Origin of the sequence: Microbacterium sp. CFBP 8801 (assembly GCF_014839455.1) — a bacterium.
GTDB lineage: Bacteria > Actinomycetota > Actinomycetes > Actinomycetales > Microbacteriaceae > Microbacterium.
In genome coordinates, this window is sequence record NZ_JACYNU010000006.1 from 1 (window position 1) to 55159 (window position 55159).

Below are 55159 nucleotides of genomic sequence, written 5' to 3' on the forward strand. Positions count from 1 at the left end.
CCCCGATCCACACCCCCTCGACATCGCCCGCCCCGTCTCGGTATGCGCGCTCGTAGACTCGGATGCCATGCGAGCACTCACCGAGAACGAGCTCCGCGCCGCGTTCGTCAACGCCACGCCGGACGAGGTGCGCGTTCTGGCGCTTCCTCACGACTTCGTGCTGACCGACTGGGATCATCTCGACTTCCTCGCCTGGCGTGATCCGAGCACGCGGGGCCGCGGATACCTCGTGATCGAGCGCGACGCGGAGCCGATCGGAGTGCTGCTGCGCGCCGCCGACGGGCAGTCGCGCGCCCGGTCGTCGATGTGCAACCTCTGCCACACGATGCAGCCCGGAGATCAGGTGACGTTGTTCACCGCACGCAAGGCCGGCGCGGCCGGTGAGCACGGCGACACGGTGGGCACCTACATGTGCGCCGACTTGTCGTGCCACGAGACCGTGCGCCTGGCGGCTCCCCTCGCCCCGAGCGAGATCCGCGCGAGCGTCGACCGCAAGATCGACGGCACGCGGCGCCGCACCGAGGAGTTTGTCGCGCGCGTGCTCGAGACCGCCGAGGTGACGCGATGAGCGGGCGGGTCGTCGTCATCGGCGACGCCCTCATCGACGAGCTGCGCGACGAGACGGGGGTGCGCGAGTTCGTCGGCGGCGCGGGCCTCAACGTCGCGGTGGGGCTCTCGCGCCTGGGCGTTCCGGCATCGCTCATCGCGATGGTGGGCGACGATGCGGCGGGCGAGCAGATCCGCGACTTCCTCGCCGAGCACGGCGTCGAGCTGCTGGCGAGCCCGTCGGAGCACGGCTCGTCGCGCGCGGTGAGCACCCGCTCGCCGGGCGGAGAGCCCGAGTACGTCTTCAACGACGCGACCCAGAACCGGCGGGTGCGCTACGGCGACGCGGAGCGCGCGGCGATCGCCGACGCCCCCATGGTCGTGGTCAGCTGCTTCCCCTTCGACGACGCGGAGCAGACCCGCCTCCTGATGGATGCCACGGCCTCCCCGTCGACGCCCCTGGCCATCGACCCGAACCCGCGCAGCGGCATGCTGCACGACCGCGCCGCGTTCGTGCAGGGCTTCGAGCGGGCGGCATCCGGAGCCCTTCTGGTGAAGGTGGGCGACGACGACGCGCAGCTTCTCTACGGCGGCTCGCTCGATGACCTGCGCGTGCGGCTCGTCGGCCTCGGCGTGGGTGCCGTGCTGGCGACCTACGGCGCGGGCGGCGCCGCGATCGACGCCGCCGGAGCCTCGGTCGCGCGGGGGATCTCGGAGCTTCCCGGCCGCATCATCGACACGATGGGTGGTGGCGACGCTGTGCTGGCGACCACCGTCGCGCTCGTGCGCGACCGCCTTCCGGTCGACGCCGAGGAGTGGGATGCCGTGCTCACCCGCGCCATGGATGTCGCCGCCGCCACCTGCCGCCACGAGGGCGCCCTGCTGCGCACGCCGGAGTGACCCCACCGTGGTTGGAGGCACCCTCTGCGAGATAGTAGAGTGGTTTCTCGCGCCTCTGGTCGACTGAACAAGCCGGGCGGGCGCGCATGGCGAGTTACCCAAGCGGCCAAAGGGATCTGACTGTAAATCAGACTGCATTGCATTCGGGGGTTCGAATCCCTCACTCGCCACAAAACGTCCGTCTCTCGAGACGGACGTTTCCTGTTTCAGGAGAGTGCGTCCGGAGCGCCCCTCAGCTGTCTGCGCTCGCTCACGCAGCGCTCGGCCCCACTCCGGACGCTGAAACGGGTAGAGCGACAGTTGTCACACCGGCGCCCTCGGTGGGCGGTTGAGTGCCCCGCCCGTGAGCCGAATCGCGGTGACCGACGTGATGGCGCCCGCTGCCATGATCGCCGCGAGGACGACCAGCTGAAATCGTCCTGCCTCCGCGGGTGAGAGTCCGCCGAAGATCGCTCCCACGAACGCTCCGGGCAGAACGACCACGCCGGTCGTCTTGACCTGGTCGATCCCGGGGAGGAGGGCGTCGTGTACCGCGCGCCGCCCGAGGTCGCGGGTGGCGCGGCGAGGTGTCGCTCCCAGCGCCAACCAGGCCTCCACTTCGGGCCAGCGGTCAGCGCGCAGCTGCGCGAAGGTGCGACCGGTCACCGAGGCGACGGTCATGGCGTTGCCGATCACCATCGCCCCGACCGCGAGAACGAACCGAGGTGAGTATTCGACGGCGCCGGTGAGGAACACCACGCTTCCGGCCACACCCACCCCGGCGAAGAGGGCAAGCGCTGTCCTCCATGCCTGAGAGGGCGGATCTCCGATGCGACTCGTCGACACCGACACCGCCACCAGGAACATCACGACGAGCGCGACGCCCACCCAGACGGCATCCTGGATGACCCCCGTCAAGATGACGCTGAGAAGGGTGAGCTGCACGGTCGCCCGCACGAGAGCAAAGGCCGGACCGTGCCACCGCGGCACTCCCGAAGCGAGCAGGATGCTTACTGCGATGCCGGCGAGAACCACAATCGCCACCGCCGTGCGCACCAGCACATCGACTGTAGGCATGCCGAAAGAGTACTGGCGGTGCGGAACATCGTCGTCTGCCTGGCCTACGTGCACGGGCGCGACGGGTACCGCGAAGCGTTCGCCGATCTGCGGGCACAGTTCCCAGACTTGTGATGCCGGGAGCTCGGCTCGCGTCAGACCGAGGCGGCGAGCAGGGTCTTGGACTTGCCGTTCAAGAAGTTGACGAGCGCGCCGAGCACGTTCACCTCGTTGCCGAGGTTGACCAGCGCGACGGCGTCCAGCTCGATGGTGGCGTCTCGCGCTTCCATCATCGCCGTCCAGATCCCGTCACCGCCGGTCACGGGCTGCAGGTAGGTCACGGTCTTCGCCTCGCTGAGGTCGACGACGATCAGACCCGAGTCGGGATCGGTTTCGTCATCCTGCTCCAGGAGGCGGATGTCGCTTCCCGTCAGGTAGCCGAGGGCGCGGAATTCCGCGAGCCACTCCTCGAGCAGGTCCTTGTTCAGCAGGCGGCGTACCGGCACGGCTCTCTCCGATTTCTTCGCGCGAGATCGCGCGTCACCACATTATGTCGGGTGCGGAGAGGTTCGGCTTCGTGCGTTCAGGCGGCGCGCATCGATCGCACGGGCGTGCGGGCGGGGGTACGGGTCGCCTTCTCGGCGACCTCCCACTCGCGCACGTCGATGACGAGACCCGATGCGGCGTTGGACTGGTCGGCCAGCGTGCGCAGGTACTCGCCCACCAGCTGCTCGGGCTCGACGGATTCGAACACGAACCGCAGGGGGATCGAAGGCTGCAGCCAGATGGTGGAGCGTCCGGGATCCTGCTCCGTGCCGGTCCAGGTGAACGTGAACGACTCGCCGCGGCGCAGCTTCGTCGAGGCGATGACCTTGATGTAACCCATCAGGCGATCGGGAAGAAAAATGGGGGCGGTGTCGGAACCGTAGTAAAGAGTGGCCATTGCGATCTCCTAGAGTCGGGGTCGGCGGGCTAATCACTAAAGTAGCACGTATTTCACAAACTTAATTAATTAACTGAAATGTTCACGACCTTGAGTAAGGTGGGCCTTAGCAATCGGCCGGATTGCCCCAGGACTGAGGAGGTGCGGCGTTGACGAATCCCTCCGCGTTGACCGCAGCGCTCGATGACTACGTGTCCGCACGTGATGATGCCGTCGCGAAGGCGAGAACCGACCTGTCGGTCAGTGAACTCGAGGCGACGGCTCTGTGCTGCATCGCCGACGAGCCCGGCATCCGCCCCTCGATCCTGCGCTCCCATCTGGGTGTGACCGCAGCCGGCGTCACCACGATGGTCGATCGTCTGATCGGACGAGGCCTCGTGCGCCGCGAGCTCGATGCCGAAGACCGTCGGGTCAACCACATCCACCTGGAGATCGACATGGAGCAGGAGCCCTGGGCGGCGCTCCGGCGTTTCCCCGTCGAGGTGGACGCCGCCGTGCGCGCCGAGTCGCGCGATGTCGTCGAGGTGGCCGCCGAGCTGCTGCGTCGCATTACGGATCGCGTGCGCACCTTCAGCTGAGCGGGCGCCTCGGCGCCGTCATCGCGGACTCTGCGCCGTCGGGCCTCACGCGGCCTCCTTCGAGCCGGATGAGGTGATCGGCGTCGGCGATGAGCCGGTCGTCGTGGCTCACGCACACGACCGTCGCCCCACGGGCGACCTCGTGCGCGATGGCCGCACGGTTGAGTTGCGCGCTCGCCGCGTCGAGTCCGGTGGTCGGTTCGTCGAGCAGCAGGATGTCGGCTTCGCGGGCGAGGCCCTGGGCGAGCAGCGCTCGCTGTCGTTGTCCCCCCGAGAGTGACGAGAACGGATGCCGTGCCAGCGGCGCGATGTCGAGTCGCTGCATCGCGCCGTCGATGGCGGCCCGGTGCGCGGCGGTGAGTCGCCGGAGCGCCCCCGTGCGTCCCCATGCCCCGACCGACACGACGTCACGGACGGTGAGTGGGAGGTGGGGCGAGACGGCTGCGCGCTGGGGCACGAAGGCGCGTGTGCGCTGCGCGACCTCGATCGAGCCGGATGACGGCTGCTGCGAGCCGGCGAGCACCTCGAGCAGCGTCGACTTGCCCGCACCGTTCGGGCCCACGATGACGGTGAGCGCTCCGACGTGCAGGTCGACGTCGACGCCGTCGAGGGCGAGGGTGCCGGAGTAGTCCACGCGCAGGGCGCGTGCGATGACGGCGATGAGGGGCATGGCATCCATTGTAGGAGTTTGAGAATCGTTCTCATTCTCGATACGGTCGGGCATCGTGACCTGGCTCCTCGATCCCTTCTCTCTCGAATTCGTGCAGCGCGCGCTGCTCGGGGGAGTGCTCGTCGCCGTGCTGTGCGGCGTCGCCGGCACGTGGGTGATCGTGCGCGGCATGGCGTTCCTGGGCGAGGCGCTCGCCCACGGCATGCTCCCCGGTGTCGCTCTCGCCACCGTGCTCGGCCTTCCGGTCCTGCTGGGGGCGGCGGCCAGCGCCGTCGTGATGAGCCTCGGCATCGGCGTGCTGCAGCGGCGCGCCCGGCTCTCGTACGACACGAGCATCGGCCTGCTCTTCGTCGGCATGCTCGCCCTCGGCGTCATCGTCATCTCGCACGCCGGGAGCTTCGCCACCGATGCCACGGCGATCCTGTTCGGCGACATCCTCGCCATCGGGGCCGGTGATCTGGTCGTCCTCGCGGTGGCGGCAGGCCTGGGCATCGCGGCGGCCGCGGTCGCCCATCGTGGCCTCGTCGCCCTCGCCATCGACGAGCGGGTCGCCCAGGTGCTCGGCCTCGGCCCGCGCGTCGCGCAGACCGTTCTCGTCGGGCTCGTCACCCTCGCCGTCGTCGCGTCGTACCAGGCCGTCGGCTCGCTGCTGGTGGTGGGCCTGCTCATCGCACCCGCGGTCGCCGCGCGCCAGTGGACCCACCGCATCGCCACGACCATGGCGCTCGCCGCCGTGATCGGGGCGGTCGCCGTCGCCATCGGCCTTCTCATCTCGTGGCACGCCGCGACCGCCGCCGGCGCGACCATCGCCGCCACCGCCATCGCCGCGGCCTGCGTCTCGTGGGCCCTGCGCGCCTGCCGTGACGCCGCGCGCCGCCGCGTGGCATCCCCTGTTCTCGTTCCCGCCTGACCGGAAAGCCCCCATGCCCCACCCCGACTTCCCCCGTCGCCTCGCGCCCCTCAGCGTGGTGCTGCTCCTCTCGCTCGCCGGCTGCGCCGCGCCCGCCGCCGCCCCCGACACCGCACCCTCGACCGACACGCACGGCGAGATCGCGGGTGCCGCCGAACTCGCCGAACCCGCGGTGGGTCTCACCTCGATCGACGGCGACGGCCGCGTCTCGCACCTCGACCTGCTCGACGAGACCACGACCACGCTCGGCACCGTGCGCCCGCCCTCGGCGGTGCACTCGGACGGCCGGTACCTCTTCGCCGCCGACGACACGGGCGTCTCGATCGTCGACAGCGGCGTGTGGACCTGGGACCACGTCGATCACTTCCACTACTACCGCGCCGACGCCCGCCTGCTGGGCGACGTCGAGGGTGAGGGAACCGCTGTCGTGGCGACCTCGAACTCGTCGACCACGGGCGGGACGGGCCTGTTCTTCCCCGGATCGGGTGAGGCGGTGCTGCTCGACACCGAGGCGTTGTCGAGGGGCGAGGTCGTCGAGCGGTTCCGCCTGTCGACGTCTCCCGGTGCCGGCCTCGTCGTGCCCGCCGGATCGCTCGCCGCGGTGGCCGCGGACGACGAGGTGACCCTGCACGACGCCGACGGCGCCGAGGTCGGCGAACCGGCCGCGTGCATCCAACCCGCGGGAACGATCACCACCCGCGTCGGAGCGGTGATCGGATGCCAGGACGGCGCCCTCCTCATCAGCGTCGACGACGACGCACCCGTCGTCGAACGCATCGCCTACCCCGCGGGAACGACCGCGCCGCGGGCGACGGCCTTCGCCAACCGCGAGGGACGCCCGAAGGTCGCCGCGGTCGCCGGGGATGCCGGGGTGTGGATCCTCGACACCCGCGAGCGCACGTGGACGCTGCTGCCCACCCCCGAGCCGGTCGTGCAGGTCACGGCGGTCGACGACAAAGACGCGAACCTCCTCGCCCTCACCCCGGACGGGCGGGTGCTGGTGCTCGATGGCGAGACGGGCGCGCAGCGCGCGGCATCCCCCGCCCTGGTGGGAGCGAGCCTCGCCGCGGGGCAGACCGTCAGCCTGGTCGCCGACCAGCAGCGGGCGTATCTGAACGGCCCCACCGAGAGCCGCATGTGGGAGATCGACTTCGCCGACGCCGCCCGCGTCGCCCGGGAGTTCACGCCCGAGCGCGCGCCGCTGTTCTTCGCCGAGACGGGACGCTGACATGAAGAGAGCTCTGGCCGTCGCCCTGACCGCCGCCCTGCTCGCCCTCACCGGGTGCGCCGGGGGAGCGGCATCCGATCGCCCGCTCGTGGTCGTGACGACGAACATCCTCGGCGACGTCGTGTCGCAGCTGGTCGGCGATGACGTGGAGGTGCTCACCCTGATGCGCCCGGGCGCCGATCCGCACTCGTTCGAGATCTCGGCGGCGGAAGCCGCGCGTCTGCGCTCGGCCGACCTGCTGGTGGCCAACGGCATCGGCCTCGAAGAGGGGCTGCAGCAGCATCTCGACGCGGCCTCCGCCGACGGGGTGACCACTTTCGTCGCCGGCGACGCGGTCACCGTGCTGCCGTACACCTCGACCGATGCGGGTGGTGCCGACGATCCGCACTTCTGGACCGATCCCGCCCAGATGGCCGCGGTCGTCGACGCGCTGACCCCGGTGCTCTCGCGCATCGACGGGATCGACGCCGCCGCGGTCGCCGAGCGTTCGACGGCGTATCGCGCCGAGATCGAGGCCCTGGATGCCGAGATGACGGCCGCGTTCGCCGCGATCCCCGCCGAGCGTCGGGCGCTCGTGACCAACCACCACGTCTTCGGTTACCTCGCCGAGCGCTTCGGGTTCCGCCTGGTGGGGGCCGTGATCCCCGGCGGCACCACGCTGGCGGCGCCCAGCACGAGCGACCTCGCCGACCTGGTGTCGGCGATCGACGAGGCCGGGGTGCCCACGATCTTCGCCGAGTCGTCGTCGCCCGACCGCCTGGTGCGCGCGCTCGCCGACGAGGCCGACCGCCACGTCGAGGTGACCGAGCTGTTCACCGAATCGCTCACCGACGCCGACGGCGGCGCCCCCGACTACCTGACCATGATGCGCGTCAACACGGAGCGCATCGCCACCGGCCTGTCGCCGTGAGCGACCGGCCACCCACCCAGAAAGAGAATCACATGCGCACCTCTTCCCACCGCCGCGGGGACGCCCTCCGTCGTGCGGGCCTGCTCACGCTCGCGGTCGGCGCGACCGTCGCCCTGTCGGCGTGCGCCGGCGGCGCCGGCACCGGTTCGGCTGCCCCCGCCACTAGCTCGGCCCCGTCGTCGACGAGCGACACCGGCACCCGCGTCGCCCTGTCGTACCCCGGCGGCATCGTCGTGCTCGACGGCGAGAGCCTCGAGACGATCGGCGACTTCTCGTCCGAGGAGTTCACGCGGCTCAACTCCGCCGGTGACGGCCGTCACGTCATGGTGACCACGAGCGAGGGCTTCCAGGTGCTCGATGCCGGCACCGCGTCGGAGCAGCCCCGGCTCACCGACCTCGTGTTCCCGGCGTCCAAGCCCGGTCACGTCGTGACGCACGGCGGCAAGACCGTGCTCTACGCCGACGGCACGAGCGACTCGACGATCTTCGACACCGACGCCCTGCTGACCTCGACCGATGCGCTCCCCGCCGTCGAGACCATTCCGGGCGTCGAGGCGCACCACGGGGTGTCGATCATGCTCGAAGACGGGTCGTTCGTCACCACGGTCGGCAACGCGAACGGCCGCACGGGCATCGCCGTGACCGACGCATCGGGTGCGACGATCGCCCAGGATGCGACCTGCCCCGGCGTGCACGGCGAGGGCACCGTGAAAGACGAGGTCGTCGTCTTCGGCTGCGAGAACGGCGCCCTGATCTACGACGACGGCGAGATCACGAAGGTCGACGCCCCCGACCAGCCCTACGGTCGTACGGGCAACCTCTTCGTCAGCGAGACCAGCCCGCTGGTGCTCGGTGACTACAAGGACGACCGCGACGCCGAGGGCTACCTGCTGCAGCGCGTCTCGCTGATCGACACGGCCGCCAAGACGCAGAGCGTCGTCGACATGCCCGCCGGCGCCGAGTACACGTTCCGCGACCTGGCCCGCGGCCCCGAGGATCGGGGCTACATCCTGGCGTCGGACGGCGCGATCCACGTCCTCGACCTCGAGAAGGGGGCCTTCATCGAGGCCTTCCCCGTGATCGACGCGTGGGAGGGGCCGGTCGAGTGGCAGGACGCCCACCCCGCCATCAAGGTGTCGGGCGACATCGCCTACGTCACCGAGCCGGCGAAGAACGCCGTGCACGCGGTCGACCTGACCACCGGTGAGATCACCGCCACCGCGACCCTCGACGTCACGCCCAACGAGATGGCGCTCACGCGCTGAGGATCACCGACCGCCCCGGTCGTACGCCACCTGCAGTGCACCCCGCACCGCGCGTACGCCGGGGCGGTCGGCCGTTCCGCGGCGGACGGCCGTGAACACCTCGCGCCGGGGCTCGCCGGGCAGGCCGACCAGGCGCACGGGCGGATCCTCGCCGGCGAAGACGAGGTCGGGGATCATCCCCACCGCGTGACCGGATGCCACGAGCCGCGCGTGCGCGGTCAGATCGGCCATCTCGAAGCGCACGTCGGGCTCGAATCCCACCGCGCGACACTGCTGGGTCGCCCATTGACGTGCGGCCGTACCCTCGGGCTCCATCACCCAGGCGCGGTCGCGGAGGTCGTCGAGTCGCTCGGCGGGATCAGTGCGCGCCACCGCGAGGCGGATGGCATCCCGTCCCAGCAGGCTCCGCTCGATGCCGTCGCGGTGCTCGCGCGTGTGCCCCGGGTACTGCTCGGCGACGGCGAGGTCGAAGCCCCGGGCGGCCACCTCGAACAGGCCCTCTTCGGGGGCGAGTTCGGCGACCTCGACGCGCAGCTGCGGCTCGTCCTCGGCCAGGGCGTCAAGGGCGCGGGGGAGGAGGCCGTGGGCGGCGGACTGCATGACGGCCACGCGCACGGGCGCGAGCGAGGGGCGCAGGTGTTCGAGCTCGGCGCGGGCTGCTTCGTCGGCGGCGAGCATGCGGGCCGCGTGCGCGGCGAGGGCCGCACCCTGAGCGGTGAGGCGCAGGCGTCGACCGTCGGGTTCGAGCAGGGCGACGCCGGCCTCGCGTTCGAGCAGCGCGAGCTGCTGCGAGATCGTCGACGGACTGTACGACAGGGCCTCGGCGACGGCCGCGAGCGTGCCCCGCAGCGACAGCTCGTGCAGCAGGCGCAGACGGCGGAGATCGAACATGGCATCCCTTCGATGACATCGAACATAACCCATCGTTAATCATCGCTTTTCTCGAATGGACGCGGGTCCCATGCTGATCACATCCGAGGAAGGACCGCCATGTCGCTCACCGATGCCCCCCGCACCACGTCCGGCACCACGCCCCAGAGTCTCGTCTCACCCGCCGAGCTCGCCGACGACGCGATCGCCCTCGTGCGCCGCTGGCTCGCCGAGAGTCGCGACGAGCCCGTCGACGCCGCCGCCCAGCGCCTCGCCGGCGTGCTGCGCGATCCGCACGGGCTCGACTTCACGGTCGGCTTCGTCGACGGGGTCGTGCGCCCCGAAGACCTGAGCGTGGCGGCGCGAAACCTCGCCGCCCTGACCCCGCTGATCCCCGGGTTCCTCCCCCTGCACCTCAAGGCCGCGATCCGGCTCGGCGCGTTGACCGCGCCGATCCTTCCCCGCGTCGTCGTGCCGGCGGCGCGCACGGCGCTCCGCTCGATGGTGCGTCACCTCATCGTCGATGCCAGCGACCGCAAGCTCGGCGACGCCATCACGTCGATCCGCGGCCGGGGCGACGGCATCCGTCTCAACGTGAATCTGCTCGGCGAGGCCATCCTCGGCAAGAAAGAGGCCGCGCGCCGCCTGGCCGGCACGCGCAAGCTCCTCGCCCGCGACGACGTCGACTACGTCTCGATCAAGGTGTCGTCGACCGTCGCCCCGCACACGCCGTGGGCGTTCGACGCCGCCGTCGCCGACGCGGTGGCGGCGCTTCGCCCCCTCTACCGGGTCGCGAAAGAGACCGGCACATTCGTCAACCTCGACATGGAGGAGTTCAAAGACCTCGACCTCACCCTCGCGGTCTTCGAGACCCTGCTCGCCGAGCCCGAGTTCCACGACGTCGAGGCCGGCATCGTGCTGCAGGCGTACCTGCCCGATGCCCTCGCCGCGATGATCCGCCTGCAGGAATGGACCGCCCGGCGCGTGGCATCCGGGGGTGCGACGATCAAGGTGCGCGTCGTGAAGGGCGCGAACCTCCCCATGGAACGCGTCGACGCCGACGTGCACGACTGGCCGCTGGCCACCTGGCCGTCGAAGCAGGCGACGGATGCCTCGTACAAGGCGGTGCTCGACTACGCGCTGCGTCCCGAGCACGCGCAGCACGTGCGCATCGGCGTGGCCGGACACAACCTCTTCGACGTGGCCCTCGCCTGGCTCCTCGCGGAGCGGCGCGGGGTGACCGGTGGGATCGACGTCGAGATGTTGCTCGGCATGGCCACCGCGCAGCAGGCGGTCGTGCGTCGCACGGTCGGCTCGATCCTGCTGTACACGCCCGTCGTGCACCCGCAGGAGTTCGACGTCGCGATCGCCTACCTGATCCGCCGCCTCGAAGAGGGCGCGTCGAGCGAGAACTTCATGTCGGCCGTCTTCGACCTCGACACCCACGCGGCGCTGTTCGATCGCGAGCGCGACCGCTTCCTCGCCTCGCTCGCCGACATGCCCGAGGGCGTACCGGCGTCGAACCGCGTGCAGGACCGCACCGCTCCGGCGCCCGCGGCTCCCGCCACGGGCTTCCACAACACCCCCGACTCCGACCCCGCGATCGAGGCCAACCGCGGCTGGGGCGCCGGGATCATCGCGCGGATGCAGGACTCGACCCTGGGCAGCGACACGATCGCCGCGCAGACCGTCACCGACGCCGACGCCCTCGACGCCCTGATCCGCGAGGCCGCGGCCGCCGCCACCGCATGGCGCGAGCTCGGCGCGGGGGCGCGCGCCGCGATCCTGCACCGGGCGGGCGACGCGCTCGAGAAGCGTCGCGCCGACCTGCTCGAGGTCATGGGCGTCGAGTGCGGCAAGGTGTTGGAGCAGAGCGACCCCGAGGTGTCGGAGGCCATCGACTTCGCGCACTACTACGCCGAGCAGGCCCGCACCCTCGACGACGTCGACGGAGCCCGCTTCACGCCCGTGGGCGTCACCGTGGTCACCCCTCCGTGGAACTTCCCCGTCGCGATCCCCGCGGGATCGACCCTCGCCGCGCTCGCCGCAGGGTCCGCCGTGGTCATCAAACCCGCCGCCCTCGCCCAGCGCTCCGGCGCGGTGATGGTCGAGGCGCTGTGGGAGGCCGGCGTGCCCCGCGAGGTGCTGAAGCTCGTGCAGCTGTCGGAACGCGATCTCGGCACGCAGCTGCTCACGCACCCCGCCGTCGAGCGGGTGGTGCTGACCGGCGCGTACGAGACGGCCGAGCTGTTCCGCTCGTTCCGTCCCGACCTTGCGCTCCTCGCCGAGACGAGCGGCAAGAACGCCGTGATCGTGACGCCCAGCGCCGACCTCGACCTCGCCGCGAAAGACGTCGCGATGTCGGCCTTCGGCCACGCGGGGCAGAAGTGCTCGGCGGCCTCGCTCGTCGTGCTCGTCGGCTCGGTCGCGCGCTCGCGGCGCTTCCGCGACCAGCTCGTCGACGCGGTGACCTCGCTCGAGGTCGGGATGCCGTGGGATGAGGCCTCGCGCGTGGGACCGCTCATCGAGCCGGCCAACGGCAAGCTCCTGCGGGCGCTCACCACGCTCGAGCCCGGCCAGCGCTGGGTCGTCGAACCGCAGCGTCTCGACGACGAGGGGTCGCTGTGGCGCCCCGGCATTCGCGAGGGCGTGCAGGCGGGCAGCGAGTTCCACCGCACCGAGTACTTCGGACCGGTGCTGGGCATCATGACCGCCGAGACCCTCGACGAGGCCATCGAGATCGTCAACGCCATCGAGTACGGGCTCACCTCGGGCCTGCACGCGCTGGACGAGGCCGAGATCCAGCGGTGGCTCTCGCGCATCGAGGCCGGCAACGTCTACGTCAACCGCGGCACCACCGGCGCGATCGTGCAGCGCCAGCCGTTCGGCGGATGGAAGAAGTCGGCCGTCGGCGCGGGCACCAAGGCCGGTGGGCCGTCGTACCTGTTCGGATTCGGTTCGTGGGCGGATGCCGAGACCTCGGCGCCCCGCTCGGGCGATGCGCTGGCCGCCCCGGCGCTCGCGGCCGTCCCCTCGGTCGACCGCGACTGGCTGGCCTCCGCTCTCGCGAGCGACGCCGCCGCCTGGGCCGCGGAGTTCTCACTGGCCCGCGACGTGACCGGCCTGGAGTCGGAGCAGAACGTGCTGCGCTACGGCACGGTGCCGGTCACCGTGCGATTCGATGACGCGACCGAGACGGCGCTCGTCCGCGTCGTCGCCGCCGGTGTGCGCGCCGGCGCCCCGGTGACCGTGAGCACGGCCCGCGCGCTGTCGCCCGCCGTGCGCGCATGGCTCGAGGGCGTGGGAGTGCACGCGAGCGTCGAGGATCCCGCCGAGTGGCAGCGCCGCGCCGCGCGCCTGGCGCGCACCGGTGGGCGGGTGCGCCTGCTCGGCGGCTCGACCGTCGCGATTGCCGACGCCGTGGGCGGCTCGCCCTCGGTCGCGGTCTACGCGGGCGAGGTCACCCGCGCCGGGCGCGTCGAGCTGCTGCCGTTCCTGCGGGAGCAGGCCGTATCGATTACGGCGCACCGCTTCGGAACGCCGCGCCGGTACGTCGTGCCGCCGCTCGTCACGCGCTGAGCGCACGCGGGCCCCGCGGCTGTCGCGGGGCCCGCGTGGGTGCTCATCACGCGGTTCCGGTGGTGGCCACCCGCGCGGCGGCGCGGCGCACCGAGTCCGGAACGCGCGTTCCGGAGTGCGTCTGCGCAGACGTCCTCGGTTCGTCGGCGACCCAGCGCAGGGGGAGGGTGCCGGCCCAGACGGCGCGGTCCTCTCCGTCGTCGTCCTCCTCGACGAGCGAGCCCGCGTTGTCCTTGACACTGGCCTCGACGAGGGGGATGCGCAGCACCATGGTGGCGGCGAGCTCACGGGCCGTCATGGGGCGGACGTCTTCGCTGCGGCCGGGCATGAGGTGCTCCGACAGCACGAGCAGGGCCGCTTCTTTTTCTTCGGGCGGCACGACGGATGCGACCCCGTGCACGACCGCGCACCGGTACCGCATCGAGCTGTCGAAGAGCGACCGCGCGTACTTCAGGCCCATCAGGTGGGTCACGGTGATGCAGACGGGGGTACCGGCGGCGATGCGTCGGAAGAAGTCGCTGCCGGTGGATCCGTGCAGCAGGAGGTCGTCGCCGTCTCGGGCGATGCCGATCGGCAGCGCGACCGGGCGGTCGTCGCGCACGAGGGCGATGGTGGCGGCCAGGGCGCCGTCGATCACGTCGTAGAGCGCGGCGCGGTCGGTGACCTGGTGGTGCGGAAGGCGGCGCACCCGCGTGCGCGCGGTGAGGGGAAGATCGGTCATGGTCCGAGTACATTCGCTCGCGTGGTCCATCGCATAGTCCGCTTCTCGCGCTTTCGTCTGGACCAGTGACAGACTGTCGCCGTGATCTCCCTCGGCATCCTCGATCGATCCTCCGCCGTGCCCCTGCACGAGCAACTCGCGCACGGCCTGCGCGCGGCGGTGCTCGCGGGGCGCGTCGACGGGGGCGAGGCGGTCCCCTCGACGCGGGCGCTGTCGGCCGATCTGGGGGTCGCGCGGGGGACGGTGGTCGCGGCCTACGAGATCCTCGCCGGCGAGGGGTACCTGCTCACGCGGCCCGGGGGCGGAACGGTCGTCGCCGACATCGCCGTGCGCACGCCCGTCGCGGTCGCCGATGCGCCGGACCGCCCCGTCGTGGAGCCCGGGGTACTCGACCTGCGGCCCGGGCGCCCGGGCACGACCGGTCTCGCCGATGCCGCGTGGCGCTCCGCCTGGCGGCGGGCGAGCGCCACCGATCCCGACGCCGACGTCGCCGACCCCGCGGGCGCCATGGCGCTGCGGGCCGAGATCGCGCGGCACCTCGGGCGCACGCGCGGCGTCGACGTCTCGGCCGGCGACGTGCTGATCACGGCGGGCACCAGCGACGCGATGCTGCTGACGCTGCTCGCGCTCGCGCCGCGCGGTGACCGGCGGCGCCTGCGCGTCGGTATCGAAGACCCGGGGTACCCCCGCGTGCGCATGATCCTGCGCCGTCTGGGGATCGAGGCCGTCCCCGTGCCGGTCCGTCTCGGCTCGGGGCTCGACCTCGACGCGCTCGAGCGGCAGCGCGATCTCGACGCCGTCATCGTGACCCCGAACCATCACTACCCCCTCGGGAGTCGTCTGGATGCCGAGGACCGCGCCCGCCTGCTCGCCTGGGCCGCGCGGGACGACGTGGTCGTCGTCGAAGACGACTACGACAGCGAGTTCCCCCACGGGCGCGCACCGCTTCCGCCGCTGCACCTGCTCGATCCGGCGCGGGTCGTGCTGATCGGAAGCCTGTCGAAGGTGCTCACCCCGGCCGTGCGGTGCGGGTGGATCGTCGCGACCGGCGCGGTGGGGGAACGCATCCGCGCGGCGCGCGACGACCTCGACTCTCCCGTCTCGCTCGTGCAACAGCACGCGCTCGCGCTGTACCTGGCCGAAGGAGCCCTCGCCCGCCACACCGCGCGGCGGCGGCGCGAGTACCGCCATCGGCGCCGCCTGCTGCTCGAGGTCTTCGCGGGCGTGCCCGGCGTCGAGCTGGCCGCCACCGACGGCGGACTGCACGCCGTGGCGCTGCTGACGGGCGGCGGAGAAGGCGCCGAGAACGCCGTCGTCTCGGAGCTGCTCGCGCGCGGCATCCGCGTCGCGCCGCTCGCGGGCTACGCGGTGGGTGGTGACTCCGCTGGGTCCGCCGATTCAGCGGCGAGCGATCCCGGCATCGTCTCCGCGCGCTCCGAGGCCCCGGCGGGGATCGTCTTCGGATACGCCGAGCCCACGACGGTCGCGCTCGTCGAGGCGGTCGGCGTGATGCTCACCGTTCTGCGGACGCACGCGCGCCGGGGCCACGCGCCGACCCCGACGCCCGAACCCAGCCGAGCTGAGGGCTCCGCGCGTTAGGGCGCTCCCACGGCGCGTCGTCGACCGGAGGGGCAAGCCGTCGCCGACCGCCCCGCGTACCTCACCCCTCCAGGATCTCGAGCGCCGCCATCGCCGCGTTCTGCCCGCCGATCCCGCTGACGGCGCCGCCGCGCTGCGCACTCGAGCCGCAGAGCAGCACGCGCGAGTGCGGGGTCGACACGCCCCACCGCGCCGCCGGCGTCGTGGCCGGCGCCGCGAGCCAGGGCCACGACAGCCCGCCGTGGAAGATGTCGCCGCCCACCATGTTCAGCGACCGCTCGAGGTCGCTCGTGGTGCGCGCCTCGATGCAGAGCCGCCCGTCGGGCGCCCGAAAGATGCAGTCGCGCAGCGGTTCGGCCAGCACCGAGTCGAGCGACTGCTGCGCCGCGGCCAACAGGCGCGCTCCCGCGGCGACGGGATCGGTGTCGTCGATCAGGCGGTGGGGCACCTGCAGGCCGAACATCGTCAGGGTCTGTGCCCCGCTGGCCCGCAGGTCGTCGCCGAGGATCGACGGGTCGGTCAGCGAGTGGCAGTAGATCTCGACGGGAAGCGGCTCGGGGATGAGCCCCCCGGATGCCGCGACGTACGCGGCATCCAGCTGGGTCATCGTCTCGTTGACGTGGAAGGTGCCCGAGAACGCGGCCTCGGGGGTCACCGAGGAGTCGCGCAGCCGCGGCAGCCGCGACAGGAGCATGTTGACCTTGACCTGCGCGCCCTCGGGCGCCTCGGTTGCGCTGGCCGGGGATCCCCCCGCGGTGAGCAGGTCGTCGAGCACGGCGCGACCGACTCCGCTCAGCACGAGCGTGCCGTGGTACACCTCGGAGCGGTCGGTCATCGTGTGCACGTCGCCGTCGGGCGAGATCGAGATGACGTCGGTGCCCGTGACGATCTCGGCGCCGGCCTCGAGCGCCGCGCGTTCGAGCTCGGCGGCGACGGCGCCCATGCCGCCCACCGGCACGTCCCAGTGCCCGGTCTCGCCGCCGATGACGTGGTACAGGAAGCAGCGGTTCTGCGCCAGCGAGGGGTCGTCCGACGAGGCGAAGGTTCCGATGAGGCCGTCGGTGAGGGCGATGCCGCGGGCGAGATCGCTGTCGAGCGAACCGCGCAGCAGGTCGCCGAGCGGACGCTCGGTCAGCGCCGTCCACAGCTCATCGTCGCCCACGCTCTCGCGCACCTCGTCGGCCGTCGGCAGGGGACCGGTCATGGTGGGGAAGATCGCGCGACCCAGCGGGGCCAGGCGCTCGCCGAACGCGGCGAACCGCTCGGCCTCCCCGGTCTCGCCGAGGGTCCGCGCGAACGAGGCGGCGGTGGCCGCGGCATCCTGGGTGTCGACGAGGATGCCACGGGTCGGGTCGTGCGGGTCGGGCGTGTACGACGAGTAGCGACGCCGACGCAGGTCGATGCGCAGCCCCAGATCGTCGATGATCTTCTGCGGCAGCAGGCTCACGAGGTACGAGTAGCGCGAGAGGCGGGCATCGACCCCGGCCCACGGGCGCTCCGACACGGCGGCACCGCCCACGGCATGCGATCGCTCGATCACCACCACGCGGCGCCCGGCGCGGGCGAGATAGGCCGCGGCGACGAGGGCGTTGTGCCCTCCTCCCACGATGACGACGTCGTACCGGCGAGTATCCGAAGCGGTCATGCCTCCACGCTAACGACGGCGACGACTTCTGCGGAGGGGGTGGCGCAGTAGCGTGGATGCCATGACTCTCGCTGCGGAACTGCTCGACATCGCCACGCGGATCGTTCGGGAGGCGGGCGAACTCGCGCACCGTCGCCGCATCGAGGGGGTGACGGTGGCCGCCACCAAGTCGGCCGCCGCCGACATCGTCACCGCCGCCGATCGCGAGGTCGAAGCCTTCATCCGCGCGGAACTCGCGCGAGTGCGTCCCGACGACGGCTTCTTCGGCGAGGAGTCCGGCGCCGACGTGGGGACGAGCGGCATCACCTGGGTGGTCGATCCGATCGACGGCACCGTCAACTACGCCTACGGCATTCCCGCCTGGGCCGTGAGCATCGCCGCGGTCGAGGGCACCGCCGACACCGCGACGTGGACGGCGATCGCCGGCGTCGTCTTCAACCCCGTGACGGGTGAGCTTTTCCGCGCCTCGCGCGGCGGGGGAGCCTGGCTCGGCGATCAGCGCCTCTCGGTCTCGGCCCACGTGGGAGAGGCGGGCGGTCTGGTGGCGACCGGCTTCGGATACAACCCCGCGACGCACGGTCCGGCGCTGGCGCAGCTGTCGCGCGTCATGCCCATCGCGCGCGATGTGCGCCGTATCGGCGCGGCCTCGCTCGACCTGGCCTCGGTCGCCGCGGGCCGCATGGACGCCTACTACGAGCGCGGGACGCAGCCCTGGGATCACGCGGCGGGAGCCCTCCTCGTCGAGGAAGCAGGCGGGGTCGTGGGTGGCGCGCCGGGTGGTCGTCCGGGGAACGGAATGGTCATCGCCGCGGGCGCGGCGTTCTACGCGCGCCTCGAACCGCTGCTCGACATCGAGGGGTGAGGCCCCGGGGCGCTCATGGCTTTCCCAGACCGCCCGAGGTAGTGTGGTTACCTGTTCGTTACTTTCCGCGACCCGAACCCGCGGAAACGGCCAAGCCCCACAGCCCGAAGCCGTCGCGCTTGCGACACGACACGAGAGCCACCGCGCGTTGCCGTCAGAAGCCTTTTCGACTGAGCCTGCCCATACTCGGCGGTCTCGTCGCCCCCTCGCTGTTCCCGCCTCCGAAGCCGCTCCCCGGCTGACCCGCGCCGAGATGCGCCGCCTCACGGTGGGTGACACCGCGCAGAGCGACGACTCGCGCAGCGAGGTCGCCGCGACGGCGATCGACGACGCGGCCCCCACCGCACAGATGTCGTCGGAGCCCGCCCCGGTCGACGCCGCGGTCGCCGCGCAGTCCGAGATGCTCGAGACCGTCGCCGCCGCCGTCATCGAGACGGTCATCGCCGCGACGATCGAGCCCACGCTCCCCGAGGTGTCGGCGCCCGGTGCCGCTTCCGCTGCCGACGCCGACGCCCTCGAGGTCACCGTCGTCGACGAGCGCCGCACCGCCGACGCCGATGTCGCCGTCATCCTGCAGAGCGCCGACACCGACGTCGCCACCACCCCCGTGGCGCTGCCCACCTCTCCCATCACCCTGCCCGTGACGCGACGCGCGCGTCGTCGTCCGCAGGCCGCGGTCATCATCGACAGCACCCAGGCCGATGACGCATCGCCCGCCGTCGAGATGCCGGATGCCGCGTCGCCCGAGGGCCATGGCGTGCCCGCGACCCCGACGGCCACCGATGACGACTCCGCCGACGAGTTCGCCTCGGCCGCCCGTCTCTTCGCGTTCACCGGTGAGACCGCCGTGCAGCGGCCCGCGCCCGTCGCCACGGCATCCGAGCCCGTCGTCGACGGGCTGCCCGCCGCGGCCGCCGCTCCCCGCACGCGTCGGAACGTGCGCCGCATCGCGACCGCATCGTTCTCGGTGGGCGTCATGGGCGTCGTTGGCCTGCTGACCGTGGGCATGACCATGCCGGTCAGCGCGCTCGCCTCGGCGAACGGCACCGACAGTGTCACCGCCCCCGCGACCGCCACGACGCGCCTCGCGCTCGGTGGCGACGTGCAGGGCGGCGACGCCACGGACGCGATCCAGGCGTACGTCGCTCCCGCGCAGGCGCAGGCCGCCGTGGTCGACCGTGCCGATGGATACAGCGCGACGACGTACGCCAAGATGGCGGCCGACTCGGGCATCACGAACCCCTCGAACTTCTACGTCAACGACCCGACGGCGCCCATCCAGTGGCCCTTCGCCGTCGGTGTGCCGATCACGTACGGCTTCGGCATGCGCGACGGGACCATGCACGAGGGCGCCGACTTCGTTCCCGGTGAGGGCTCGCCCGTGCAGGCGATCGCCGACGGCACCGTGCGCATCGCGACCGAGCAGGGCGGCGCCTTCGGCGTCACCGTGCTCATCGATCACGAGATCGACGGACAACTGGTCTCGAGCCGCTACGGACACATGCAGTACGGCTCGCTCCAGGTCACGCAGGGTCAGCACGTGAAGGTCGGCCAGTTCCTCGGACGCACCGGCAACACGGGTCGGTCGTTCGGTGCGCACACCCACGTCGAGATCCTGCAGAACGGCACCACGCCGATCGACCCGATCGTCTGGCTGCGTCAGCACGCCGGAGGGTGATCAATCGATTCGTGTGAGAGTGTCGCGGTCTGATATTCTCTTCTAGTTGCCCGGAGTGATCCGGGTACGCCCCGATAGCTCAGTGGCAGAGCACTTCCATGGTAAGGAAGGGGTCGTCAGTTCAATCCTGACTCGGGGCTCAAGGCATTCTCATCGTCATCGGAATGCTGTGCGGCGGGGTAGCTCAGTTGGTGAGAGCGCACGACTCATAATCGTGAGGTCGCGGGTTCAAGCCCCGCTCCCGCTACGTCAGCCCCCGGAATCGTGCGATTCTCGGGGGCTTTGTCGTGTTCGCGGGTACGGTCAACCCCGCGCAGACCCCGCATACTCACAAACGCTCTTGACCTCCATGCCGACGCGGAGGTCATTCTCGGCGACGTTCTCGACCTTCACGCCGGCGCGAGGTGATTCTCGATGCCGGGGTCGAGGCGTTTCGGAGGATTATTCCCCGCCGCCAGTAAGGGGGCGGTTGTGTGCCTGACGGCGGGGACATTCCAGACGCTACACGTCTTTGTCCCCCAAATGGGGGACAAAGCTTTCTTTCTTGGGAGAACGCAGCGATGAGCCCGTGGCAGTAACCGCCGCGCGCGACAGCGCGAATCCCCCGTCTCGCGCGGTCGGTCGAGGTGCAGGGCGAGGAACGCGCGAGCGTCAGAACGTCTTCTCGTCGCCGTCCTGACGACCCCGTGCCTCCGGCGCCCGTACTTCGGGGGAGCCCCTGTCGATGAGAGACGGGCGGGCATCGTCCGTCACTCCACCCGGAGCACTGCGGCCCTCCGTTGCGTCCTCGATCACTCGTCGAGCGACATCCGACAGCTTCTGCTGAGTGCTTCGAGCGCGTTCACGCAGCTGGTGGAAGGCGGCATCCATATCGATGTGATGAACGTGCGACAGGATCCCCTTCGCTTGTTCGATGACGATCCGACTGTCCAGCGCACGTTGCAGCTGCCGACGCGCGAGGTCGGCTTCGCGAAACGCCCTCTCGTGCAGAATGCCGATGGTGGCGATGTCCGCCAGTCCGCGAGCCGCCAACGCGTCATCGGCGCTCAACGCTGCGGCTTGATCGCCGAAGAGGTTCAGGGAGCCGATGACCTCGTCACGGAGCCTCAACGGGATCGCGTGCATCCATCGATACCCGAGTTCGCCGGCTGCGCGAGCGAACCGCGGCCACCGCTCCTGGATGCCGGCGATGTCGACGACGGTGACCGGCTCTCCCGAGTGGTACGCGTCTACGCACGGCCCCTGGTCTTCACTCAACTGCAGAAGGCTGATGAGCTGACTTCGCTCGCTGGTCGACGCCACCACCTCGAGGTTTCCGTCGGCATCCGGGATCAGGATGCCGACTCCCGCCACGTTCAGGGTCTGGGCGCACCGGGTGACCAGTCGGTGCAGAAGGTCGACGACGTCGTAGCCGCTGACCATCGTGTCGGCGAGTTCGACGAACGTATCGACCTGTTCTCTCTCTCGCGTCGTCTTCGTCATACCGGAAATGTACTTTCCTTTGCTCCGCAGTCAGACCGAAAAATCGATGTCACGTCGGATGATGGCCTCCGCGACGTCGGGAATCGACGTGCCCGTGGAAAAAGCGTGGGCGCGTATCACGACAAGCGCATCGGTCGAGGGCACCCGCAACTGTGCCATCACCATCCCCGTCGCTTGATGAATGAATCGCCCTGGCAGACCCTGCGGGCTGGGAGGAAAATTCAGTTCGGTGAGAATCCGATCGACGACGCGAACGGCAGCGACACCCGCCATCGCCCAGGCATTCTCGACCTGCCGCGTATTCAAGGCGTGCGCGGTCGTCGCATAGAGATCGACAACCCCCACATCTATTGCTCCCACCGTCATCGGGAACGCGTACATGGCTCGAATCCGGTGAGCATGAGCCGCGGTCAGAAGAGCGGACCACGCAGCGGGGTGAGCGTGCTCCACGTCAGGGAGGAGCGTCGGAACTCGCGCCGTCTTCGCCTGCCAGCCGGGCCCGAATCCCAGATCGAGCTGTGTCTGCTCGAGTTCGGTGGCGACATCGTCGCTCGCGCAGACAATGCCCAACTCGAACGGATCGCTCAGCGTAGAGATGGCCACGTGCTGGACGGGAAGAGTCGACACGAACCACATGCACAGGGACGCAGACGAGGGTGCAGACGTCGACATGATGCTCCTGACCTGGGCAAACGGCAGGACCTAGGTCTCGGGAACGCCTCGATCTCACTGTACGGCCTCCCGCCCACTCCTTTGCGTCGACTTTCTGCGAGCGGTGAGACGCGGCCCTTGATCTTTCGGAGCCGGTCGCCGTATTGTGTGCGAAGTTGTCCCCAGTCCCCGGCCGACTTTCTTTTTCGCGCGGATCGGGGCACGTCGTGGGGCATTTGTTTTATGGTTCGGCTCGCGAGCCGATATTCCTCTCAGACCTTCCGCTTGCGTATCTGCAAGTCGTCGCGGTCGCGAAACTCCGTCGACGCGAGACATTTCTGGCCTCGTGGTGTCACCCCCGCGATACCGCGGGGGACCATTCCTCTCTCTGGTTTCACCCCTCGATACCGTTGATGTTCGTCATCGGCGCGGCGCGGGAGATCCGCCTCGATCCGGCGATACTGGACCGACTGATGGCGGACGCCGCCTCGCCGACCGGTCTCACCCTCGACCGCGTGAATCCGATCGCGACACCGACGGTCGCCCCGTTCGTCACGGCGTCATCGGGATCGCGTTGGGGTGCTCGATCAGCCGGCTGGGCGGTGCCGCCGTTGCGGGGTGGCGCGTCGAGGAGCCCGGCCATTACGTGCTCGTCATGGATGAGCGCGTTCTCGGACACGTCGTCGATACGCCCGATGGCGATTTCATCTCCTTCGACACGACGGCGACACCGATCGGACGACACCACACGCTCGCCGGCGCCCAGGCGCGCACGGTCGAGGCGAGCGGCGCACGTCGCAGCTCCCCGGCGACGTTCTCCCGCAATCTCTTCGCCGTCGGGGGTTCGTCTCTGCTGGTGCTTCTCGCCCTCACCGGCATGGTCTTCCTGCGATGACGTTCTGTGCTCAGTGAATCCGCCCGGAGGGCAGCGCGCTCGCGCGAGCCGCGCCGTTTCGCGATAGCGCAACCCCGGTCCCGAACACCGACGGCGGGCCTAGGTTTCGGGGTATGTCCCACACCATCGAACGGCTGCACATCAGCGTTGAGGGTGTCACGCACGCGCTTGCGCCCCTCGAGACGGTCGGCAACCTGAAACGGGATATCACCGAAGTCGTTCGAGCCGGGGGAGGGTTCGTCGACGTGTCCGTCGACGGAGGCCAGAGGCTCAGCATCTTCTTCACGTCGACGACCCCGGTGACGATCTCGGCGAAGACGGTGCAGGTGGATGCCGACATCATCGACGCGACCCGTCCGACTGCGCACGTGGGCGACATCGATCCGTACGCCAGCGGCTACGTGGACCTCATCTAACGCCGCAGGCCGACCCTGTCGACGCACTTCGACCCCGGCATCCGCCGACGGGAGACGTTCCGGCAAGACGGCGCGCCGCGTGCGGGCGGGGTCGGGATCCGCCCTGTGGTCCGTTTGCACCTCTCGCAACGTCATGTGATCTGCTCGAAGCATGTCCATCGCAGCTCACTCCGAGAGGTCCGCCATGCGCCCGTTCCCCGCCCCGCCCCGTGAGGTCCTGATCGGCGACGCCGCGGCGTTCGTCGGCATCACTCCCCGGGCGATCCGGCATTACCACCAGGTCGATCTGCTGCCGGAGCGTGAGCGGGGCGCCGACGGTCGCCGCCGCTACGGGTACGAAGACGTCATCCGTCTGCTCTGGATCCGGCGGATGACCGACGCCGGAATCGCCCTCGACGACATCCGCGAGGCCTTCGCCGACGCGGCGCCGGGCGGTGACGGCGGTGCCGAGGCGGTCGAGAGCGTCCTCGCGCGCCTGGACGATGCCATTGCCGCGCAAGAAGCCGAGTTGCGGCGCAAGCGCGCTGCGGTGCAGCGGATGCGCACGCACGGCAGCCGGCGTGGACTGCTCGACGACATCGTCTCGCGCCGCCTCGAGGTCGCTCCCGAGGGCTCGCTGCGCCAAGACGACCTCGACGCGCTGCTGGTCACCGAGCGGATCTTCGGTCCGCTCGGTGCCGCCGTCCAGGCGGGCCGCTTCGTCGCCCTGGCCTCGCACCCCGATCTGCGCGCCGAGTCCGACCGCGTCTCTGCCGCCGAGGAGGCGCTCGACGACCTGGTCGCCGTCGATGACCCCCGGGTGGCGCAGATCGCCGCCGAGCGGCACGCTTTCGAGACCGCGCTGATGCGCGTCGTCGAGGAGTCCGGCCAGCTCGAGGAAGACGACGCCATCTTCGATGCCTGGGACGAGTCGCACCCATCCGAGGGCGTCGACACGGTGCCCGGCCCTCACCCCGCGAGGCAGGCGCGCGCGCGGAACGCGGCCGACATCATCTGGGCGATGCCCTACGACTTCTCTCCGGCCCGCCTCCGCTGCATGGAACTGGCGGTGCGCCTCGGGTCGTCGGAGGCGACGGCCCCCTGAACGGGCGAACGCAACCGCCCCTCGCGCGTGCGTCCGGCGAGCGCGAGGCCGGCGCCCCGATAAAGTGAGCCGCGTGAGCGCGACGGGCGACGGCGAGGGTGCGACGGGCGAGTTCGTCCAATCGCTGGCCCGCGGCCTCGAGGTCATCCGCACCTTCGACGCCGAGCACCCGGCCCTGACCCTCAGCGAGGTGGCCCGTCGGGCGGAGCTCACCCGTGCGGCGGCCCGACGTTTCCTGCAGACGCTCGAGACCCTCGGGTACGTGCGCGCCGACGGTCGCGTCTTCTCGCTCACCCCGCGCGTGCTGGAGCTGGGTTTCAGCTACCTCTCGGCCCTGTCGCTGCCCGCTCTCGCCCAGCCCCACCTGGAACACCTGTCTCGCGAGGTCGGTGAGAGCGTCTCGGCGGCCGTGCTCGACGGCGCCGAGATCGTCTATGTCGCCCGCGTCCCCACCCGTCGGATCATGAGCGTCGGCATCACGATCGGCACGCGGTTCCCCGCGTACGCCACCAGCATGGGGCGCGTGCTGCTGGCGGCGATCCCTGCCGAGCGTGCGCGCGAGGTCGTCGCGGCGTCGCGTCCCGAGCGCCTCACCCCGCGCACCCGCACCGACGTCGACGCGATCGTCGCCGAACTCGACGCGGTGCGCACCCAGGGGTGGGCGCTCGTCGACGGCGAGCTCGAGGAGGGCTTGCGGTCGCTGGCCGCTCCGCTGCACGACCGCTCGGGAGCGGTGGTGGCGGCGGTGAACATCTCTGCGAGCGCCCGCGGCGACGCCGACGCGTGGCGCGACGCCTGCCTCCCAGCCTTGCGCGTCGCCGCCGCCGAGATCGACGCCGACATCCGGCTCGTCTGACCGGTACCCCGCTGTCCCGTGGCGGCGACGGATGCCGGATCGGGATGCCAGGGCCTCGTGCGAGGTGGTGCGCTCGATCGACCCTTGTCGCCCGCGCACGTCGGGAGTACAGTGTTCGCAAGACGTACGAGTGTGCGCCAGGCGAACAACCGGAAGGTTCTCCGCATGATCGACAAGACCGTTCCCGACCTCGCAACCGCCGTGGCCGGCATCTCCGACGGTGCGACCGTGATGATCGGCGGCTTCGGTCGCGCAGGTCAACCCGTCGAACTGATCGACGCGCTCATCGCGCACGGCGCGAGCGACCTCACCGTCGTCAACAACAACGCCGGCAACGGCGACACGGGCCTGGCCGCTCTGCTCGCCGCGGGGCAGGTGCGCAAGATGATCTGCTCGTTCCCCCGCCAGAGCGATTCGTGGGTGTTCGACCGGCTCTACCGGGAGGGCGAGGTCGAGCTGGAGCTCGTGCCGCAGGGCAACCTCGCCGAGCGCATCCGCGCCGCGGGCGCCGGCATCGGCGGGTTCTTCACCCCCACCGGCTTCGGCACGCAGCTGGCCGAGGGCAAAGAGACGCGGCGCATCGGCGACCGCGATTACGTGCTCGAGTACCCCATCCACGCGGATGCCGCGCTGATCAGCGCCCGCGCCGCAGACCGGTGGGGCAACCTCGTCTACCGCGAGACGGCGCGCAACTTCGGACCGATCATGGCGGCGGCCGCCGCGACGACCATCGTCCAGGTCGACGAGGTCGTCGAACTCGGCACCCTCGACCCCGAGACCGTCGTCACCCCGGGCCTCTACGTCGACCGCGTGGTCTCAGTGGGTGAGCGCCGGTGGCTCCGCGAGGGCGCCTTCGTCGGCGGCGTCGACATCGAGGGCCGGGCTCTGGCCGAAGAAGGGGCAGCACAGTGACCACCCGCATCTCCCGCACCGATCTCGCCGCGCGCGTGGCATCCGACATCCCCGAAGGCGCGGTGGTGAACCTCGGCATCGGGGCGCCCACCCTCGTGGCCGACTACCTGCCCGCTGGCCTCGAGATCGTGCTTCACACCGAGAACGGCATGCTCGGAATGGGCCCCGCGCCCGAGCGTGGACAGATCGATCCCGACCTCATCAACGCGGGCAAGCAGCCCGTGACCGCCCTCGCGGGGGCGGCGTACTTCCACCACGCCGACTCGTTCGCGATGATGCGCGGCGGCCACCTCGACGTCTGCGTGCTCGGTGCCTTCCAGGTGTCGGCGGGGGGAGACCTCGCCAACTGGTCGACGGGTGAGCCCGGGGCGATCCCCGCGGTCGGCGGTGCGATGGACCTCGCCATCGGCGCGAAGGACGTGTACGTCATGACCGACCTGCTCACGAAGGCCGGCGAGCCCAAGCTCGTCGCCGCGTGCACCTACCCGCTCACCGGCGTGGGCTGCGTCTCGCGCGTCTACACCGACCACGGCGTCTTCGACGTCACCGCCGAGGGCTTGCGCGTACGCGAGCTCTTCGGCGACAACACGCACGCCGAGATCGAGGCCCTGCTCGGTCTCACCCTCATCGAACAGGACGCCTGACATGCCCGCTTCGTTCGTCTACGACGCCGTCCGCACCCCCTTCGCGCGCCACGGTAAGGCCTTCGCCGACGTGCGCCCCGACGATCTCGCGGCGACCGTCATGGCATCCGTCGTCGAGCGCACGGGGATCGACCCGGCCCGCATCGAAGACATCGTCTTCGGCGGCGCGAATCAAGCGGGCGAAGACAACCGCAACGTGGCGCGCTTCGGCGCGCTGCTCGCGGGCTTCCCCTCGTCGGTGCCCGGCACGACCATCAACCGGCTGTGCGGTTCGTCTCTGGATGCCGTGATCCAGGGCTCACGAGCGATCGAGGCCGGTGATGCCGAGGTGATCCTCGCGGGCGGCGTCGAGTCGATGACCCGCGCGCCCTTCGTGGTCGAGAAGAGCCCGCGCCCCTTCCCCGCCGCGAATCAGACGATGTGGAACACCTCGATCGGCTGGCGCATGACCAACCCGCGCCTGCGTCAGGACTGGACGATCTCGAACGGCGAGAGCGCCGAGAAGCTCGCCGAGATCTACGACATCTCGCGCCAGCAGCAAGACGCCTTCGCCGCCCGCAGCCACCGCCTCGCGGCGGCAGCGTGGGCCGAGGGGCGCTTCGACGACGAGATCGTGCAGGTCGAGGGTCACGCGCTCGCCCGCGACGAGGGCATTCGCGACGACTCCACCGCCGACGTGCTCGCCGGGCTCCGTCCGGCGTTCCAGAAGGACGGCACGGTGACGGCGGGCAACTCCTCGCCCATCAACGACGGTGCCTCGGCCGTGCTGTTGGGCGCGGAAGGGGCACTGGATGCCGAGCCCCTGGCGCGCATCGCGGGCCGCGCCGCGTTCGGTAACGATCCCGACGTGTTCGGCATCGCGCCCGTCGAAGCGGCCAACCGCGCGCTCGCCCGCGCGGGCCGCACGTGGGCCGACGTGACCTTCGTCGAGTTGAACGAGGCGTTCGCTTCACAGTCGCTCGCGTGCGCCAAGCTCTGGACCGAGCTCGACCCGGAGCTGCTCAACGAGACCGGCGGCGCGATCGCCATCGGGCACCCGCTCGGCGCGTCGGGCGGACGCCTCATCGCCCGCGCCGCGCACGAGCTGAAGCGCCGCGGCGGCGGTGTCGCGGTGACGGCGATCTGCATCGGCGTGGGTCAGGGGCTCGCGGTGGTGCTGGAGCGGTAGGGCCCCGCGCCTCGCTCGGGGTTGAGGGCGCTGCAGCCCGTCAGGACTCGTCGGCCCAACGATCCCGCGGGCGATCGTCGTCGTCGCCGCGCGAAGAAGCGGGCTCGGACCACTCCAACTGAAAACCGCACTCCCGGCATTCGTCGGCCCCGCCGCCCTCTTCGAGCAGCGGATGCATCGTCACGCCGCACGAGGGGCAGATCGGCTGCGCGCCCTCGTCGTAGGGGTCTCTGTACGTCATGACCGTTCCGCTCGTCACCGTGGGTCGCGGGCATCGCCCGGCATCGAGGATCACAACCCCGTCGCCCTTCGGCTTGTTCCTTCGTCGATCGGGGTGTCGCTGGTCACCGCTACGGTCGTCTCATGGATGACCTCCCCGCCGCGCGACTCGGCCTCGGTCTCGCCGCCGTCGGCCGCCCGGCCTACATCACCACCGGGCGCGACGACGACCTGGGCGACCCGGCCGACCGCTCCGTCGAGGCCCTGCAGCAGCGCGCGCACGCGCTGCTCGACGAGGCGTGGTCCCTCGGCATCCGCGTCGTCGATGCGGCGCGGTCGTACGGCTACGCCGAGCGGTTCCTCGGCGCGTGGCTCGCGCGGCATCCCGAGCGGCGTGCCGAGCTCACCCTCGGATCGAAGTGGGGCTACGCCTACGTCGGCGGGTGGCGAATGGATGCCGCCGTGCACGAGCGCAAAGAGCACTCCGTCGCGATGTTCGACCGGCAATGGCCCGAGACCCTCGAGGCGCTGGGATCGGCGCCCGATCTGTACCTCGTCCACTCCGTGACGCCCGAGAGCCCGGCGTTGAGCGACGCCGTCCTGCTCGGCCGACTGCGCGGGCTGGCGGGCAGCGGCGTGCGCGTGGGGCTGTCGACGAGCGGTCCGCATCAGTCACGCGTCGTCGATGCGGCCAGGGATCTGCCCGATTCGCCGTTCTCGGCCGTGCAGGCCACGTGGAACCTGTTCGAGCCGTCGGCGGCTCCCGGCCTCGCGCGCGCCCACGATGCGGGATGGACCGTGGTGGTGAAGGAGGCCCTGGCCAACGGCGAGCTCGCGACGACTCCCGCCGACCCCGACCGCGTGGCGGCGGCATCCGGAGTCTCTCCCGATGCCTTCGCGCTCGGAGTCGCACGGGCTCAACCGTGGGCCGACATCGTGCTGAGCGGGGCGAGCACGCCGGAGCAGCTCCGCCGCGGCGTCGACGCGCGCCCGGTCGTGATCGACGAGGCCACGCGTCGACGATGGGCGGTCGAGCCCGACGAGTACTGGCGACGCCGATCGCAGCGCCCCTGGCGTTGATCACGGCGCGCCCCGGTCGCTCCCCGAGGCCTCGGGCGGCGGAGATGGCCACGGCGCGTGTCGTGGGTGGCGGAGGGCCGGGCTCAGTCGGCGTCGACGATCAGGTTGGTGATGCGGGCCGTGGCGACGAGCCGATCGTCGTCGTCGGTCACGCGGATGTCGTACGTCGCGACCCGACGACCCCGGTGCGCGGGCGTGGCGACCGCGTGGAGGGAACCGGACCGCACCCCGCGGTGATGCGTGATGTTCAGGTCGACGCCGACGCACACCTTGCCCAGGGTGCTCGCGTGGATCATCGCGGCCCACGAGCCGACGGCCTCGGCCAGGGCGGCGGTGGCGCCCCCGTGCAGGCGTCCGAGTGATTGGGTGTTGCCGTGGACGGGCATGTCGGCCGCCACCCGTTCCGCCGACTGCGCGGTGACCGTGATGCCGAGGCGCTCGTCGAGCGCGCCGGGGACGATGGTCCAGGGGGTCATCGTTGTCTCCTTCCGCGTCGCCCTTGCTCGGGTCGCGCACCTCTGACACTATTACTGAACGCTCGGTTGGTAATAGTGTCGATCGAGTCTTCCCGCCCCTGCCCCACAGAACGATGGAGTTCTCATGGCCTCGCAGACCGCCGCAACCGTCCCCGCCACCGGGTTGAAACGCGAGGAACGGCGCGTCCTCGCCGGCACCCTCGTGGGCACCTCGATCGAGTGGTACGACTTCTTCATCTACGCCCAGGCGGCGGGCCTCGTGCTCGCGCCCCTGTTCCTGGCGCCCCTCGCGCAGTCCGATCCCGGACTCGCGCAGGTGCTGTCGTGGGCGACGATCGGCATCTCGTTCCTCTTCCGCCCCCTCGGCGCCGTCGTCGCGGGCTACCTCGGCGACCGCCTGGGGCGCAAGAAGATGCTCGTGCTGACCCTCATCATGATGGGTGTGTCGACGGCCCTCATCGGCGTGCTGCCCACATATGCGGCCATCGGCATCGGCGCCCCCATCCTGCTCATCCTGCTGCGTGTGCTGCAGGGCTTCTCGGCCGGTGGCGAGTGGGGCGGTGCGGCTCTGCTCTCGGTCGAGCACGCGCCGGTGAACCGTCGCGGCTACTTCGGCGCCTATCCGCAGATCGGCGTCCCGATCGGCATGATCCTCGCCACGGCCACCCTGTGGATCCTCACCTCGTCGATGTCGGCCGAAGCCTTCCTCGCCTGGGGCTGGCGCGTGCCGTTCCTCTTCTCGATCGTGCTGATCGTCGTGGGCTACGTCATCCGCCGCTCGGTCGAAGAAAGCCCCGTCTTCGAAGACCTCGTGCGCCGCCGCAAGGAATCGTCGGCCCCGCTCGGCCAGCTGTTCCGCAAGAACTGGCGCGAGGTAGCCCTGACCGCTTTCGTCTTCATCGGCAACAACGCCGCCGGCTACCTGCTGATCGCCTTCTTCGCGACGTACGCGGTCACGGCGCTCGGACTCGAACGTCCCACCGTCCTGCTGGCGACGACCCTGGCATCCTTCGGCTGGCTCGTCTTCACCCTGTGGGGCGGTCGGCTGTCGGACCGACTCGGGCGCGTGCGCACCTTCCAGCTCGGCTACCTGATCCTGGCGGTCTGGGCCGTGCCGATGTGGTTCCTCATCGACACCGGGAACATCGTCTGGTACTTCGTCGCCCTGTTCGTCATGACGCTCGGCCTCGGCCTGTCGTACGGTCCCCAGGCGGCGCTGTACGCCGAGATGTTCCCCGCGAACGTGCGGTACTCGGGCGTCTCGATCGGGTACGCCCTGGGGGCGATCATGGGCGGTGCCTTCGCCCCGATGATCGCCGAGGCGCTGTTGCGCTCCACCGGAGCATCGTGGACCATCGGCCTCTACATCGCGGTGGCGGCCCTCGTCTCGCTCGCCGCGGTCTCGCTCATCAAAGAGACCAAGGGCGTCGACCTGCGGGCCTGACCCCGGATGCCGACAGAGGGGCCTCGCGCGCGGCGCGGGGCCCCTTCGGCGTGCGGGTTCAGTCCGTGCGCAGGCCGTCGAGCGCGATGCGCACGATGTCGGCGCCGAGACGGTCGCCGTCGACGCTCCCGCCGGGTCGGTACCACTCGACGACCGAGTTGATCATGCCGAACAGCAGTCGGGCGGCGACCGCGGCATCGACGTCGTCGCGCACCCCGCCTTCGGCTTGCGCGGCGGCGACGAGATCGGTGACGCGGTGGTCGAAGACGCGGCGGCGCTCGAGGGCGGCCCGCTCGACGTCGCCGTTGCCGCGCACCCGCAGCAGCAGGGTGACCGCGGGCAACTGCGCGACCAGCACGTCGGTGGCCCCCGTCAGAACGAAGCGCAGGCGATCGGATGCCGCGCCCTCGCGGGCGCCGGGCTGCTCGAGCACGGCCTCCAACGCACCGAGAGCGGCGTCGAGGGCGACCGCCAGAAGCTCCTGCTTCGACGAGAAGTGGTGGTACAGCGCCGATTTCGTCAGGCCGAGGCGGCGTGCGATGTCGGCGACGCTCGTGGCGTCGTACCCCTGCTCGTTGAACAGCTGCACGGCGACGGCGAGAAGACCCTCACGGTCGTAACCCGGGCGGCCGCGACGCGCGGGGGCGTCGGTGGACGCGGGGGTCGTCACGGGCTCGGCAGCGGTCACGGTTTCAGTGTGTCACTCCAGCAGGGCGGGGGAGTCCGCGTGCAGCAGGGCGCGAGCGGCGTTTCCGATCACGGCGCTGTAGGTGGGGTAGGCGAAACGCACGCCCGCGAGGGTGGCGACATCGATCCCCGCCGCCATCGCGGTCGTGACCGACTGGATGACCTCGACGGCGTTCTCGCCGACCGCGTGCGCCCCCAGGATCAGCTCGCGACGACGGTCGGCGATCAGCATGAGGAAGCCGCGCTCGCGGTCGTCGATCACCGCGCGGTCGAGGTCGGCGAAGTCCACGGTCGCCACGACGCACGAGGGGTCGCGGTCCCGCGCCTGCTCCTCGGTGAGACCGACGCCGGCGTAGTCGGGGTCGGTGAACCCGCCCGCGGGCAACAGGTGGTGGGGGGTGCGCCGGTTGGCGCCGAGCACGGCGTTCTCGGCCGCGGCCTCGCCCTCGAACTGCGCCGCCTGCACGAGCATGTCGCGGCCGTTGGCGTCGCCGACGGCGAGGATGTGCGGCACGATCGTGCGGAAGTACCGGTCCACCGGGATCGCCGAGCGCTCGATGTCGACGCCGGCGTTCTCGAGCCCGAGGTCTTCCACGTCGGCCGGCCAGCCGGTGGCCATGATGACGACGTCGACCTCCAGCGAGTGCGATCCGTCGGTTTCGCGCCAGGTGAGCGCGAGGGATCCCTCGTCGGTGCGGTCGATCCGCTCGACCGTGTCGATCCCCGTGCGCACGTCGACGCCGTGGTCGGTGAGAGAAGCGGCGATGGCCTCGGAGATGCGCGCATCCGAGGCGACCAGCACGCGCGGAGCGACGTCGAGCAGCGTGACGTCCGAGCCGAACGAACGGAACACCGTCACCAGCTGCGCCCCGGTGTTGCCGGCGCCGATGACGGCGACCCGACGGGGGAGCTCGGCGAGCGAGAGCACGTCCTCGGGCACCGTGGCCAGCTCCGCCCCGGGGATCGGCAGTCGACGGGAGTGCCCGCCGACGCACACGAGGATGTTCTCGGCGCGGATGCGGCGACCGCTGTCGAGCACGAGCGTGTGCTCGTCGGCGAAGCGCGCGCGCCCCTCGTGCACGAGGTCGACACCGGCGGCGGCGAAGCGTTCGGCCTCGCGTTTGATGGAGCGCACGGCATCCACCCGCTCGTGCACGCGCGCCACCACGGCGGGCCAATCCACGCGCGGCTCGTCGATGACGATGCCGTAGTCGTCGGCCGCGCGCGTCTCGCGCATGAGCCGCGCGGCCTTGGCGAGCACGCGGGTGGGGACGCACCCGGTGTTGACGCACGTGCCGCCCACGCGCCCGGCCTCGAGAACGACGACCGAGGCGCCCAGTTCGGCCGCACGCAGCGCCGCCGCGGTTCCCGCGGGGCCGGCGCCGATCACGGCGATGTCGTAAGAATCGGGCTCGTGGTCCACGGCATCCCCCGTCGGTGAGTGAGAGCACCAGTCAAGTGCGATCGACCCGGACGACGGTGGGGGTTGCGCGCAGGCTCAGAACCTTTCGTACAGATCGGTGGCGGTCAGACCCGTTCCGCCGATCGCGCGCACGCCCGGAGCCGGGTGCAGTTCGAACGTCTCACCGTCGTGCAGCAGGACCGCGGTGTAGTCGCCACGGGTGTCGAGCTTGACCTCGAAACGACCGGTGTCCATGAGCCGCAGGGTGACCACCGCGCCGCTCCGGGCGAGGAAGCTCACTTCTTTCTCGTGCGCCGTCGGAAGGGGGATGATCGGCTCGTCGGCGTCCATGGTGCGAGTCTGACACGCGCTCGCCGGGCGGGGGCCAGACTCGCGCACTCCCGCCCCGGCGTGCTCACGTGCGCGATGTCGGGCGGCGGCGTCCGGCCTCCGGTGCGCTGCGCCGCTGGCCGGAGATCGCCCGCGGCGCCCGCTCGAGGCGTGGCGCAGCGGGCGAACCGCCTCAGCGGTGGTCGCGCCAGGAGTGCTGCGGGTCGTACCCGAGCAGTCGGCGGGCCTTGTCGATCGACAGCAGCGTCGTGTTCTCGCCCAGGTCGCCGCGCGTCTCGACGCCGGGGAAGACCTCGCCGACGAGTTCGCCGTTGGGGCGGGTCATGACGGTGTCGGCCGCGGCGATGATGAACGTGTCGAAGCCGGCGGGCGCGTTCTCGAGCGCGCGCTGCACGGCCTGTGCGCCGTCGCGGGCGTCGATGTACCCCCACAGGTTCCACTTGCGGGTGCGGGCGTCGGCGTCGAAGGGGAACTCGGCGTAGTCGTCGGGGACCATGACGTTCGAGAACCGCAGCGCGGTGATCGAGAGCTCGGGGTGCCACCGCACGAGCTCGGTCGCCAGGTGCTCTTCGAGCGTCTTGACCAGCGAGTACACCGACTCGGGACGCGCCGGGTACTGCTCGTCGACGGGGATGTAGGGCGGCGGAACATCGAAGGGGAGTCCGAGCACGGTCTCGCTGGAGGCGTAGACGATCCTCTGGATGCCGAGCCGCACGGCCGCCCAGAACACGTTGAACGTGCTCGTCATGTTGTTGTGGAACGTCGCGATGTCGGAGCGGATGCCGGGGGCGGGGATCGCGCCGAGGTGCACGAGTGCATCGAAGCCGTCGTGCTGGTCGTTCACCCCCGCGAGGGCGTCGATGACCTGGCCGTAGTCGGTCAGCTCGACCTGCACGAAGCCGGGACCGCGCTCGCCGCGCACGTCGAGACCGATGACCTCGTGGCCGGCGGCACGCAGTTCACGGGCGACGACGGTACCGAGTTTTCCGGACGAACCGGTGAGGGCGATGCGCATGGGGATCCTTCGTATCGGGAGACGGTGTCGCCCAAGGTAACGGCATCCGCCGACATCGACACGGGGGTGGCCGAGACGCGCGACGATGCGTAGGGCCCGCGAGCGATGCGCTCGCGGGCCCGTGGTGGCGTCAGTTGACGCGCGCCTCTTCCTGCTCGTCCTCGTCGTCGCCGGGGATGAACACGTCGACGACGGTCACGTTGACCTCGACCGCCTTCATGCCGACGATCTCGGTGATGGCCTGCTGCACAGCAGAACGCACGTTCGCGGCCACGCGCTGGATGCGCTCGGGGTAGTCGACCTGGATGGAGATGTCGGCGGCGACCTCGGTCTCGCCCACCTCGACGCTCACGCCCTGCGCGTAGTCCTTCGCGCCGACGGCCTGGCGGATGTTGCCGATGACACGGGCAGCGCCACCGCCGAGGGCGTGGACGCCCGGAACCTGCGCCGCGGCGATGCCGGCGACCTTGGCGACGACGGGGTCGACGATGACGGTGGTACCGCCGTCGCGGCGGGCGTCGGTGCGGGTGGCGGGCGTGGGGGTGTCGGTGCTTGCCATGAGGAACATCCTTTCGTCAAGATCACGGACCGAATCGGGTCCGGGGTGTTTCGCTATGGGGACGCGCTCGGTTCGTGAAACGTCACGAACATGAGGCTGAAAGTCTGCTGACAGGAACCGCGATGCCCTCTTTGTCTTCCGCCTCCGACGCGTTCCTCGCGTCACGCGCGGCCGACGGCGACCAGCTCGCCTTCGGGGTTCTCGTGCGTCGCCATGCGCCCTTCCTCGTCGCGTTCGCGACGCGCCTGACGCGCTCCCGGGCCGACGCCGACGATTGCGTGCAGGAAGCACTGATCACCGCATGGCGGCGCCTGCCCGACCTCACCGAGCCCGAGAAGGTGCGCAGCTGGCTGACCACGATCGTGTCGCGCAAGGTGACCGACCGCATGCGTTCGCGCAAGATCTCGGAGCAGATCGACGAAGAGATGGTGTCGGCGGCAGACGACCCGGAGCGCGCAGTTGTGGCATCGTCGCAGATGGACGCGCTGAAGAAGGTGCTGGCGGATCTACCCGAAGAACTGCACGTCGTGTGGGTGCTGCGCGAGATCGGCGGCCACAGTTACGACGAGATCGCCATCGAGGTGGGGGAGCCCGCGGCAACCGTACGCGGCCGACTCGCCCGGGCGCGCAAGACCGTGTTGGACCGCATGCAGGAGTGGAGGTGACCGGATGAACGAGCACAGCGACGACATCGGGGGTTCGGGCTATTCGCTCGAGGACCTCTCCGCGTACCTGGATCGCGGCCGAGTGCCGCGGATCAACGCCATCGAACGGAACGCGGAGTGCCAGGCCATCCTGGCCTCCATGCAGCGCATGGGGCAGCTCTCGCGCGCGATCGTCGACGAGCAGGCCGCGGAACCGCTCGCGGAGTCCTGGTACGACGGCATCATGCGCGAGGTGATGCGGGAGTTCCGCGCCGGCCGCGACATCCCCCTGGCGCAGTCCGACGAGGGCGTCGAACTGGTCGTCACCGAGGGCGCGATCTACGAGCTCATCCGCTCGGTGGGCGACGGCATCGAGGGGCTTCTGGTGGGCCGCGTCCGTCTCGAGCACGTCGAGCCCGGGGCGCCTCTCGACGTCCGGGTCACCGTGAGCGTGCGGTTCGGACGCGCAATGACCGAGGCCGTGGACGAGATGCGCGACGGCATCCGCTCGGCCATCGAACGGCACGGCGACCTGCGGGTCGGTCGTGTGGACGTCACCGTCGGCGACGTGCACCTCGACGAGGGAGAAGACGAATGACCGGGATCTCCGCCGCGGAACTCGCGCCGCGCATCGACCTCGCCGTCACGGCCGTCGAGGGCGTGCGAGAGAGCTATTCCGCACGTCCCGTGGTGACGCGGGCCTATGAGCACGTCGCCGACGTCGAGGGGTCTCTCGCCGAGGTCGAACAGGCCGGTGGGGCCCGGGCCATCACCGTCTGCGTCGGCGTCTCCGCCGACGACGACGCCGGAGCCGTGGCATCCGCCGTCGCGATCGCGGCGCGGGGGGCCGCGCGCGACGAGGTGCCCTCGACCGTCCGCGTGCGCGTCGCGCGACTCGTGGCGCCCGCTTCGTAGGACGTTCGCGGCCGCGTGTCGGCGGAGCGGCCTACGCTGGGGGGACCGCTCACACCTCCCGGAGGCCGTATGTCCACGCCGCCCCTCATCGCCGTCACCGGATCCACCGGAGCCGTGGGAGGTCGCGTCGCCCGCGACCTCGCCGCCCGCGGCATCCCGCAACGTCTGCTGGTGCGCGACGCCTCTCGCGCCCCCGCCCTGGCGGGCGCCGAGGTGCACGTGGCCCGGTATTCCGATGCGGATGCCGCCCGCGCGGCGCTGCAGGGCGTCGACACGCTCTTCATGGTCTCGGCCTCCGAGACCGCCGACCGGGTCGATCACCACCGCACCTTCGTCGAGGCCGCCGCGGCCGCGGGGGTCGGCTCGATCGTCTACACCTCGTTCTTCGCCGCCGCTCCCGACGCCGTGTTCACCCTCGGGCGGGACCACGCGGCGACCGAGGACATCATCCGCGCCTCCGGCATGCGGTGGACGTTCCTGCGCGACAACTTCTACATGGACATGATGGAGCTCTTCGCCGGCGACGACGGGGTCATCCGGGGTCCCGCGGGCGAGGGGCGATGCTCGCTCGTCTCGCGCGCCGACGTCGCGGCCACCGCGGTGTCGGTGCTGCTCGATCCCGCCGCCCACGCCGATGTCTCGTACGACCTGACCGGCCCCGAGGCGCTGACGATGGCCGAGGTGGCCGAGAAGATCTCGGCGGTCCGCGGGCACCCGGTGCGCTTCGTCGACGAGACGATCGACGAGGCGTACGCCTCGCGAGCCGCGTTCGGTGCGCCCCGATGGCAGGTCGATGCCTGGGTGAGCACGTACACCTCGATCGCCGGCGGCGATCAGGCCGGGGTGTCCGGCGACGTCGAGCGGGTCACCGGCCGGCCGGCGCAGAGTTTCGAGGAGTTCCTCGGCGCCGTCTCCTGACGACGTGCGGGTCGGCTATGCTGGCCGCGTGCTGACCTGTCGCTGTTGTCGCTGAACGCCCTCGCGTTCTCTTTTCGACGACCCTGTCAGCCGCGCCCCCGGGCGCATCGACCCACCAGGACCCCACCGTGCGTTACGCCCAGAGCGTCGCCGACCTCGTCGGCAACACCCCCCTCGTCCGTCTGACCCGCGTCACCGACGGCATCGCCGCCACCGTGCTGGCGAAGATCGAGTACTTCAACCCCGGCGGTTCGGCGAAAGACCGCATCGCCGCGAACATCGTCGACGCCGCCGAGCGCGACGGCTCTCTCCGCCCGGGCGGGGTGATCGTCGAACCGACCAGCGGCAACACCGGCGTCGGCCTGGCACTGGTCGCCCAGCAGCGCGGGTATCGCTGCGTGTTCGTGGTTCCCGACAAGGTCGCCGAAGACAAGCGCGCCGTGCTGCGGGCGTACGGCGCCGAGGTCGTGGTCACTCCTACGAACGTCGAGCCGGAGGACCCCCGCTCCTACTACAGCGTCTCCGACCGTCTGGTCCGCGAGATCCCGGGCGCCTTCAAGCCCAACCAGTACGGCAACTCGAACGGCCCGCGCAGCCACTACGAGACCACCGGTCCCGAGATCTGGCGCGACACCGACGGGCAGCTGACCCACTTCGTCGCCGGAGTCGGCACCGGCGGCACGATCAGCGGGTCGGGTCGGTACCTGCGCGAGGTCGCCGGCGACGGCGTGCGGATCGTCGGGGTCGACCCGGTGGGCTCGATCTACTCGGGCGGCGACATCCACGGCTACGACGTCGAGGGGGTCGGCGAAGATTTCTGGCCGACGGCCTTCGACCCCACCGTGGTCGACGCGTACGAGCGCGTCTCCGACGCCGAGTCGTTCGCCATGACGCGGCGCCTCGCCCGAGAAGAAGGCCTCCTCGTGGGCGGCTCCAGCGGCATGGCCGTGGTCGGCGCCCTCCGCGTCGCGCGCGATCTCCCCGCCGATGCCGTTGTCGTCGTGATCCTCCCCGACCACGGACGCGGGTATCTCAGCAAGATCTTCGACGACGACTGGATGATCGAGCGCGGCTACGACGTTGCACCCGTGGCATCCCTTCTTCCGACCCCCACCGAGGAGCACTCCGCATGAGCACCCACGACGCCGCCCGCGGCTTCGACAGTCTCGCCGTCCACGCGGGCCAGGCGCCCGACGAGACCACCGGCGCGGTCATCCCGCCCCTCCACGTCTCGACCACTTTCGCCCAGGACGGCATCGGCGGACTCCGCGGCGGCTACGAATACGGCCGCAGCGGCAACCCCACGCGCACGGCGCTCGAGACGCAGATCGCGGCCCTCGAGGGCGCGACCCGCGCGCTGTCGTTCGCTTCGGGTCTCGCCGGCGAAGACGCCCTGCTGCGCGCGGCCCTCGTGCCCGGCGACGAGGTGCTGCTCGGCAACGACGTCTACGGCGGCACGTACCGGCTGCTCGCCCGCGTGCTCGGGCCGTGGGGCGTGAAGCTGCGCGTGGTCGACATGAGCGACCTGGATGCCGTGGCGGCGGCGATTGAGGGACGCGCGCCCCGCATGGTCTGGGTCGAGACCCCCAGCAACCCGATGCTGCGCATCACCGACATCGCGGGTCTGGCGAGCCTCGGCCACGCGGCCGGCGCGATCGTCGTCGTCGACAACACCTTCGCCTCTCCTGCGCTGCAGCGCCCGCTCTCGCTGGGCGCCGACGTCGTGGTGCACTCGGCGACCAAGTACCTTGGCGGGCACAGCGACGTCGTGGGTGGGGCCCTCGCCTTCGCCGATGCCGCCCTGGCCGAGAAGGTACAGTTCCTGCAGTTCGCCGCCGGCGCGGTCTCGGGCCCGTTCGACGCGTACCTGACCACCCGCGGCATCAAGACCCTCGCCGTGCGCATGCAGCGTCACAGCTCCAACGCGCAGGCGGTGGCCGAGCACCTCGCCGGCCACGACCGCGTCGCGAAGGTGTACTACCCCGGACTCCCGTCGCACCCCGGGCACGAGCTCGCGGCGCGGCAGATGAGCGGCTTCGGGGGCATCGTGTCACTGGCCCTGGCCGACGGTGCGGCTGCTCGCCGCTTCGCCGAGTCCACGCGTCTGTTCACGCTCGCGGAGTCGCTGGGCGGGGTCGAGTCGCTGGTGAACTACCCGGATGCCATGACCCACGCCTCGGTGCGCGGAACCGAACTCGCCGTGCCCGACACGATCGTGCGGTTGTCGGTCGGCATCGAGTCGGTCGAGGACCTCGTGGCCGACGTGGATCGGGCGCTCGCCGCGCTCTGACCCCCGTGCGGTGCGTGAGGTGCCCATGTGCATCGTCGAAGCGATGAACATGGGCACCTCACGCGCGTGGGTGGCGGGGTCAGCGCTCGGCGCGGGCGAGGTTCTGCGTCAGCTTCTCGGCGGTCTGGCGCACGACGTACGCCGGCTGGTCGCGCTCGACGCGCCAGCTCTCGCTGAGCGGTCCGACGTTGACGGTGTCGAAGCCGAACTCGTCGTAGATGCGGGTCACGAGCGCGACCGCCTCGTCGGAGTCACCTGAGGTGGCGAGGGCGCGGCGCCCCTCGGTGCCGGCGGGGGAGCCGTCGGTGAGAATGTCGGCCGCGGGGATGTGGTTGAACGCCTTCACGACGGTCGACTGGGGAAGGTGCTCCTGAAGCATCTGCGAGGTCGTCGTCTGCTTCTCGTCGAGAGCCGCGATGTGGCCGTCGCGCTCGAAGTAGTAGTTGTTGGTGTCGAGCACGGTCTTGCCGGCCAGGGGTGCGACGGGCACGTCGGTGTACGCCTTCAGCGGGACGGTCACCACGACGAAGTCGCCGGCTTCGGCCGCTTCCTGGGCGGTCGCGGCGCGCGCGGGGTCGCCGACGGCGGCGACGAGGTCGGTGAGGGTCTCGGGACCGCGTGAGTTGGCGATGACGACGTCGTAGCCGTTCTTCGCGAACCCCTTCGCGAGGGCCGAGCCGATGTGTCCTGCTCCGATGATTCCTACTGTTGTCATGCTGACCGGCAACTGCTCGAGCGCCGCACGCATTCCCGGGCGGGGGTCGCCTGACCATCAGCGGACTAAATAATTAGCAGCTCTAGATATCCGTGTCAACGGGTCCGCGTGCCGACATCAGGCCCAATAGCGTCCTTCTTGTCGCACCCTCGCGAATGAGGTCGCCGGCCGGTGTTCGGGTCACCGTCCTGCTGGACCTGCGAGGGCGACGGCCCCCGGTGGACGCGGCTTCGGACCACCGGGGGCCGCTTTCTTTCCCGGCGACGGTCGTCGGAGTCCTGACCACGAGGTGGAAGACTGGTGCGTCGGCGAGGGTCCCCTCCCTCCCGTCCCGTTCGAGGAGCCGCATCCGTGACCACCGCCACGCGCCCACCGCACACCGCCCGTTTCTTCGCCGTGTGCATCGGGGTCGGTCTTCTCGCGGGCCTCATGTCGGGCCTGTTCGGTGTCGGCGGCGGCACGGTCATCGTGCCCCTGCTCGTGCTGCTGCTCGGCTTCGACCAGCGCCTCGCCGCCGGCACTTCCCTCGCGGCCATCGTGCCGACCGCCTCGGTCGGCGTGATCACCTATGCGGTCGACGGGCACGTCGCGTGGCTGCCGGCGCTGATCCTCGCCGCGGTCGCCGTGGTCGGTGCGCAGATCGGCACATGGCTCCTGCCCAAGCTGTCGCAGACGGCTCTGCGATGGTCGTTCGTGGTGTTCCTCCTCGCCGTGATCGTCAGCCTGTACTTCGTCATCCCCTCGCGCGACGCCGAGCTGGTGCTCACCTGGGTCACCGGGCCCGGGCTCGTCGTCCTGGGTGTGGTCACCGGCATCCTGGCCGGACTGCTCGGGGTGGGCGGCGGCATCATCGTCGTCCCCGCGCTGCTGCTGCTGTTCGGCACGAGCGACCTGATCGCGAAGGGCACCTCGCTGCTCATGATGATCCCGACCGCGATCTCGGGCACCGTCGGCAACCTCCGCCGTCGCAACGTCGATCTCGTCGCCGCCGTGTGCGTCGGTGCCGCCGCGTGCGCGACGACCGCCGTGGGGGCGCAGATCGCGAAGGCCGTCGACCCCTTCGTCGCCAACGTGCTGTTCTCGATCTTCCTCGTCTTCATCGCCTCGCAGATCGCGGTCAAGGCCGTGCGCGGGCGTCACCAGCGCTGAGCTCGATCGACCGCTCCGAGCGGGACGTTCGCCGAGCGCGGCCGACGCCCCGCCGTAGACTTGCCCCGTGCCCGTGAACCCCGAACTCGTCGGTCGAGCCTTCGCGCCGACCGCTCCCTATCTGGTCGGCCGTGAGAAGGTGCGCGAGTTCGCGCGTGCCGTTTTCGCCGACGCCCCGCAGCATTCCGACCCCGACGCCGCGCGCGCGCTCGGCTACGCCGATGTGGTCGCGCCGCCGACGTTCGCGATGGTCGTGCAGGACCTCACTCTCCAGCAGCTGCTCGGCGACCCCGACTCCGGCATCGAGCTGTCGCGCCTCGTGCACGCGGAACAGCGATTCCGCTACACGCGCCCGATCGTCGCGGGCGACGAGCTCGTCGCGACGCTGTCGGTCACCGGCATCCGTTCGATGGGGGGCAACGCCATGATCACCAGCGAGGCCGAGATCGTGGATGCCGCGGGCGCTCACGTGGTGACCACGACCAGCATCCTTCTCGCCGGGGAGGCCGGAGCATGAGCGGCTTCACCGTCGGCGAGGTCGTCGCCGAGCGCTCGGTCCACCTCACGCGCGAGTCGCTCGTGCGCTACGCGGGGGCGTCGGGCGACTTCAACCCCATCCACTACCGCGACGACATCGCCACCGCCGTCGGGCTCCCGGGCGTGCTCGCGCACGGCATGCTCACGATGGGGATCGCCGTCGGCACGCTCGCCGAGGCTCTGGGCGACAGCGGACGCATCGCCGACTACGGCGTGCGCTTCACGCGTCCCGTCGTCGTCGACCCCGAGACCGGCGCCGACCTGCACATCAGCGCCAAGGTGGGCGCCGTCGACGACGAGATCGCCCGCATCGACCTCACCGTGACGTTCGCCGAGACCACCGTGCTCGGCAAGGCGCAGGTGCGGGTGTCCTGATGCCCGACGTCGTTCCGATCCCCCTGTCGCAGCTCACGACGCTGCGCACCGGCGGTGCCCCCGCCCGCATGATCGAGGCGACCACCGCAGACGAGCTTATCGCCAGCCTGCGTGCGGTGTGGGCCGACCGTGAGGCGTGGTTCGTGATCGGCGGCGGGTCGAACCTGTTCGTCGGTGACGACGCGTTCGAGGGCACCGTCATCCGCGTGCGCACCACCGGCGTCGAGGAACTCCCCGGTTCGGGTCCCGACACGGTGCGCGTGCGCGTGCAGGCGGGCCATGACTGGGACGCCCTCGTCGCCGAGACCGTACAGCGGGGTCTCGCGGGCATCGAGGCGATGTCGGGCATCCCCGGCACGGTCGGTGCCGCCCCCGTGCAGAACATCGGGGCCTACGGTCAGGAGATCGTGCAGACCCTCGTCGAGGTCGAGCTGATCGACGAGGCCACCGGTGAGGTGTCGGTCGTACCCGCGTCCGAGCTGGGGCTCGGATTTCGCACCTCGGTGCTGAAGCAGCACTACGGCTCGGTGCCGGATCGTTCCGCGGTGATCCTGTCGGTCACCCTCGAACTCGAGCGCGTCGGCGACGGCGAGCGACCGATCACCGGTGAGCAGCTGCGCAACGCCCTGGGGCTCGAGGAGCGCGACGCGGTGTCGTTGCGCTGGATCCGCGATCACGTGCTCGCGACCCGTGCCCGCAAGGGCATGGTGCTCGACGCCGAAGACCCCGACACCTGGAGCGCGGGCTCGTTCTTCCAGAACGCGATCGTGTCGCAGTCCTTCGCGCGGACCCTCCCCGCGGGGTGTCCCCGGTGGCCGATGACCCCGGTGCTCGACCCGGTGACCGTGATCCCGCTCGCCGCGTTCGACGGCATCCTGCCCCCGCCGCCCGTGGAGCGGCACGAGGTCAAGGTGAGCGCCGCGTGGCTGATCGAGAACGCAGGTCTCGGCCGCGGGTTCCGTTTCCCCCGCTCGCGGGCCGGCCTGTCGACCAAGCACACCCTGGCGCTCACGAACCGCGGCGAGGCGACGGCCGCCGAGATCGCGGAGCTCGCCCGTTTCGTGCAGGGCCGCGTGCAGTCCGAGTTCGGACTGCTGCTGCAGCCCGAGCCGGTGCTGGTCAACGTCGAGCTGTAGCCGGCTCGGCGGCGCGAGGTCGGTATCGGCCGGCCCCCGGGGCGCGTGACGGAGGGAGGAGCGGGGACAAGGGGAGGACGGATCGCGCGGTGCGATCCTCCGCCGGTCCCTGCTCCTCCGCTCGTCACGCCCGACGGCGCGCGGACGTCAGGAGAACAGGCGCTGGAGGCGCTGGACGCCCTCGAGAAGCTGCTCGTCGCCGAGCGCATACGACAGGCGCAGGTAGCCGCTGGGGCCGAAGGCCTCGCCGGGCACCACGGCCACCTCGGCCTGCTCGAGGATGAGGTCGGCCAGCTCGAGCGAGGTGGTCGGAGTGACCCCGCCCCACTCGCGGTTCAGCAGCCCCTGCACGTCGGGGTAGACGTAGAACGCGCCGAGCGGGTTGGGCACCTCGACGCCGTCGATTTTCGACAGCTCCGACACGATCAGCCGACGACGACGGTCGAACGCCTCGCGGAACTGCTCGACCTCGTCCTGCGGACCGTTCAGGGCCGCAGCGGCCGCGCGCTGGGCGACGTTGTTGACGTTGCTCGACAGGTGCGACTGCAGGTTGGCGGCGAGCTTGATGGCATCGGCCGGTCCGACCATCCAGCCCACGCGCCACCCGGTCATGGCGTAGGTCTTGGCGACGCCGTTGAGCAGGATCGTCTGCTCGGCGAGCTCGGGTACGGCCTCGACGATCGAGACGGCGCGGACGCCCTCGTACGTGAGGTTCTGGTAGATCTCGTCGGTGATCACCCAGATGCCGTGCTCGAGAGCCCAGCGGCCGATCTCGGCGGTCTCTTCGGGCGTGTAGACCGAACCGGTCGGGTTCGACGGCGACACGAACACGAGCACCGTGGTCTTGTCGGTGCGGGCGGCCTCGAGCTGGGCGACCGTGACCTTGTAGTCCTGGTCGGCGCCGGCGAAGACCTCGACGGGCGTGCCGTCGGCCAGCGCGATGGCCTCGGGATAGGTGGTCCAGTACGGCGCGGGCAGCAGCACCTCGTCGCCGGGGTTCACCACGGTCTGGAACGCCTGGTACACGGCCTGCTTGCCGCCGTTGGTCACGACGACCTGCGTGGGGGCGACCTGCAGCCCCGAGTCGCGCAGTGTCTTGGCGGCGATGGCCTCGCGCAGCACCGGGAGCCCGGCGGCGGGGGTGTAGCGGTAGTTCGCGGGGTTCTGCAGCGCCTCGGCCGCGGCATCGACGATGAACGAGGGGGTGGCGAAGTCGGGTTCGCCCGCGGCATACGAGATGACCGGTCGGCCGGCGGCCTGGAGGGCCTTGGCCTTCGCGTCGACCTTGAGGGTCGCGGACTCGGCGATGGCGGACAGCTTGCGGGAGAGCGGGGCGCGGGAAGTCACGGTCCGAGCCTACTGTTCGCGCCCGCGCCCGACGAGAGGTGTGACGGCCCGCGAAGGTCGCCTCCGCCGGGACCGGGGCCGCATCGCCGGAGTCCGGATGCCGAACCGCCGACGCCCGCGCACAGGCCGCCCCCGCGCGCGGTCCGGCGCGGCGCGCGCGTGGGCTAGCGTGGCGGACGTGACAGCAGAACCCCTGGCGCCCCCGCGTGTCCACCGTCGCGCGATCGGGGCCCTGCTGAAGCTGGGCCTGGCGAGCCTCATCGTCGGCGTCGCCACCGGTCTCGCCGTGCTCCTTCTGGTGTGGATCGTGCACACGATCGAGCACCTCGTCTGGGGCCACGAAGAGGGACCGTTCCTCGACGGTCTGGCGATGCCCGCCGTGTGGTGGCTGCCGATCGTCACGGTCGGCGGGGCCGGGGTCGTGGCCGCGCTCGGGTGGTATCTGCTCCGCCGCTTCGGACGCCGGCTCGCCACCGTCGAGCAGGGCGTCGACGGCGCGCATATGCCGTGGTGGGAGACACTCGCCGACACCGCCATCCAGGTGACCTCGGTGGCCCTGGGCGCCTCGATCGGCAAAGAGGTCGCCCCCCGCGAGCTCTCGGCGATGGCGGGCTCGAAGGTGGTCCGCTGGTTCGGTCTCGATGCCCGGTGGGCCCGTATCCTCATCGCCGCCGCCGCCGGTGCGGGCCTCGCCGCCGTCTACAACGTGCCGCTGGCGGGGGCGCTGTTCACGCTCGAGATCCTGCTCGCGCAGTTCAGCGTCGGGGCGGCGGTCGTCGCCCTCTCGGTCAGCGCGATCGCGACCTTCGTGGCTCGTCCGCTCGTGGGCGACGGGTCGCTGTACCACGTGGCATCCGTCGAAGTGAGCCCCTCGCTCGTGGTCGCGGCCCTGCTCATCGGCCCGCTGATGGGGTGGGGGGCGACGAGCTTCGCGACGGTCACGAAGAAGCTCGCGCGCTTCCGTCCCACCGGCTGGAAGCTGCTGGTCGTCCTGCCCCTGACCTTCGCCGCGGTCGGCGCGGTGGGGGCGTTCTTCCCGCTGATCCTCGGCAACGGTCGCGCGCTCGCCACGGCGGGGTTCGACCTGTCGCAGCCCGCGCTGATCCTGCTGCTGCTCGCCCTGCTCAAGTACGTCGCCACGACCGTGTCGCTCGGCTCGGGCGCGATCGGCGGCACCCTTCAGCCCTCCGTGGCGATCGGGGCGGCGCTGGGGGCCGCGGCCGCGGCCGGGTGGGCGTTCGTCTGGCCCGGAGCCGACGGCACGGCGCTGGCGATCGTCGCGGCGGCGGCGTTCCTGGCATCCAACATGCGCGCCCCCTTCACCGCGATCGCTCTGGTCATCGAGTTCACCGACACGGGTTTCACGCTGCTGCTGCCGATCTTCCTCGCGGTCGCGGGGTCGCTCGCCGCGTCGCGCCTGTCGTCGCGGGCGGGGCTGCGTCGCTTCGCGCCGATCGACCCGGCGCGTCCCTGAACCCGCGCGTCGCGCCACGCCCGTCTCCACCGGCGCACGGCGATGCGCCCCTCCCGCGTGGGCGGAAGGGTCGCATCGACCCGGGCGTCAGTCGAGGTACTTCGCGTACGCGGGCAGGGTGAGGAACGCCGGGAACTCCGCGCGCAGCGCCACCTCGCGGAACACCTCGGCGGCGTCGTCGAAGCGGTCGCCGTCGACGCGGTGCGCGTCGTCGAGCACCTCGGTCACCAACTGCTCGACGAACGACCGGGTGATCGCCGTGCCGTCGTCGGTCACGCGGTCCTGGTGGATCCACTGCCAGATCTGCGAGCGCGAGATCTCGGCGGTGGCGGCGTCTTCCATGAGGTCGTCGATCGCGACGGCCCCGAGGCCCCGCAGCCACGCCTCGATGTAGCGGATGGCCACCGAGACGTTGCCCCGCACCCCCGCCGTGGTGATGGGCAGGCCGATGCGCAGGTCGAGCAGGTCGGCGGGCTCGACCGCCACGTCCTCGCGCAGGCGGTGCAGCTGATTCGATCCGTCGCCGAACGCGGCGTCGAACTCGGCGCGTGCCACCGGGATGAGGTCGGGGTGCGCCACCCAGGTGCCGTCGAAGCCGTCTGCGGCTTCGCGACGCTTGTCGGCGGCGACCTTCTCGAACGCGGCCTCGGTCACCTCGGGGCGACGCCGGTTGGGGATGAACGCGCTCATGCCGCCGATCGCATACGCGCCTCGCTTGTGGCAGGTCTGCACGAGCAGCTCGGTGTAGGCGCGCATGAACGGCACCGTCATGGTCACGTCGCTCCGCCCCGGGAGCACGAAGCGCGCCCCGCGGCCGCGGTAGGTCTTGATGATCGAGAAGATGTAGTCCCATCGCCCGGCGTTCAGGCCCGCGCAGTGGTCGCGGAGCGCGAACAGGATCTCCTCCATCTCGAACGCCGCGGGCAGGGTCTCGATGAGCACCGTGGCGCGGATGGTGCCGTGCGCGAGGCCCAGTCGCTGCTCGGTGAACGTGAACACGTCGTCCCAGAGCCGGGCCTCCTCGGCCGACTCGATCTTCGGCAGGTAGAAATACGGTCCCCGGCCCGCGGCGATCAGCGCGTGGGCGTTGTGGAACACGTACAGGCCGTAGTCGACGAGAGAACCGGATGCCGGCAGCTCGCGGCCGGAGCGGTCGATGAACGTCACGTGCTTCTCGGGCAGGTGCCACCCGCGCGGGCGCATCACGATCGTCGGCGTGCGCGCGGCGGTGACCTCGTAGCGCTTGCCCTCGGCACTGGTGAACGACAGCTGTCCGCGGATCGCGTCGAACAGCGAGAGCTGCCCCCCGATGACGTTCCGCCAGGTGGGGCTGGTGGCGTCCTCCTGGTCGGCGAGCCAGACGCGGGCGCCGGAGTTCAGCGCGTTGATCGTCATCTTCGGGTCGGTGGGGCCGGTGATCTCGACGCGGCGGTCTTCGAGTCCCGGTCCCGCCCCGGCCACGCGCCACGACGGGTCGTCGCGGATGTGCGCGGTGTCGGCGCGGAAGTGGGGGTCGTCGCCCGTGCCGATCTCGAAGCGGCGACGCAGGCGCGCCGCGAGCCGGTCGTGACGACGGCGCGCGAAGCGGTCGTGCAGCTCGGTGAGGAAGGCGAGGGCGGCGGGGGTGAGGATCTCGCCGTCGCGTCCGTCGAGGGGCCGCTCGAGGCGCAGGTGCGGGGCGGATGCCGGAGGTGCCGGCATCCGGGATCCCTCGGTGTTCGTGGTCGGCGGGGGAGAGGTGAGGAGGGTCACGGTCCTGGCTTTCTGTGCGTTCCCCCGTCGTCCCTCTCCACCGTCCCTCTCGGGTCGGTGAAGCCGTTGAGTGTCCAGAACACGCCGCAAAGGACGCGGCCGTTACGGCGGGTCTTGGACACTCAACGGAGAGAGGGACGGGGGATGGGGACGGGAGACGAAGGGGTGGGGGTCAGTGGAACTGGGCGGTCTCGGTGGAGCCCGCGAGGGCGAGGGTGGCGCTGTCGGGGTTGAGCGCGGTGGAGACGACGTCGAAGTAGCCGGTCCCGGCCTCGCGCTGGTGGCGCGTGGCCGTGTACCCGTGGGCTTCGGCGGCGAACTCGGCCTCCTGCAGCTCGACGTACGCGCTCATGGCGCGTTCGGCGTAGCCGCGGGCGAGGTCGAACATCGAGTGGTTCACGGCGTGGAAGCCGGCCAGCGTGATGAACTGGAAGGCGTAGCCGAGAGCGGCCAGGTCGGCCTGGAACGTGGCGATCTGCTCGTCGTCGAGGTGGCGCTTCCAGTTGAAGCTCGGCGAGCAGTTGTAGGCGAGCTTCTTGCCCGGGTAGCGGGCGTGGATCGCCTCGGCGAAGCGACGCGCGAGCTCGATGTCGGGCTCGCCCGTTTCGACCCAGAGCAGGTCGGCGTAGGGCGCGAAGGCGAGGCCGCGCGCGATGACCGACTCGAGCCCCGGTCGCACCTGGTAGAAGCCCTCGCTCGTGCGCTCGCCGGTGAGGAACTCCGCGTCGCGCGGGTCGACGTCGCTGGTGAGCAGGTCGGCGGCCAGGGCGTCGGTGCGTGCGATGATCACGGTCGACACTCCGGCGACATCGGCGGCCAGGCGCGCGGCGTTCAGGGTGCGGATGTGCTGCTGGATCGGCACGAGCACCTTGCCGCCGAGGTGGCCGCACTTCTTCTCGCTCGCGAGCTGGTCCTCCCAGTGGATGCCGGCGGCCCCCGCCTGGATCAGCGACTGCGCCAGCTCGTAGGCGTTCAGCGGGCCGCCGAAGCCGGCCTCGGCGTCGGCGACGATCGGCGCGAGCCAGTCCCGGGTGATCTGCCCCTCGGCGCGCTCGATCTGGTCCTGTCGCAGCAGCGCGTTGTTGATGCGCCGCACGACCGCGGGCACGCTGTTGGCGGGGTAGAGGCTCTGGTCGGGGTAGGTCTGGCCCGCGAGGTTGCCATCGGCGGCGACCTGCCAGCCCGACAGGTAGATGGCCTTGAGGCCGGCGCGCACCTGCTGCACGGCCTGCCCGCCGGTGTAGGCGCCGAGGGCGCGGACGTACTCCTCGGTGTGGATGAGGTTCCAGAGGTTCTCGGCTCCGCGGCGGGCGAGGGTGGACTCCTCGCGGACGCTTCCGCGGAGGCGGACGACGTCGTCCGCCGAGAACGTGCGCTCGATGCCGTCCCAGCGGGGGTCGTTCTCCCACGCGGTGCGGATCTCGTCGGCGGTCTCGGTCTGGTCGCCGGGGCGCAGGGGCTGCGGGGCGGGGGTGGCCTGGATCGTCATGAGCGTTCTCCTTCGGATGCCGGGGCTGCGGTGCCCCGTGGAGACCACTGTCCGCGAAGAACGACCCCACAATCCGAGTTCCTCGTGTGAAGATCGCGCGATCTTCTGTTCCAGTGAGAACATGGCCCATGGACACCGGCGTGTCCGCTTCTTCGGCATCCCTCCCGTTCGACGATGACGAGGTGGACACCCTCACCATCGGTCGGCGCATCCGGCAGCTGCGCACCGCACGCGGCATGACGCTCGACGACCTGGCCGCCGCGGTCGGTCGCGCGCCGAGTCAGATGTCGATGATCGAGAACGGCCGCCGCGAGGCGAAGGTCACGCTGCTGCAGGCGATCGCGCGGGCAGTGGGATGCACGCTCGACCAGATCCTGGATGCCGAGCCGCTCGACCCGCGCGCGACGCTGGAGCTGTCGGTGGAGCGCGCGATGCGCGGGCCGACCTTCCAGGCGCTGGGCATCGCCCCCTTCCGCGTCGCACGCGCGGTCCCCGACGAGGTGCTCGCGGCGATGCTGACGCTTCAGGGCGAGATCGAACGCCTCCGCGAGGAGCGGTCGGCGACGCCCGAGGAGGCGCGTCGGGCGAACGTCGCTCTTCGTCGTCTCATGCGCACGCAGGACAACCATTTCCCCGACCTCGAGCGCACGGCATCCGAGATGCTCGAGGCGATCGAGCACCCCGGCGGTCCCCTCACGCAGCGCGGCGCAAGCGACATCGCCGCGCACCTCGGCTTCTCGCTGCACTACGTGCCCGACCTGCCCTCGTCGACGCGGAGCATCGCGGATGCCAAGAACGGGCGGCTCTACCTCTCGACCACGGTCGCGAAGGGCGACCCGCGCGCGGCGGTGCTGCAGGCTCTGTCGAGCCGCATGCTCGGCCACGGCGAGCCGACGAGCTACGACGAGTTCCTCCGCCAGCGGGTCGAGACGAACTACCTGACCGGGGCGCTGCTCATGCCCGAGGCGCACGTCGTGCCGGCGCTGCGCGAAGCGAAGGAGCGGCGCACGATCAGCATCGAAGACCTGCGCGACGCCTACTCGGTGTCATACGAGACCGCCGCGCACCGCTTCACCAACCTCGCGACGGTGCACCTCGGCATCCGGGTGCACTTCCTCAAGGTGCACGAGTCGGGCACCATCACGAAGGCGTACGAAAACGACGACGTGAACTTCCCCACCGACCGGCTCGGTTCCATCGAGGGGCAGATGTGCTGCCGACGGTGGACGAGCCGCGTCGTCTTCGATGAGGACGACCTCTTCAACCCGTACTACCAGTACACCGACACCGGCAACGGCACGTACTGGTGCACCGCGCGCGTGGAGCAGTCGAGCGAGGGGGCGCACTCGGTCAGCGTGGGCGTGCGCTTCGACGACACGCGCTGGTTCCGGGGCCGCGATACCCCCAACCGCGGGGTCTCGCGGCACGCGGTCGAGACGTGCTGCCGCCGCGCGCCCGCCGATCTCGAGGCTGCGTGGCGCGACAAGGCCTGGCCGAACGTGCGCACCCCGCGGACGCTGCTGGCGACCCTGCCGACCGGGGCCTTCCCCGGCGTCGACACGACGGAGTTGTACGAGTTCCTGGAGGCGCACGCGCCGCGGGGGTGAGGTGGGGTTCGCGGCGCTGGTGCGGTGTGCCCGTGCCGTGCGCCCGTGTGCGCAACGGCGGGGCTTCTCGGTGAGACGCCGGGGTGGGATGCCGGTGGGTCGGCGTGTCGGTGATTGTCCCGCCGTTGTGCTCGGGGTCGGGGCGCCGGGGCGCGGACAAGCCCAGTGCCCGGAAGGACCGGGACGTCAGCGGGCCAGGTGGAGGCCGCGTTCCACGTAGGCCATGATCGCCCGTTCCACCGTGGGCCAGTCGTGGACCACGAGGGCGTAGTCGAACCGCAGGGAGACGAAGCCCCACGCGGCCGCATGAGCGTCGCGCCGCAGGTCGCGGTGCCTGTTCGCGGTGCCCTCGTGGTTGCCCGCTCCGTCGATCTCGACGATGAGGGCGTCGCCGATGAGCAGGTCGACGCGGCCGACCGAGATGATGTGCATCTGGGTTCGCACCGGGAGGTTTCTGTGCCTCAGTCGCCACCGGACGATCGACTCGAGGCCGCTGTCGGCGTCGGACCGCGCGAAGTCGAGCGCGTCGCGCGCGAGGTCGCTCGTATGGCTCCGCAGCCACGTCTTCCCCGACGACGTCAGCATGCCGAGGCGGAGGGCGGACTCCACGGAGACGAAGAACTCCTCGACTCCCCGGCACCGCAGGATCTGGCGCAGGATGCGCGGGACCGACGGCAGAGCGAAGGCGTGTCCGGGGGCGGCATCGTCCCAGTGCAGACGACAGGTGCACTCGTCGTGGGCGTACGCGTGGCCTCCTCCGCGCATCCAGACGTGGATCGGTTGTTCCGCGGCGAGAGTCCACAGCCCGAGGTGCCTCGCCGCGGTGACGCACGCCGCTCGCCCTCCGTGGAGTGCCGCGGTCACGACGGGCGCGCAGGCCCCGCGCTCCGCATAGACCCCGCGGCGCAGATGCCGTAGTTCTCCCGCCTCGACGGCCGAGGCGATGCTTCGGCGTGATCGTCCCCGTGCGCGCAGGCCGGAGAACGTCTCGATTCCCTGACCCGGTGCGCACATCACGACAGGATGCCGCCGGCGTGCACCCGGGCCCGCCCCGAATCCGGAACCTGTGGACAGTCCTCTCTTGGGGAGGAGCCGCCACCCCGCCGTCACCGGGGCATCGCCCCTCGACATCCCGTGCACAACGGCGGGTCGTCTCCGCGACGCGCCGTCGACGGATGCCGAGTCCCCGGCGTGTCCAAGATCCCTCCGCCGTTGTGCCCCCGCGGCCGTGGGCTCGGTCCGGGCGCCGGTCGGCCGACATCCGGACGGCTGTGCACCGGCATCCCGTGCACAACGGCGGGGCGCCTTCTCGACGCGCCGTCGACGGATGGCGGAACCCCGGCGTGTCGAAGATCCCCCCGCCGTTGTGCCCGGCCGCGCCCCTCAGGCCGCGTTCCAGCGCAGCCGCGGGGCGCCGAGTCCCGACCGCAGGGCGGCGGGGTCGGCGACGGGGAACATCGTGACGATGAGACCGTCGACCGCGTAGGCCAGGGCGGCGGCGCCGTCGGGGAGCGGGTCGCCGAGGGCGATGCGGGTCGAGCGGCCCTCGACGGCCTCGCTGATCGCGTCGGAACGGGAGAGGAGGGATGCCGCGGCGGCGGTGACCCGCGAGAGCAGGGTGCCCGACCCCGTCCAGGGGGAGAACGCCCCGCGGGACATGCCGCAGGCGAGAGCCAGGTCGTCGGTGAGCCACCGTTCGCGCTTGAGGCCGTAGGGGGTGGGCGTGGTCGACAGCAGGTAGCCGTAGACGTGCAGCAGGCCGGCGTTACCGACGGGCCACGAGGCCTCGAGCCCTGCCCGCAGGTGCAGCTCGTCGAACAGTGCCCGGGAGAGCACCGCCTCCCCGACGTTCTCGTCGATCACCGTCGAGCGGCCCCACGCGGCGAACCGGCCCGCGGCGGCGTCCTCGGCGAGGGATGCCGCGAGCCACGGCAGAGACGAGATCGCCGAGGAGGGGTCGAGGGCACCGAGCGCCGCGGCGGTGTCGAGAGCGGTGGGGGAGGTCACCGCTTCACGCTAAGCCGAGAGCCGGGGCACACAGGCGCCGTTCATCCAGCGTTTACACGGCGTGGACGTAGCGTCCACATTTGAGGTGCAGCATGGACGCAACGTCCACGACAGGAGTTCCCCCGTGCCCCGCCCCGTCCTCATCTTCGACTTCGACGGTACCGTCGCCCTCGGCGACGGCCCCCTGTTGGCCTACGCCCGCGCGGTCGCCGTGCACACGGCATCCGCCGCCGACTTCGTCTCCACCGTCTCGGCCCACCTCGCCGCGCCCTCGGCCGACGTCATCGACGGGTACGACGCGGTCCGACGCCTCGCACTCGACGCGGGGGTCGACGACGCCGCGCTGGCCTCCGCCTACTCGACGAGCCGCGCGCAGTTGGCGGGCCCCGATGCGCCCGTGTCGACCGCCGCCGATCTGGCCGGGTTCCTCGCCGAGGTGGATGCCGAGCGCCTGCTCGTCACGAACGCTCCGGCGACGCGACTCGACGACGCGCTGGCCGCCATGGGCCTGAACGGCCTGTTCGACCGCATCGTCACGGACGCCGCGAAGCCCGCCGGTCTCGAACTGCTTCTCGATCAGCTCGCCGCAGGCACCCCGGTCCTCGCCATCGGTGACGTCTGGCGCAACGACCTCGCCCCCGCCCACGCCCGCGGTCTCGCCACCGCCCTGGTCGGCGGCTACGCCGATGCGGCCGCGGACCCCGCCTTCCGTGCCGACACCCTCGACGAGCTGCTGCCCGCGCTCGCCGAGTGGGTCGGCGCCGCCCACGTCGACGCTCCCCCCGCCGATCACCTCCCCTCCCACGCCTGAACCCCACCCGAATCGCAGAGGAATCATGAACACTCGTCGCATCCGTCTCGCCGCGGCCTTCGCCACCGCCGCTCTCGCCTCGATCGCCCTGGCCGGCTGCTCCGGTACCGCGGGCGCCGCCTCCGAACCCGCCGCCGACCCCAGCTCGTTGGTGCTCGCCCTCGTCCCCTCACAGGACCAGGCCAACCTCGTCGACACCGCGAAGCCCCTCACCGACATGCTCACCGAGAAGCTCGGCATCCCGGTCAGCGGCGTCGTGTCGAAGGACTACCAGGCCGCCGTCGAGGCGATGGGCGCGGGGCAGGCCCAGATCGGCTTCCTGCCCTCGCTGCAGCTGTGGCAGGCGAACGACCGATACGGCGCCTCGGTCGTGCTGCAGACCGAGCGCAACGGAAACATCACCTACCCGGGCCAGTTCATGACGAACGACCCCGACAAGTACTGCGACACCCCCGTGGTCGAGCGCGACGGCATGTCGTTCTGCAACGGCGCCGACGCGCTGCAGGGACCCGCCGGTCTCGACAGCATCACCAAGATCGCGGGAGCCAAGGTCGCCGTCCTCGGCCCGGGATCGCCCGCCGGCTACATCTACCCGATGCTCGCGCTGAAAGAGGCCGGTGTCGACATCGACAGCGGCTTCCAGCAGGTGCCCGTCACGGCCAACGACGCCTCAGTGCTCGCGGTCTACAACGGCGACGCCGAGGTCGGGTTCA

At 71.0% G+C, this 55159-nt stretch carries 56 protein-coding genes, 3 tRNA genes and 1 pseudogene (1 of these 60 cut by a window edge); 38 read left to right on the top strand and 22 right to left on the bottom strand.

Translation table 11 applies throughout. The annotated features are described in order from the left end of the window. The 3 genes from IFR11_RS08760 to IFR11_RS08770 all read left to right on the top strand — a co-directional run. Positions 1–568: FBP domain-containing protein (locus IFR11_RS08760; RefSeq protein WP_342030273.1), on the top strand; the 568-nt coding region annotated here is incomplete at its 5' end. After that, a complete protein-coding gene (locus tag IFR11_RS08765; protein ID WP_191915901.1) occupies positions 565–1446 on the top strand; it encodes a PfkB family carbohydrate kinase in 882 nt (293 codons plus the stop codon). The genes IFR11_RS08760 and IFR11_RS08765, both read left to right, overlap by 4 nt. Before the next feature lie 88 nt (positions 1447–1534). Then, positions 1535–1616 (top strand) — tRNA-Tyr (locus tag IFR11_RS08770). Between the two features lie 133 nt (positions 1617–1749). Here the strand turns inward: IFR11_RS08770 and IFR11_RS08775 are convergent. The 3 genes from IFR11_RS08775 to IFR11_RS08785 all read right to left on the bottom strand — a co-directional run bounded on the left by IFR11_RS08775 (position 1750) and on the right by IFR11_RS08785 (position 3424). Then, positions 1750–2502 (bottom strand): ABC transporter permease, encoded by a 753-nt coding sequence (locus IFR11_RS08775; protein WP_191915902.1) that lies wholly within the window; start codon positions 2500–2502, stop codon positions 1750–1752. Between the two features lie 134 nt (positions 2503–2636). Continuing rightward, entirely contained in the window at positions 2637–2987 is a 351-nt protein-coding gene (locus IFR11_RS08780; RefSeq protein ID WP_191915903.1) for a hypothetical protein, read from the bottom strand. 77 nt (positions 2988–3064) lie between these two features. Beyond that, entirely contained in the window at positions 3065–3424 is a 360-nt protein-coding gene (locus tag IFR11_RS08785) for a DUF7882 family protein (RefSeq protein ID WP_055839018.1), read from the bottom strand. A 191-nt stretch (positions 3425–3615) separates the two neighbouring features. Here IFR11_RS08785 and IFR11_RS08790 point away from each other — a divergent pair, with 191 nt between their 5' ends. Next, positions 3616–4002, top strand: a complete 387-nt coding sequence (locus IFR11_RS08790) for a MarR family transcriptional regulator (protein WP_181015930.1) — start codon at positions 3616–3618, stop codon at positions 4000–4002. Here the strand turns inward: IFR11_RS08790 and aztA are convergent. After that, on the bottom strand, positions 3995–4681 hold the full coding sequence (aztA, locus tag IFR11_RS08795) for a zinc ABC transporter ATP-binding protein AztA (RefSeq protein WP_244630683.1): 687 nt from the start codon (positions 4679–4681) through the stop codon (positions 3995–3997). The genes IFR11_RS08790 and aztA overlap by 8 nt on opposite strands. 46 nt (positions 4682–4727) lie before the next feature. Between aztA and aztB the strand changes: the two genes are divergently transcribed. Genes aztB through aztD form a run of 4 tightly spaced genes read left to right on the top strand, consistent with a single transcriptional unit; the run spans position 4728 to position 8985 of the window. Next, a complete protein-coding gene (gene aztB, locus IFR11_RS08800) occupies positions 4728–5582 on the top strand; it encodes a zinc ABC transporter permease AztB (RefSeq protein WP_191915904.1) in 855 nt (284 codons plus the stop codon). Between the two features lie 13 nt (positions 5583–5595). After that, entirely contained in the window at positions 5596–6810 is a 1215-nt protein-coding gene (locus tag IFR11_RS08805) for an ABC transporter (protein WP_191915905.1), read from the top strand. A 1-nt stretch (position 6811) separates the two neighbouring features. Further along, positions 6812–7720, top strand: a complete 909-nt coding sequence (gene aztC, locus IFR11_RS08810) for a zinc ABC transporter substrate-binding protein AztC (protein WP_191915906.1) — start codon at positions 6812–6814, stop codon at positions 7718–7720. 32 nt (positions 7721–7752) lie between these two features. Next, positions 7753–8985: a zinc metallochaperone AztD gene (gene aztD, locus IFR11_RS08815; RefSeq protein WP_191915907.1), complete on the top strand. Its 1233-nt coding sequence runs from the start codon at positions 7753–7755 to the stop codon at positions 8983–8985. A 3-nt stretch (positions 8986–8988) separates the two neighbouring features. Here aztD and IFR11_RS08820 read toward each other — a convergent pair whose 3' ends face one another. Then, positions 8989–9876 carry a LysR family transcriptional regulator gene (locus IFR11_RS08820; protein WP_191915908.1) on the bottom strand — a complete coding sequence of 296 codons (888 nt, stop codon included), beginning with the start codon at positions 9874–9876 and terminating at the stop codon, positions 8989–8991. A 99-nt stretch (positions 9877–9975) separates the two neighbouring features. Between IFR11_RS08820 and IFR11_RS08825 the strand changes: the two genes are divergently transcribed. Beyond that, the gene (locus tag IFR11_RS08825; RefSeq protein ID WP_191915909.1) at positions 9976–13434 is read left to right on the top strand and encodes a bifunctional proline dehydrogenase/L-glutamate gamma-semialdehyde dehydrogenase; all 3459 of its coding nucleotides are present in this window, start codon (positions 9976–9978) and stop codon (positions 13432–13434) included. 46 nt (positions 13435–13480) lie between these two features. Here IFR11_RS08825 and IFR11_RS08830 read toward each other — a convergent pair whose 3' ends face one another. Continuing rightward, complete coding sequence (locus IFR11_RS08830; RefSeq protein ID WP_191915910.1) at positions 13481–14155, bottom strand: pyridoxamine 5'-phosphate oxidase family protein; 675 nt, start codon at positions 14153–14155, stop codon at positions 13481–13483. Between the two features lie 81 nt (positions 14156–14236). Between IFR11_RS08830 and pdxR the strand changes: the two genes are divergently transcribed. Next, positions 14237–15754: a MocR-like pyridoxine biosynthesis transcription factor PdxR gene (gene pdxR, locus IFR11_RS08835; protein WP_191915911.1), complete on the top strand. Its 1518-nt coding sequence runs from the start codon at positions 14237–14239 to the stop codon at positions 15752–15754. Positions 15755–15815: 61 nt separating this feature from the next. On the opposite strand, the gene IFR11_RS08840 is transcribed toward pdxR, so the two are convergent. Beyond that, a complete protein-coding gene (locus IFR11_RS08840) occupies positions 15816–17399 on the bottom strand; it encodes a phytoene desaturase family protein (protein ID WP_191915912.1) in 1584 nt (527 codons plus the stop codon). A gap of 61 nt (positions 17400–17460) precedes the next feature. Here IFR11_RS08840 and IFR11_RS08845 point away from each other — a divergent pair, with 61 nt between their 5' ends. The 4 genes from IFR11_RS08845 (at position 17461) to IFR11_RS08860 (ending at position 20186) form a co-directional block, all read left to right on the top strand. Further along, entirely contained in the window at positions 17461–18261 is an 801-nt protein-coding gene (locus IFR11_RS08845) for an inositol monophosphatase family protein (protein ID WP_055838988.1), read from the top strand. 253 nt (positions 18262–18514) lie between these two features. Next, complete coding sequence (locus tag IFR11_RS08850) at positions 18515–19939, top strand: M23 family metallopeptidase (protein WP_191915913.1); 1425 nt, start codon at positions 18515–18517, stop codon at positions 19937–19939. Between the two features lie 68 nt (positions 19940–20007). Continuing rightward, positions 20008–20079, top strand: a tRNA-Thr gene (locus IFR11_RS08855). Between the two features lie 33 nt (positions 20080–20112). Then, positions 20113–20186: transfer RNA gene (locus IFR11_RS08860), tRNA-Met, on the top strand. Between the two features lie 404 nt (positions 20187–20590). Here the strand turns inward: IFR11_RS08860 and IFR11_RS08865 are convergent. Both IFR11_RS08865 and IFR11_RS16770 read right to left on the bottom strand, forming a co-directional pair. Further along, on the bottom strand, positions 20591–21421 hold the full coding sequence (locus tag IFR11_RS08865) for a GAF and ANTAR domain-containing protein (RefSeq protein WP_191915914.1): 831 nt from the start codon (positions 21419–21421) through the stop codon (positions 20591–20593). A gap of 30 nt (positions 21422–21451) precedes the next feature. Next, on the bottom strand, positions 21452–22024 hold the full coding sequence (locus IFR11_RS16770) for a GAF and ANTAR domain-containing protein (protein ID WP_192014361.1): 573 nt from the start codon (positions 22022–22024) through the stop codon (positions 21452–21454). Positions 22025–22299: 275 nt separating this feature from the next. Between IFR11_RS16770 and IFR11_RS16875 the strand changes: the two are divergent. From IFR11_RS16875 to IFR11_RS08905, 8 genes and pseudogenes are all read left to right on the top strand, one after another. Further along, a pseudogene (locus IFR11_RS16875) lies at positions 22300–22569 on the top strand (DUF7882 family protein); the annotation flags it as partial. A 158-nt stretch (positions 22570–22727) separates the two neighbouring features. Beyond that, the gene (locus IFR11_RS08875; protein WP_191915916.1) at positions 22728–22967 is read left to right on the top strand and encodes a hypothetical protein; all 240 of its coding nucleotides are present in this window, start codon (positions 22728–22730) and stop codon (positions 22965–22967) included. A 113-nt stretch (positions 22968–23080) separates the two neighbouring features. Further along, a complete protein-coding gene (locus IFR11_RS08880) occupies positions 23081–23383 on the top strand; it encodes a hypothetical protein (protein ID WP_191915917.1) in 303 nt (100 codons plus the stop codon). A 151-nt stretch (positions 23384–23534) separates the two neighbouring features. Next, positions 23535–24467, top strand: coding sequence for a helix-turn-helix domain-containing protein (locus IFR11_RS08885; RefSeq protein WP_244630684.1), 933 nt, complete (start codon positions 23535–23537; stop codon positions 24465–24467). Positions 24468–24540: 73 nt separating this feature from the next. Then, positions 24541–25323 (top strand): IclR family transcriptional regulator domain-containing protein, encoded by a 783-nt coding sequence (locus IFR11_RS08890; protein WP_191915918.1) that lies wholly within the window; start codon positions 24541–24543, stop codon positions 25321–25323. A gap of 165 nt (positions 25324–25488) precedes the next feature. Beyond that, positions 25489–26235: a 3-oxoacid CoA-transferase subunit A gene (locus IFR11_RS08895; RefSeq protein ID WP_055939438.1), complete on the top strand. Its 747-nt coding sequence runs from the start codon at positions 25489–25491 to the stop codon at positions 26233–26235. Beyond that, positions 26232–26879 carry a 3-oxoacid CoA-transferase subunit B gene (locus IFR11_RS08900; protein ID WP_191915919.1) on the top strand — a complete coding sequence of 216 codons (648 nt, stop codon included), beginning with the start codon at positions 26232–26234 and terminating at the stop codon, positions 26877–26879. Before IFR11_RS08895 ends, IFR11_RS08900 begins: the two co-directional genes overlap by 4 nt. A gap of 1 nt (position 26880) precedes the next feature. Further along, positions 26881–28047 (top strand): thiolase family protein, encoded by a 1167-nt coding sequence (locus IFR11_RS08905; RefSeq protein WP_191915920.1) that lies wholly within the window; start codon positions 26881–26883, stop codon positions 28045–28047. A gap of 40 nt (positions 28048–28087) precedes the next feature. On the opposite strand, the gene IFR11_RS08910 is transcribed toward IFR11_RS08905, so the two are convergent. Further along, positions 28088–28288 carry a zf-TFIIB domain-containing protein gene (locus IFR11_RS08910; RefSeq protein WP_191915921.1) on the bottom strand — a complete coding sequence of 67 codons (201 nt, stop codon included), beginning with the start codon at positions 28286–28288 and terminating at the stop codon, positions 28088–28090. A 122-nt stretch (positions 28289–28410) separates the two neighbouring features. Between IFR11_RS08910 and IFR11_RS08915 the strand changes: the two genes are divergently transcribed. Further along, a complete protein-coding gene (locus tag IFR11_RS08915; protein ID WP_191915922.1) occupies positions 28411–29346 on the top strand; it encodes an aldo/keto reductase in 936 nt (311 codons plus the stop codon). 83 nt (positions 29347–29429) lie between these two features. Here the strand turns inward: IFR11_RS08915 and IFR11_RS08920 are convergent, their stop codons facing one another. Next, positions 29430–29822 carry a PaaI family thioesterase gene (locus IFR11_RS08920; protein ID WP_191915923.1) on the bottom strand — a complete coding sequence of 131 codons (393 nt, stop codon included), beginning with the start codon at positions 29820–29822 and terminating at the stop codon, positions 29430–29432. Between the two features lie 124 nt (positions 29823–29946). On the opposite strand from IFR11_RS08920, the gene IFR11_RS08925 reads away from it, so the two are divergent. Next, the gene (locus IFR11_RS08925; RefSeq protein WP_055838960.1) at positions 29947–31266 is read left to right on the top strand and encodes an MFS transporter; all 1320 of its coding nucleotides are present in this window, start codon (positions 29947–29949) and stop codon (positions 31264–31266) included. A gap of 58 nt (positions 31267–31324) precedes the next feature. Here the strand turns inward: IFR11_RS08925 and IFR11_RS08930 are convergent, their stop codons facing one another. The 5 genes from IFR11_RS08930 to IFR11_RS08950 all read right to left on the bottom strand — a co-directional run bounded on the left by IFR11_RS08930 (position 31325) and on the right by IFR11_RS08950 (position 35280). Next, positions 31325–31954: a TetR/AcrR family transcriptional regulator gene (locus IFR11_RS08930; protein ID WP_055938683.1), complete on the bottom strand. Its 630-nt coding sequence runs from the start codon at positions 31952–31954 to the stop codon at positions 31325–31327. A gap of 12 nt (positions 31955–31966) precedes the next feature. Next, positions 31967–33376 (bottom strand): dihydrolipoyl dehydrogenase family protein, encoded by a 1410-nt coding sequence (locus tag IFR11_RS16610; RefSeq protein WP_342030274.1) that lies wholly within the window; start codon positions 33374–33376, stop codon positions 31967–31969. A 75-nt stretch (positions 33377–33451) separates the two neighbouring features. Then, positions 33452–33706, bottom strand: a complete 255-nt coding sequence (locus IFR11_RS08940) for a hypothetical protein (RefSeq protein WP_055838952.1) — start codon at positions 33704–33706, stop codon at positions 33452–33454. Positions 33707–33878: 172 nt separating this feature from the next. Next, complete coding sequence (locus IFR11_RS08945; protein ID WP_191915924.1) at positions 33879–34721, bottom strand: NAD-dependent epimerase/dehydratase family protein; 843 nt, start codon at positions 34719–34721, stop codon at positions 33879–33881. A 130-nt stretch (positions 34722–34851) separates the two neighbouring features. Continuing rightward, positions 34852–35280: an Asp23/Gls24 family envelope stress response protein gene (locus IFR11_RS08950; protein ID WP_055838946.1), complete on the bottom strand. Its 429-nt coding sequence runs from the start codon at positions 35278–35280 to the stop codon at positions 34852–34854. A 122-nt stretch (positions 35281–35402) separates the two neighbouring features. On the opposite strand from IFR11_RS08950, the gene IFR11_RS08955 reads away from it, so the two are divergent. The 6 genes from IFR11_RS08955 to IFR11_RS08980 all read left to right on the top strand — a co-directional run bounded on the left by IFR11_RS08955 (position 35403) and on the right by IFR11_RS08980 (position 40047). Beyond that, on the top strand, positions 35403–35945 hold the full coding sequence (locus IFR11_RS08955) for an RNA polymerase sigma factor (RefSeq protein WP_191915925.1): 543 nt from the start codon (positions 35403–35405) through the stop codon (positions 35943–35945). Between the two features lie 4 nt (positions 35946–35949). Then, a complete protein-coding gene (locus tag IFR11_RS08960; protein ID WP_055838940.1) occupies positions 35950–36522 on the top strand; it encodes a hypothetical protein in 573 nt (190 codons plus the stop codon). Beyond that, entirely contained in the window at positions 36519–36839 is a 321-nt protein-coding gene (locus tag IFR11_RS08965; RefSeq protein ID WP_055838936.1) for a hypothetical protein, read from the top strand. The genes IFR11_RS08960 and IFR11_RS08965 overlap by 4 nt, the downstream gene beginning before the upstream one ends. A gap of 69 nt (positions 36840–36908) precedes the next feature. After that, positions 36909–37757, top strand: coding sequence for an SDR family oxidoreductase (locus IFR11_RS08970; RefSeq protein WP_055938671.1), 849 nt, complete (start codon positions 36909–36911; stop codon positions 37755–37757). A gap of 128 nt (positions 37758–37885) precedes the next feature. Continuing rightward, positions 37886–38890, top strand: a complete 1005-nt coding sequence (locus tag IFR11_RS08975; protein ID WP_191915926.1) for a pyridoxal-phosphate dependent enzyme — start codon at positions 37886–37888, stop codon at positions 38888–38890. Continuing rightward, positions 38887–40047, top strand: coding sequence for a cystathionine gamma-synthase (locus IFR11_RS08980; protein ID WP_191915927.1), 1161 nt, complete (start codon positions 38887–38889; stop codon positions 40045–40047). The genes IFR11_RS08975 and IFR11_RS08980 overlap by 4 nt, the downstream gene beginning before the upstream one ends. A 79-nt stretch (positions 40048–40126) precedes the next feature. Here the strand turns inward: IFR11_RS08980 and IFR11_RS08985 are convergent, their stop codons facing one another. After that, entirely contained in the window at positions 40127–40762 is a 636-nt protein-coding gene (locus tag IFR11_RS08985; RefSeq protein ID WP_191915928.1) for an NADPH-dependent F420 reductase, read from the bottom strand. A 351-nt stretch (positions 40763–41113) separates the two neighbouring features. On the opposite strand from IFR11_RS08985, the gene IFR11_RS08990 reads away from it, so the two are divergent. The 4 genes from IFR11_RS08990 to IFR11_RS09005 all read left to right on the top strand — a co-directional run bounded on the left by IFR11_RS08990 (position 41114) and on the right by IFR11_RS09005 (position 43959). Further along, entirely contained in the window at positions 41114–41911 is a 798-nt protein-coding gene (locus IFR11_RS08990; protein ID WP_191915929.1) for a TSUP family transporter, read from the top strand. Between the two features lie 67 nt (positions 41912–41978). Beyond that, a complete protein-coding gene (locus tag IFR11_RS08995; RefSeq protein ID WP_055838919.1) occupies positions 41979–42428 on the top strand; it encodes an FAS1-like dehydratase domain-containing protein in 450 nt (149 codons plus the stop codon). Then, the gene (locus IFR11_RS09000) at positions 42425–42823 is read left to right on the top strand and encodes a MaoC/PaaZ C-terminal domain-containing protein (RefSeq protein ID WP_191915930.1); all 399 of its coding nucleotides are present in this window, start codon (positions 42425–42427) and stop codon (positions 42821–42823) included. Before IFR11_RS08995 ends, IFR11_RS09000 begins: the two co-directional genes overlap by 4 nt. Continuing rightward, a complete protein-coding gene (locus IFR11_RS09005) occupies positions 42823–43959 on the top strand; it encodes a UDP-N-acetylmuramate dehydrogenase (protein WP_191915931.1) in 1137 nt (378 codons plus the stop codon). The genes IFR11_RS09000 and IFR11_RS09005 overlap by 1 nt, the downstream gene beginning before the upstream one ends. A 147-nt stretch (positions 43960–44106) precedes the next feature. Here the strand turns inward: IFR11_RS09005 and IFR11_RS09010 are convergent, their stop codons facing one another. Beyond that, complete coding sequence (locus tag IFR11_RS09010) at positions 44107–45306, bottom strand: aminotransferase class I/II-fold pyridoxal phosphate-dependent enzyme (RefSeq protein ID WP_191915932.1); 1200 nt, start codon at positions 45304–45306, stop codon at positions 44107–44109. A 178-nt stretch (positions 45307–45484) separates the two neighbouring features. On the opposite strand from IFR11_RS09010, the gene IFR11_RS09015 reads away from it, so the two are divergent. Further along, a complete protein-coding gene (locus IFR11_RS09015) occupies positions 45485–46780 on the top strand; it encodes a chloride channel protein (protein WP_342030275.1) in 1296 nt (431 codons plus the stop codon). Between the two features lie 87 nt (positions 46781–46867). Here IFR11_RS09015 and aceB read toward each other — a convergent pair whose 3' ends face one another. Together aceB and aceA are read right to left on the bottom strand one after the other, a co-directional pair. Beyond that, a complete protein-coding gene (gene aceB / locus IFR11_RS09020; protein ID WP_191916015.1) occupies positions 46868–48481 on the bottom strand; it encodes a malate synthase A in 1614 nt (537 codons plus the stop codon). 223 nt (positions 48482–48704) lie between these two features. Further along, entirely contained in the window at positions 48705–50021 is a 1317-nt protein-coding gene (gene aceA, locus IFR11_RS09025; RefSeq protein ID WP_191915934.1) for an isocitrate lyase, read from the bottom strand. 128 nt (positions 50022–50149) lie between these two features. Here aceA and IFR11_RS09030 point away from each other — a divergent pair, with 128 nt between their 5' ends. Further along, positions 50150–51628 (top strand): helix-turn-helix transcriptional regulator, encoded by a 1479-nt coding sequence (locus tag IFR11_RS09030; protein WP_197978906.1) that lies wholly within the window; start codon positions 50150–50152, stop codon positions 51626–51628. A 186-nt stretch (positions 51629–51814) separates the two neighbouring features. Here IFR11_RS09030 and IFR11_RS09035 read toward each other — a convergent pair whose 3' ends face one another. Then, entirely contained in the window at positions 51815–52492 is a 678-nt protein-coding gene (locus IFR11_RS09035; RefSeq protein ID WP_342030276.1) for an endonuclease domain-containing protein, read from the bottom strand. 519 nt (positions 52493–53011) lie between these two features. Next, positions 53012–53635 carry an amino acid deaminase gene (locus IFR11_RS09040; RefSeq protein ID WP_191915935.1) on the bottom strand — a complete coding sequence of 208 codons (624 nt, stop codon included), beginning with the start codon at positions 53633–53635 and terminating at the stop codon, positions 53012–53014. A 124-nt stretch (positions 53636–53759) separates the two neighbouring features. Between IFR11_RS09040 and IFR11_RS09045 the strand changes: the two genes are divergently transcribed. Both IFR11_RS09045 and phnD read left to right on the top strand, forming a co-directional pair. Further along, the gene (locus IFR11_RS09045) at positions 53760–54446 is read left to right on the top strand and encodes an HAD family hydrolase (protein WP_191915936.1); all 687 of its coding nucleotides are present in this window, start codon (positions 53760–53762) and stop codon (positions 54444–54446) included. A 25-nt stretch (positions 54447–54471) separates the two neighbouring features. Continuing rightward, a protein-coding gene (phnD, locus tag IFR11_RS09050) for a phosphate/phosphite/phosphonate ABC transporter substrate-binding protein (protein WP_191915937.1) crosses the window boundary here: on the top strand, positions 54472–55159 show its 5' portion. It continues 287 nt past the right edge of the window; only the first 688 of its 975 coding nucleotides appear in the window; the start codon lies at positions 54472–54474; its stop codon lies beyond the right edge, outside the window.

Bases quoted from the DNA above. Each gene is read 5' to 3' on its own strand.
- IFR11_RS08805 (WP_191915905.1), top strand. From the start codon at position 5,596: ATGCCCCACCCCGACTTCCCCCGTCGCCTCGCGCCCCTCAGCGTGGTG.
- IFR11_RS08840 (WP_191915912.1), bottom strand. From the start codon at position 17,399: ATGACCGCTTCGGATACTCGCCGGTACGACGTCGTCATCGTGGGAGGA.
- IFR11_RS08980 (WP_191915927.1), top strand. From the start codon at position 38,887: ATGAGCACCCACGACGCCGCCCGCGGCTTCGACAGTCTCGCCGTCCAC.
- IFR11_RS08865 (WP_191915914.1), bottom strand. From the start codon at position 21,421: ATGACGAAGACGACGCGAGAGAGAGAACAGGTCGATACGTTCGTCGAA.
- IFR11_RS08830 (WP_191915910.1), bottom strand. From the start codon at position 14,155: ATGACCGATCTTCCCCTCACCGCGCGCACGCGGGTGCGCCGCCTTCCG.
- IFR11_RS08965 (WP_055838936.1), top strand. From the start codon at position 36,519: ATGACCGGGATCTCCGCCGCGGAACTCGCGCCGCGCATCGACCTCGCC.
- IFR11_RS08920 (WP_191915923.1), bottom strand. From the start codon at position 29,822: ATGACCCCCTGGACCATCGTCCCCGGCGCGCTCGACGAGCGCCTCGGC.
- IFR11_RS08880 (WP_191915917.1), top strand. From the start codon at position 23,081: ATGTCCCACACCATCGAACGGCTGCACATCAGCGTTGAGGGTGTCACG.
- IFR11_RS08955 (WP_191915925.1), top strand. From the start codon at position 35,403: ATGCCCTCTTTGTCTTCCGCCTCCGACGCGTTCCTCGCGTCACGCGCG.
- aztC (WP_191915906.1), top strand. From the start codon at position 6,812: ATGAAGAGAGCTCTGGCCGTCGCCCTGACCGCCGCCCTGCTCGCCCTC.
- IFR11_RS08905 (WP_191915920.1), top strand. From the start codon at position 26,881: ATGCCCGCTTCGTTCGTCTACGACGCCGTCCGCACCCCCTTCGCGCGC.
- IFR11_RS08950 (WP_055838946.1), bottom strand. From the start codon at position 35,280: ATGGCAAGCACCGACACCCCCACGCCCGCCACCCGCACCGACGCCCGC.
- IFR11_RS08785 (WP_055839018.1), bottom strand. From the start codon at position 3,424: ATGGCCACTCTTTACTACGGTTCCGACACCGCCCCCATTTTTCTTCCC.
- IFR11_RS09000 (WP_191915930.1), top strand. From the start codon at position 42,425: ATGAGCGGCTTCACCGTCGGCGAGGTCGTCGCCGAGCGCTCGGTCCAC.
- IFR11_RS08845 (WP_055838988.1), top strand. From the start codon at position 17,461: ATGACTCTCGCTGCGGAACTGCTCGACATCGCCACGCGGATCGTTCGG.
- IFR11_RS08915 (WP_191915922.1), top strand. From the start codon at position 28,411: ATGGATGACCTCCCCGCCGCGCGACTCGGCCTCGGTCTCGCCGCCGTC.
- IFR11_RS09030 (WP_197978906.1), top strand. From the start codon at position 50,150: ATGGACACCGGCGTGTCCGCTTCTTCGGCATCCCTCCCGTTCGACGAT.
- IFR11_RS08765 (WP_191915901.1), top strand. From the start codon at position 565: ATGAGCGGGCGGGTCGTCGTCATCGGCGACGCCCTCATCGACGAGCTG.
- IFR11_RS08910 (WP_191915921.1), bottom strand. From the start codon at position 28,288: ATGACGTACAGAGACCCCTACGACGAGGGCGCGCAGCCGATCTGCCCC.
- IFR11_RS08825 (WP_191915909.1), top strand. From the start codon at position 9,976: ATGTCGCTCACCGATGCCCCCCGCACCACGTCCGGCACCACGCCCCAG.
- IFR11_RS08875 (WP_191915916.1), top strand. From the start codon at position 22,728: ATGGATGAGCGCGTTCTCGGACACGTCGTCGATACGCCCGATGGCGAT.
- IFR11_RS08895 (WP_055939438.1), top strand. From the start codon at position 25,489: ATGATCGACAAGACCGTTCCCGACCTCGCAACCGCCGTGGCCGGCATC.
- IFR11_RS09005 (WP_191915931.1), top strand. From the start codon at position 42,823: ATGCCCGACGTCGTTCCGATCCCCCTGTCGCAGCTCACGACGCTGCGC.
- IFR11_RS08940 (WP_055838952.1), bottom strand. From the start codon at position 33,706: ATGGACGCCGACGAGCCGATCATCCCCCTTCCGACGGCGCACGAGAAA.
- IFR11_RS08775 (WP_191915902.1), bottom strand. From the start codon at position 2,502: ATGCCTACAGTCGATGTGCTGGTGCGCACGGCGGTGGCGATTGTGGTT.
- aceA (WP_191915934.1), bottom strand. From the start codon at position 50,021: ATGACGATCCAGGCCACCCCCGCCCCGCAGCCCCTGCGCCCCGGCGAC.
- aceB (WP_191916015.1), bottom strand. From the start codon at position 48,481: ATGCCGGCACCTCCGGCATCCGCCCCGCACCTGCGCCTCGAGCGGCCC.
- aztD (WP_191915907.1), top strand. From the start codon at position 7,753: ATGCGCACCTCTTCCCACCGCCGCGGGGACGCCCTCCGTCGTGCGGGC.
- IFR11_RS08985 (WP_191915928.1), bottom strand. From the start codon at position 40,762: ATGACAACAGTAGGAATCATCGGAGCAGGACACATCGGCTCGGCCCTC.
- IFR11_RS08945 (WP_191915924.1), bottom strand. From the start codon at position 34,721: ATGCGCATCGCCCTCACCGGTTCGTCCGGAAAACTCGGTACCGTCGTC.
- IFR11_RS08820 (WP_191915908.1), bottom strand. From the start codon at position 9,876: ATGTTCGATCTCCGCCGTCTGCGCCTGCTGCACGAGCTGTCGCTGCGG.
- IFR11_RS08960 (WP_055838940.1), top strand. From the start codon at position 35,950: ATGAACGAGCACAGCGACGACATCGGGGGTTCGGGCTATTCGCTCGAG.
- IFR11_RS08925 (WP_055838960.1), top strand. From the start codon at position 29,947: ATGGCCTCGCAGACCGCCGCAACCGTCCCCGCCACCGGGTTGAAACGC.
- IFR11_RS08885 (WP_244630684.1), top strand. From the start codon at position 23,535: ATGTCCATCGCAGCTCACTCCGAGAGGTCCGCCATGCGCCCGTTCCCC.
- aztA (WP_244630683.1), bottom strand. From the start codon at position 4,681: ATGGATGCCATGCCCCTCATCGCCGTCATCGCACGCGCCCTGCGCGTG.
- IFR11_RS08850 (WP_191915913.1), top strand. From the start codon at position 18,515: ATGCGCCGCCTCACGGTGGGTGACACCGCGCAGAGCGACGACTCGCGC.
- IFR11_RS08970 (WP_055938671.1), top strand. From the start codon at position 36,909: ATGTCCACGCCGCCCCTCATCGCCGTCACCGGATCCACCGGAGCCGTG.